A 57,408-nucleotide genomic window follows, 5' to 3' on the forward strand; every position below is an offset into this window, starting at 1 on the left:
GGAGTTGGAGAAGTCGCCCATGCTCTTCACGATCGTCGGCAGCCACATGCCCAGCCCGTACGCGCCGAACACGACGCCGAAGAAGAGCACGATCAGGGTCCACAGACGCCCGTTGCTGAACACCTCGCGCAGGCGCAGCCGCCCGTGCTTCTGCTCGGTGGCCGCGGTCTCGGCGGCCAGGGTGTCGTTGATCCACCGCTGCTCGGTCGGGTCCAGCCAGCGGGCGTCCTGCGGGCGGTCGGGCAGCCAGAAGAAGACGACGAAGGCGAGGATCACCGCGGGGATGCCCTGCAGCAGGAAGACCAGCTGCCAGCCGTCGAGGCCCCACATCCCGTGCAGTTCGAGCATCCAGCCCGACAGCGGCGCCGCGACCGCGTTCGCGATCGGGTTCGACAAGACGAACACCGCGAGCACCTGCGTGCGGTACTGCCGCGGGAACCAGAGCGTGAGGTACAGGAGCACTCCGGGGAAGAAGCCGGCTTCGGCGATGCCCAGCACGAAGCGTGCGATGGCGAACTGGGTCGCATCCTGCACGAAGGCCGTCAGCGCGGCGACCAGGCCCCAGGAGACCATGATGCGCGCGATCCACTTGCGCGCACCGAAGCGCTCGAGAAGCAGGTTGCTGGGCACTTCGAACAGCAGGTACCCGATGAAGAAGATGCCGGCGGCGAATCCGAAGGCCGCTTCGGTGATCTGCAGCGCCGCCGTCATCTCCAGCTTGGCGAAGCCCGCGTTGTTGCGGTCCATGTAGGCGACGAGATACAGCAGCCCGAGGAACGGGCCGAGGCGCCAGATCGCCTTCTTCATGGCGGAGGCCCCGACCTCCTCTGACGTGCGCGTATCGGGGGCGATTCCGTTCCCGGACATGACAACTCCTTCGTCATCGATGGACTGGCTTGCTATAGCATCTAGCAAAACCCTCGCCGTGTCCACTCATCCGGAAAATGCCATAGCATCGAGCGAACGAATGCGCGCCCGCTCGACGAGACGGAACCGCGGATCGAGAAGGGCACCGAATGCGCAGCGTCTCGGATCAGAACATCGCCGAACAGGTCGCAGACGAGCTGCGCGCGGCCATCCATTCCGGAGAACTCGCCCCCGGTGAGCGCCTCGTCGAACGCAAGCTCGCCGACCGGCTGGGCGTCAGCCACATCCCGGTACGCGAGGCACTGACCCGTCTCGCCGAGGAGCGCCTCATCACCCGGGAGCCCCGCCGCGGCGCCCGCGTCGCCCAGCTGAGCGCACAAGACCTCCAGGAGATCTCGAGCCTGCGGATCGTGCTCGAGCAGTTCATGGCGATCCGCGTGCAGGAGCGGTGGAACGAGGAATCCGCCGCCCGACTCGGTGCCATCATCCAGGCGATGGCGGATGCGGCGCCCGGCGACATCGACGAGGTGCTGCGCCAGGACCGCTTGTTCCACGAGACGCTCGCCGACCTCGCCGAGCACCGCTTCCTCGACGAGTTGAGCGGCCAGCTGCGCGGACGCATCACCGGTTTCCTGCATGCCGCCAACGCCGCTCTCGACCCTGCCGAGCAGGAAGAGCATGTGCGCAGCCACCAGCAGATCGTCGATGCCATCGCGAGCGGTGACCCGGAGCAGGCGCAGGCCGTGATCGCCGCGCACGTGACCAGGGCGGTCGAGCGCATCACCCCGTCGACCGACGCGGACACCCCGTGACCGCGCGCACGATCGTCCTCACCGGAGCCTCCGACGGGATCGGCGCGGCAGCCGCCCGCCAGCTCGCGTCGTCCCCGCATCGGCTCATCCTGGTGGGACGCTCGGAGGAGAAGACCCGTGCGGTCGCCGCGGAGACGGGCGCTGCGTGGTTCACCGCCGACTTCGCACGCCTCGACGACGTGCGGGCGCTCGCCACGAAGATCGTGGAGGGCGTCGGCGACGGCGGCATCCACGTGCTGGCGAACAACGCCGGTGGCATCTTCGGCGATCAGACCCCCACGGTCGACGGCTTCGAGAAGACCATGCAGGTCAACCACCTGGCGCCGTTCCTGCTCACGAACCTGCTGCGGCCTCAGCTGTTGAAGGCCGAGGGCGCAGTCATCAACACCTCCAGCATCGCGCACCGCCTGTTCGGCCACCTCGATGTGGACGACCTCGACAATCACCGCCGCTTCAGCGCGAACAAGGCCTACGGCGATGCGAAGCTCGCGAACGTGCTGTTCGCCAAGAGCCTGCACACGAAGTTCCACGCCGACGGGCTGAGTGCGGTCGCGTTCCACCCCGGCACCGTGCAGACGAACTTCGCTTCGGACTCGTCGAGCATCATGCGCCTGCTCTACCGCACACCGCTCAAGCACCTCATGCTCATCGGTGCCGACAAGGGGGGCGCGACCCTGCGCTGGTTCATCGAGGGCACCCCCGATGAGACATGGTTCTCCGGCGCCTACTACGACGAGCGTCAGCTGACCGCGAAGGTCAATCCGCAGGTGGACGACGCGGCCCTGGCCGAGGCGCTCTGGCAGCGCAGCGCCGAGCTCGTCGGCATCTCCTCCACCTAGTCCCGCCTGCTCCCGCCGCCTCGCTCCGGCACCTCTCCCGCCGCCTCCCCCGCAGGTGAGATTCGCCCTTCTCGCGCCCGGTCCACCGAATCGCCCATATACTTGCCACGGAAAGTAAGTCAGTGCTCGTGGAAAGGAAGCGCCGTGGACCTGCATCGACTCTTCGATGATGTGATCCGCTTCGAGATGGAGATCTGGGAGGCGGTCGACCGACGTCTCCGCGCCGAGCATTCCCTGCCGCTGAGCTGGTTCGAGCCCATGCGGGCCATCGACCGGATCGAGAACTGCCGGGCTTCCGACATCGCGACCGAGCTCTCGATCACCGAGGGCGGCACCAGCAAGCTGGTCGCTCGCATCGAAGCAGCGGGCTATTGCGAGCGCACACCGAACCCCGACGACCGGCGGGCCTCGTTCATCACGCTCACGCCGGCGGGCGAGGACATGTTGACGATCGCGACCCAGACCTTCGGCAGAGAACTGGAGCCGTGGTTCCAGAGCGTCTCCGCCGACGACCTTCAGCACTTCGCCACCACTCTCGCCACCCTTCGGGTGCGCAAGCCCATACCGACGACAGGAGTCACCCCATGACCGAGATGATGCGCGCGATCGTGCTCGACGCACCCGGCCCCGTTGAGGCCCTCACCATCCGCGAGCTGCCGATCCCGACACCGAGTGAGGGCTGGGTGCTGATCCAGGTGAAGGCGTTCGGCTTGAACCGCTCCGAACTCCACACCCGACTCGGCCTGGCGGAGGGCGTCACCTTTCCCCGCGTGCTCGGCATCGAGGCGACCGGAGTCGTCGTCGAGGCGCCCGGGGGCGAATTCACCCCCGGCCAGCAGGTCGTGGCGGTGATGGGCGGGATGGGACGCGCGTACGACGGCGGATACGCGGAGTACACCTGCGTTCCCGCGACCCAGGTGATCGCTTTCGAGAGCGACCTCGACTGGGGCACCCTCGGCGCCCTGCCCGAGATGCTGCAGACCTCGTACGGGTCGCTCACCGTGGGGCTCGACGCCCAGCCGGGCCAGTCGATCCTGATCCGCGGCGGCACCTCGTCGATCGGGATGGCGACCGCGGTGCTCGCGAAGCAGCGCGGGATGACGGTCTTCTCGACCACACGCAACCCCCGCAAGGCCGAGGCGCTCACCCGCATCGGCGTCGACCACGTGCTCATCGACGACGGCGACGTGCAGGCGCAGGTCAGAGCGATCCTGCCCGAGGGCGTGGACACGGCTCTCGAGCTGGTCGGCACGCCGACCCTGCCGGACACCCTCCGCTCGACCCGCGTGCACGGCGTGGTCTGCTTCACCGGGATGCTCTCGAACGAGTGGACCGTGAAGGACTTCTACCCCATCGAGTACATCCCCCGCGGCGTGCGCCTCAGCGCTTACGGCGGAGGCGCGGCCGACCTGCCGCCGGCTGTGCTCCAGGGCTTCCTCGATGCGGTCGCGGCCGGCGAGGCCACCGTGCCGATCGACCGGGTCTATGCCTTCGACCAGATCGCCGAGGCGCACACCGCGATGGAACAGGGCACCGCCGTCGGCAAGCTGGTCGTCGTCACCGGCCTCTGACCCGACACCCCCACACCCCACACCCCACACCCCGCCGAGTGCACGGGTTCTCGCCGAGTGCACGGCTTCTTCACGTCGAGAAGCCGTGCACTCGGCAGCATCCCGTGCGCTCGGCGGCATCCGCGGCACTCGCGCCAGCAAGCGCGCCCGGCTCAGACCCTCAGGTTCGCCGAGTCGACGACGCGCGGGCCCTCGGCGGGGAAGGCCGTGCGCGTGACGCCCGACTCGACGTTGCCGGTGTGCACCAACGTGGACGAGGCGCCGAACGCGGCATCCGCCAGCTCCAGCGCCCCGCCCTCGAAGCGGTTGCCGACCGCGCGGTAGTGAGTCGCGCCCTTCGTGACCGCGACGTGCGTCGTCGCCCCCTCCGCGCGGAAGGTGCTGTCGGAGAGCGTCAGATGCAGCTCGCCGTCGCCGGTCCGGGAGACGCCGGTGCCGCCCTTGACCGCCACGTCCGATCCCGCGATCTCCACGGCCTGCCGCTCTCCTCTGGCCGCGGCGATACGGGCGTTGCGGAGTGTCGATCCCTCGAACCGCAGACGCTCCGACGACGAGGCGATCGGCGCGGCATCGTCAGCCGCCGTGAGCGTCGATCCCCGGAACGTGACCGCTCCGGCTCCCGCGATCTTCATGCCGCCGACCCGGTCGAGCACCGTGTCGACGAAAGTGACGGGTGTCTTCACCGTGGCGTTGGTGAGTTCTCCCGGCGCGACGAACGTGAAGTGCGAGTCGGCGATCACCGTCGGCCGTGCGGAATTGTCGGACGCCTGCGTGATCACGAGGGTGTCGGATGCCGTGCACCCGCGCAGCTGCGCGCCGTCGGCGTTGATCCACAGCATGCCGGAGCCGGCGAGCGAGGGCTTGCCGATCACCTGCACGTCTTCGAGCGTGAGGTCGGTGATGCGCACACGGGCGACGAACCACGAGCACACGTGCTTGCGCACCGTGATGCGCTTGGCCGCCGAGCCCCAGGCCGCACCGGAGTTCGCGAACGTCATGAGACCGGAATTGCCGGTGTACGTGAGGTCGTGCTCGTACTGCCCGTGGGTGACGAACGGACCCTGGTCGTCACCGTCGCCGTGGCAGTTCTCGACCAGGCAGTAGGCGCTCGCGGTGAAGTCGTTCAGGTGCCGGGCGTTCGCGGTGTGGCAGTTGGCGACGTATCCGTAGAGGCAGTAGATCTGCTGCGTCAGGTAGCCGGCCCCACCCCAGGTGACCGAGGTCGGGTTCTTGAGCGTGCAGCTCACGGTCGAATAGTAGGTGTTCCACCGGCGCTGGATGAGCGGCCAGAAGGTCCCCGTGCCGTCGATGTGGTCGACGTCGCAGCGCACCGCGTACTCGAACGCCAGCGGGTGCGATCCCGTGTACTCGTCGGTACCGGTGCCGAGGAACTTCAGGTTCGACACCGTCACGTCCTGCACCGGCACGACCCGGCGCCAGGTCATCGTGCGATCCTTGCCCAGCGGCCAGCCGTTCTTGTAGTTGATGCGGATGTGCGTGCCGTCCACGATCTGCGTGACCTGCACCATGCGCTGCAGCTCGCGCTCCCAACGACCCGACAGCGCGTTCACCTCGGCCGCGTACCAATCGCCGACAGCGAAGAACGACGAATCGGCGACCGGGAAGATGTCGCCGAGATCCGGCACCACCTCGCCGAGCTTCGCCTCCTGCACCGCATCGGTCACCTCGCCGCGGAAGAACATGACCGCCGCGAACGGATCGTCTTTGCCGGCGTTCTCGATGCCGACCGTGGTCATGAGGTGTCCCCCGAAGTCGAAGGCGATGTTCGACCGTGAGAACGTGTGGCGGCGCACGAAGTTGAGGGGGCTGTGCCCCTCGATGCGGTGGATGCTCGCGTCGTTCACCATGGCGTCGAGGGCGTCGTCGGCGTTCACGCTCGCATCCATGATCCCGAACATCCGGAAGTCCACGACCCCGCCGTGCACGAGCAGCCACGCTCCGCCCTTCGGGGCCGCCAGCACGGTGCCGCCGTTGGCCGCCGGAGCGTCCTTCTTCACGAAGCGGTACAGCCCGGCACCCCCGTCGCCGGCTGCGGCGTAACCGGTCGTGCGGACCAGATCACCGTCCTTGCCCTTGCGCTTCACGAGCGCGGTCGCCGTGCCGCCGTTCGCCACCGACGACGATCCCGAATCGCCCTGCGTCACGATCGGGCCGGCAGCCTGCGCCGGAGTCTGCGCGCTGACCGCCGCCACGCCTCCGATCGCCGCCGCGCCGAAGCCGGCGAGCAGCATGCGCCTGCTGCGCAGGGTCGCGGTCGGGCTCTCGAGAGCGGCCGTCTCCTTCTGGGTCGTGCTCACCTTCTGGGTCATGCTCATCCTCCTTGCGGCGTCATCGCCGCGGTCAGGCGTCCGGTCCTTCGGCCGGGCCGCATCATCCGATCGATCCCCCGTCCCCAGCGCTTCTCCGAGCGAGGCGCTCAGAAGTAGTCGCCCGCCGTGAAATGGCGGATGCCGTCGAGCCGCGGCGCACGCCGCAGCGCACGGATCATCCCGGTGCGGTCGTCCTGCCGCACAGCCTCGGGGGCAAAGGCGCGGAGCGCGCGATCCTCCTCCGGCAGGGCGGGAACGGCGAGCTCGCACGATGTCACCCCGGCGGAGTGCCAGTCGACGGCGATGGCGGAGAGCAGCTCATCGCGCGCCTCGTCGCCGTCCATTCCCGGGAGCACAGCGCTCTCCAGGAGCGTGCCGATCCCGCCGCGACGCTCGGCGACCGCGTAGCCGAGCACCGTCGACCCCTCGGTCCGGCAGTACAGCGTCGCACCCCGCATCCGCACCTCCGCCATCGCCCTGTCGCGGTCACCACGCACCGGGGCGAGCACGACCCTGCCCGCACGTGAGCACTCGTAGACCTCGCACAGCGGGCGGAAGCTCCCGAGTCCGACGGTCGCGCGCTCGACTCGCGCATCGGTCCCGGCCGACACGGGTGCCGTCCAGGAGCCGGCCAGAGTGCGCGCCATGGAGAAGGTGTCGAAGCCGCTGGACCGATACACCTCCGGGGTGCCGGTGAACAGCAATGCCCAGTCGGCGTCGCCGCCCGTCTGCAGGGTCGCCGCCACGAGTCGACGGGCGAGGCCCTGTCCTCGCGCCCGCTCGGCCACCGCGACGCTGCCGATCGCGTGCACCTCGGCGACGCCATCGGACTCGCGCAGCTGCTTGGGCAGACCGTAGATCGAACCGCACAGGCCGCCATCGTCCTCGGCGACGAGTGTGTGCGCGAGCCGCTCCTGATCGATGAGCCACTGGTCGGGGGCGAGCGGCGGCGTGAACGCCTGCGCCCACAGCGCGGTGAGCGCGGTCTGATCCTCGGCCCGAGCCGCACGGATGAGCGGTGCACTCATGCGTCGCTCCGGGCGATCTCGGCCGCGCGGACCGTGTTCGCCACGACCACCCGCGACTCGCTCCAGGGAGCCACGGTCGCCCCGCGCGGTGCCGCATCGAGCAACGCGTGGATCAGGTCACGGAACCCCAGCGTCTCGTTCGGCCCCTCACCCTGATCGCCCACCGCGTCCTGATCGCCGTCCACGTCGAGCGAGACCGAACGGATACCGGCGGCCGTCACCGCCTCCGCTCCGTACGCATCCGCGCCCGGCGTCCCCGTGACGAGCACCTGCACCGGCACTTCGCGCTCCGCGCCGGGAACCCGCAGCAGACCCTCGATGCCCGCAGCATCCTCCGACGCGGTCGTCGATCCGGGGCGCGTGCGCGTCCAGCCGGATCCCGAGACGAGAGCCGCCCCGGGCAGCAGCACATCGACCATCTCCCAGGCGTGCACCCCGACCGTCACGGCCGTACCGCCACCGCGCCGCGGGTCGTCCTGCCACGCCCGGTCCGGCAGTTGGAAGGCGGCATTGTCGTGCTGTGCGTGCACGCGGAGCGCGAGCACATCCTCGCCCCCGATCTGCCCGGCCAGCGCGACGAGCGCCGGAGCGAAGCGCAGGACGGAGCTCGTGCCGACGGGGGTCGACGATGCCGTCAGCACGCGGTCGATCTCGGCGAATCGAGCCCCGGTGGGGGCGATCACCTTGTTCACGAACACCGGAGCGTCTCGGCTGCCGAGCAGGTGCAGAAAGCCCCGGACCTCGTGCGGGCGCGGTGTCGCGATGACCAGGTCGGGACGCAGCGCCGTCAGCAGATCGAGCGAGGCCACCGCCGCGCCACCGAAACGCAGGGCGAACTCCTCGGCCGCCCCCGCATCCGCATCGTGCACCCCGACGACTTCGGCACCGAGCGCGCGAACGTTCGCGGCGTCGCTGTAGGGGTGCGAGTGCGCGAGTCCGGCGAAGGCCACACGCAGCGGGGTGCCGGTCATGCCATCGACGACAGCTGGTCGCGGGAGACGGCGTGCGCGAGGGGACGCCCCGCGGCGAAGGCCTCGACCTCGTCGGCGACGATCCGCCCCTGACGCCGTCGTCCCTGGGTCGTCCCGGCGGCGCGGTGCGGGGTGACCAGCACTCCGGGAAGCGCGCGGAACGGGCTGTCCGCGGCGAGCGGCTCCTCGTCGAACACGTCGATCGCGGCGCCCAGCCGTCCCCGCTGCAGCTCGTCGATCAGCGCCGCCTCATCGACGATCCAGGAGCGCGCGGTGTTCACGAGCCCGGCTCCGTCACGCATGAGGGCGAGCTCGCGGCGACCGATCAGGTGGTGGGTCTCCGGCAGCGTGGGAGCGTGCACGGCGACGATCTGCGCGCGCTGCAGCGCTTCGTCGAGCGACAGAAGCTCCGCCCCCAGTGCTGCAGCGGCGGCGGCATCGATCGTCGGGTCGACCAGCAGCGGCTCGGCGCCGAGCACCCGGATCAGTTCGAGGTAGGCCCGCCCGGTGCGGGACGCCCCGATCACCGCGATGGGGGTGCCGAGGATCTCGCGCTGCACGCCCACGGCATCCGCGTCGTACCAGCCGTCGCCGGCGCGCAGGGCGTTGTGCATCTCGGGCACCCGGTGCAGCAGGGCGAGCGTGAACGTGAGCGACACCTCGGCGACCGGCCGCGCCATGCCCGCACCCGCCTGGGTCACGACGACACCGCGGTCGAACAGCTCATCGGTCGCGAAGGGCTTGATCGTCGCACCGGTGTGTGCGATCAGCTCGAGCTTCGGCAGCGCCGCGAGCACTGCCGCGTCGAAGGGGCCGACGCCCCAGCTCGTGATCACGACGCGTGCGGCGCCGAGCTCTGCCTCTGCGAGTCGATCGACCCGTGCGAACCCGCCGCCCAGACCCGCGGCGACCGCACGGAGGCGTTCGGCATCCGCGTCGGAGAAGAACTCCGTGAAGAGCTCCTCCGAGACGACCGCGACCACGGTCGGCGCACTCATGCCCACGCTCATCTCGACACTCACCGCAACACTCACCTCAACCAGGTCTCGAGGTTCTCGGCGATGAAGGCGTCGTCGTTCAGATCGGGATACGCGAGACGCACCCGCGCGATCTCCTCCGCCTGCCCCGGCGAGAGACCCTCGGCGGGGTCGAGGCACCAGGTGCCATCGAGCAGCCCCTGCTGGCGGAGCATCTCATGCACGCCGGCGATGACGCCGTGGAAATCGTTGCCCGGATCGAACACCGCCTGGTTCACGTCGACCATGTCGGAGGCGATGAGGCCCAGCTCGCGGTAGGCGTCCTCGTCTCCCCCCATCGCCCGCTGCGCGCGTTCGAGCAGCGAGACGGCGGCACGTGTGCCCACGGCCCACTGGCCGAGCAGCCCACCGACGAACCGCAGGGTGCGCGGACCGGTCGGCGAATCCACGTGGAACTCGGAGAGCAGGTCGGCCACGATCGCGTCGTCGTTGCCGGTGTAGAGAGCGATCTCGTCGGCACGGCCGGAGGCGGCGACCCCGCGCACCAGCTCCAGCGTGCGGTAGCGGTCGAAGGGAGCGGCCTTGACGGCGACGACGGCCGGGATCGAGGCGAACTCGCGCCAGAAGTCGCGATCGAGCACAGGTCCACCGATCGCCGTCTGCAGGTAGAAGCCGACCACCGGCAGCACCTCGCCCACCGCGCGGGCGCGTTCGAGCAGAGCCCGCTCGTCGGCACCGGCGACGCGAGGGCTCACGAGCACGGCGTCGTAGCCCAGGTCGCGGGCGAGCTCCGCTTCGGCGACCGCCTGGGTCGTGCCACCGGCGACACCGGCGATGCGCACCACGTCGGCATCCGCGCGGGCATCCAGCTCCTCCGCGGCGAGCGCGAGGACCGGTTCGAACAGGGCGTGCTCCGGATCGCGGATCTCGAACTGGGTCGTGTGCACCCCGACCGCGATGCCTCCGGCCCCGGCGTCGAGGTAGTAGCGGGTGAGGGCCCGCTGGCGGCGCTCGTCGATGCGTCGTTCGGCGGTGAGCGCGAGCGGGTGCGCGGGGATCACGGCGCCGCGGGCGAGGGTGGCGGCGGCCTCCGGGCGCAGAGGGGGAACGGTCATCAGAACTTCCCGTCCCGCACGGCCCACTTGGTCGGCTTGGCGATCATCGGCAGCTCCTTCTCGATCCAGTCGGCCTGGAGGCCGATCAGGGTCTCGGCCGAGACGGCCGGGTAGCCGAACAGTGCCATGCAGCGGCGGGCGTCGCTGAGCAGCGCGGTGGGCTGCGGCTCGTCGACGATCTCGACCTCGCGGTCGAACAGGGTGCCGAAGCGGCGGGCGATCGATTCGACGCTCAGCAGTTCGGGCCCGGTGAGGTTGATCGTGAAGGGGGCGGTCGAGGCGTGCACGAGGCTGCGCAGCACGACCTCGTTCGCGTAACCCTGCCAGATCACGTTGACGTTGGCGGTGGCGACCGACACGGGCTGTCCCGCATGCACGGCGCTGCCGATGTCGGCGAGCACGCCGTAGCGCAGGTCGACGGCGTAGTTCAGGCGGATGATCGCGACCCTGGTGCCGCGCTCCTGCGCCCCGAACTCGAAGACGCGCTCACGTCCCAGGCACGACTGCGCATACTCGCCGATGGGTGCGGGCTGCACCTCTTCAGACGCTCCACCCGAAGCCGCAGGAAGGAACGGGTAGACGTTGCCGGTCGAGAGCACCGAGATCGCGCTGTCGCGGTAGCGGCGGGCGACGCGGTCGGGCAGCGCGGCGTTGACTTCCCACGCCCACGACGCGTTGGTCGCGGCGCCGAACTTCGCACCGACCATGAACACCACGTTCGGGGCATCCGGGAGGGATGCGAAGTCGTCGTTCTCGATCAGGTCGAACGGGACGACCTTCACCCCGGCGCTCTCCAGGCGCTCGCGGATCGCGGCGTCTCCGAAGCGGGAGACGGCGTAGACCGTGTCGCCCTGGCGTCCGGCGGCATCCATCCCGCGGCGCGCGAGCATCGCCAGGGTCGGACCCATCTTGCCGCCGGCGCCGAGGATCACGAGGTCGCCCGCACCGCGTGCGAGATCGGCGATCAGCGCGGCGCTCGGTGTCGCGAGCGCCTCCTCGAGTTCCGCCTCGGAAGTGAACTGGTGCTGAGTCATGTGGTGCTTTCCCTTCTTCTCAGCCCTTGATGCCCGTACCGGCCACGCCCTCCTGCACGTACCGCTGAGCGATGAGGTACGCGAGGAAGATGGGCAGCAGTGCCACGACGGATCCGGCGAGCATGGTGCTCAGCGGCACGTTCTGCTGCTGCAGCGACGAGATGCCGACGGTGAGTGTGAACATCGCGTTGGACTTCGCGATGATGAGCGGCCACAGGAAGTCGTTCCAGTGCCACAGGAAGACGAAGATGCCGAGCGTCGCCAGGATCGGCTTGCACAGCGGCAGCACGATCCGCAGGAAGATGCGGAACTCCCCGGCGCCGTCGATGCGTGCGGCCTCGAACAGCTCGTCCGGCAGCCCCTGGATGAACTGCCGCATCAGGAACACGGCCTGTGCGTTCGCGAGCGACGGCAGGATCAGGCCCCAGTACGTGTCGACGCCACCGAGGTTCGCCATCAGGATGAACGTCGGGATGAGGGTGACATGGAACGGCACCATCACCATCGCGAGGAACGACCAGAACATCACCTCCTTGCCGCGGAAGCGCTTCTTGGCGAACGCGTAGCCGGCGAGCGCCGAGAGGAAAAGCACCGCGACGACCGAGACGAGCGAGTAGATGAGGGTGTTGCCGAGCCAGCCGAGGATGTTCTGCCCGGCGAGCACCTGCTCGTAGGCGTCGAACGAGATGTCCTGGAAAGGCAGCAGGGAACCCGGGAGCTCGACGACCATGCCGGGCTTCAGGCTCAGCACGACCATCGCGTAGAAGGGGAAGAAGCTGAGGATGCCGGCCAGGCTCAGCCAGATCCATCGCCCCACGATCCCCCAGCCGGTGGGCTGCAGCGCGCGGTAGGCGCGGCGCTGCTTCGTCGACGTCTTCGGCGGCGTCGCCGGGGTCTGGGTCGGCGGCTGCAACAGAGCGGTCATTTCTGCTTTCCGATCACCAGGCGCTGGATGAGCGCGACGACGAGGGTCATGACGAACAGGGCCACACCGATCGCGGCCGCGTAGCCGTAGTCGAAGTAGCGGAAGCCCTGGTCGTAGAGCATGTAGACGAGCGAGTAGCTGGCGTTCGCCGGCCCGCCCTGGGTCATCACGTAGATGACGTCGAACACCTGGAACGCGGCGGTCGTCTCGATCACCGCCAGGAAGAAGAACGTCGGCCGCAGCACCGGGAGGATCACGTAGCGGAAGCGCTGCCAGGCGTTGGCGCCGTCCATCAGCGCCGCCTCTTCGAGCTCGCGCGGCACGTCCTGCAGCGCGGCGATGAGGATCATCATCCCGTAGCCGAATCGCGACCAGACGCCGACGACGACGATCGCGGGGATCACCAGGACGGTGCTGCCGAGCCAGGATCCGCCGAGACCGAGGGGCGCCATCAGCGCCGACCAGGGTCCGTTCGCGGAGAAGATCCAGACGAAGATCGACCCGGCCAGCACGAGCGAGGTGATGACGGGGAGGAAGAAGATCGAGCGGAAGAAGCGTGCGCCGCGGAAGGCCCGACGCACGCCGAGGGCCATCACGGTCGAGAGCACCAGCGCGATCGGCACGGCGCACACCGTGTAGATGAGCGTGGTGCCCATCGCCCGCCAGAACAGCGGGTCGGCGATCATGCGCTGGAAGTGGTCGAGACCCCGCCACGAGATCTCACCGGTGATGTCGTAGTCGAAGAAGCTCAGCGCGACTCCGGCGATGCTCGGGCCGAAGCGGAAGGCGATGAACAGGAGGAAGGCGGGGAGCACGAACAGGAACGCGATCCGCGCCTCTCGTCGTGCGAGCACCCGCGTGACCCGCCCTGCGGGCTTCTTCGCCGTGGTTGCCGTCGTCATCAGTGGTACCTCACGTGGGGGGAGTGAAGGGGTGCGGGGGCGTGCGGAGTTCGGGCTCCGCACGCCCCCGAGGTGTTACTTCTTGACCAGCGGCGCCGCGGCGGTCGCGGCATCCTTCAATGCGTCCTCCGGCGACTTGTCGCCGAGGAGCGCTGCCTGGATCTCCGGGGCGAGCACGCCCATCAGCGCACGGGACGAGGCGTTGAGCTCGCCGACCGTGGTGTCGGGAACATACTTCTCGACCTCGCCGAGCAGCGGGTCGTCCGCGTACAGCGGCTCGGTGGTGCTGAGTGCGGAGAAGTAGCCGGCGGCCTTGAGGTACGGCTCGACGACGTCGGCGCCGGTGGCGTACTCGACGAACTTCGCCGCCGCGTCCTGCGCCTTGGAGCCCTTGAGCACCGAGAGCGATCCGACCGTGCCGTAGGCCACGGACTCCTTCTCGGTCAGCGGCGCCATGACCTTGACGTTCTCCTCGCCCCAGAAGGGCACGACCTCGTTGACCGCGTTGTTCCACGTGCACGCGACCTTGCCCTGGGCGACGGCGGTCTGCTCGAGCGGGACGTTGGTGGTGAGCGCCTCGGGGTCGAGAGCACCCGCCTCGGCCAGGTCGGTGAGGAAGGTGAGCGCCTGCACGCCTTCCTTGCTGTCGAAGCCGACGTCGCCGTCCTTCGTGTAGACCTCGCCACCGGCCTGCCACAGCAGCGGGTAGTAGGTGAGGTTGAGGGTGTTCTCCGCGGATGCCGGGTAGTTCAGGGCGTACATGCCCTTCTCGGTGAACCGGGGGGCCATCGCGGTGACGTCGTCCCAGGTCTCGGGGTACTCGGTGACGCCCGCGGCCTCGAACGCGGCGGCGTTGCAGATGAGCGGCTGCGCGCTGGTGAGGATCGGGGCTCCGAGGATGTCGCCGTCGAGCGTGACCGACTTCTTCACGTTGGGCAGCAGGTCGTCCTGACGCTCCGCGCTCAGCAGGTCGTTGAGCGGGGCGATCGACTTCTGGTACGCCGCGAGCTGATCGGGGATCAGGTAGACCACGTCGGGCCCCTTGCCTGCCGCGATCGCGGTCTGGAGAGCCTCGTCGCGGTTCGCCCACGGGAAGATCTCGTACTTCACGTTGATGTTCTCGTTCTGCTTCTCGAAGTCGGCGATCGTCGAGTCCCAGAAGTCCTTGTGCACCGCCTCGTCGGCGATGACCGGGTAGAGCCAGACGGTGATGTCCTGCTCTCCCTCTGCGGTGTTGCCTCCGCCGGCCGAACATCCGGCCAACAGGGTGGCGGCCGCGATTCCCGCGACGACGCCGGTGATCTTGCTGACGCGCATGGTGCTCCTTTGCTTATACCGTGCTGAGTACGGTTCATTATGACACTGCAATGGGATAATTCGTCAAGTACAAGTTCTCAGAGCCATGTTTCCGCCGTTTTTCCCGTTCGAGAACATCAAAGCTTGATCTGAGAATCGGGTGTGCTAATTTGATCGCACCCGACGACGGAGATGAGGAAGGGACCGCACATGGCCGTGAACAGCCCGCTCTCGATCGTCGCGCGATCCGCTCTGCAGCTGCGCGACTCGGGGCCCGCGACCGTGAACGATCTGTCCCGCTCGCTCGAGATCTCGCGCACGTCGGTCGAGAACGCGGTGACCGTGCTGGCCGACTCGGGCCTGATCGTCGACGCCCCCGCCCAGAACGGCGGCGGTGCCGGTCGCCCCGCCCGTCGCTATTCGTTCCACGGTGCCGCCGGGACCGTCGTGGGCGTCGACATCGGTGTCGCGAGCGTTCGCGTCGTGCTCGCCGATCTGTCAGGGGTCGTGATCGCGCAGCGCAGCTACTCCGGTGTGGCCGAGCAGCTCGACGGCGCAGCCAAGCTCGCGGCCGTGATCGACGACGTGCGCCGCACCCTCTCGGTCGTGTCGATCCCCGCATCGAAGGTACGAGCGGTCGGGGTCTCGCTCCCCGGCATCGTCGACGATGCGGGACGCGTGACCACCTCGGTCGTGATCCCGGAATGGTCGGGCATCGACATCGGCTCGCAGCTCCGGCACGCGTTCGGCTGCCCCGTCGCGGTCGACAACGGGGTGCGGCTCGCGGCCGTCGCCGAGCACCATCTCGGGGTCGCGCAGCTCGTCGACGACGTGATCTACCTGTCCGTCGGCAACCGGATCGCGATGGGACTGATCCTCGGTGGACGACCGCGCCGCGGCATCCACAACGCCGCGGGCGACATCGGCCGCCTCGCCTTCCGCGGGCTGAACACCGAGACGGGCCAGATCACGTGGCGCACCGCCCCGACCGCCGCCGAGGTGTTCGCTCTGGTCCGAGGGGGCGATCACGCCGCGCAGCAGGAGCTCGACGCCTTCATCGACGAGCTCGCGCACGGCATCGCCACCCTGACCATGACGGTCGACCCCGCCATGATCGTGATCGGCGGCGGGCTCTCCGCCGCGCACGAGCAGCTGCTCGATCCGCTCCGGGCGGCCCTGCCCGGCCACCTGGGCCTGCCCTTCCAGGTGCCGATCGCCGAAGCACGGCTGGGCGCCGAAGCCGCCGCGCACGGAGCCGTCGTGCATGCGTTCCAACGGCACGCCGCCGAGATCTACGGCATCGAGGACATGCCGGCGCCGCCCATCACCCCGCGGCCGCTCGAACCGGTGGGGGCGGAAGACCCCGTCATCGACACAACCGAGGAGAAGCAGTGAGCACGTTGAAGGTCGGACTCATCGGCGCGGGCGGCATCTCCCGCGTGCATGCCGACGCCTGGCGGGCGCTCGGGGCGGAGGGGTACGTCACCTCTCTCGTCGGAGCGGAGGAGATCGCCGAGGAGTACGGATTCGAGCTCGTGCCCGACGTCGACACCCTCATCGGGCTGGTCGACATCGTCGACATCGTGACCCCCAGCAGCACCCACGCCGACTTCGCGCAGCGCGCCATCGCCCGGGGACTCGACGTGATCTGCGAGAAGCCGCTCGCGGCGACGGCCGAAGCCGCGGCGACCGTGGCCCGATCCGCCGAAGAGGCCGGGGTACGGCTCTTCCCGGCCCACGTCGTGCGGTACATGGGCGAATACGCCCAGATCAAGGCCGGCATCGACGCCGGTCGCATCGGCACGCTCGCCGTGCAGCGGTTCAGCCGTGCCGGCTCCGCCCCGCAGACGCCGTGGTTCTTCTCCGAACGCGCGGGCGGGGGCGTCATCCGCGACCTGATGATCCACGACATCGACCAGGCCGTCTGGTTCGCCGGTCCCGTCGCGAGCGTCTACGCAGTGCAGAACCCGCCGACGATCGACGACCGCGTTCCCGCCCCCGTCACGTCGCACGTGGTGCTCACGCACCGCAGCGGCGTCATCAGCCACATCCACGGCAGCTGGGTCGCTCCGGGCATGCCGTTCCGCACGAGCGTCGAGGTGTCGGGCTCCGAGGGGCGCCTCCGCTACGACAGCGCCGAGGACCATGCGCTGCGCACCGACGCCGTGCTCCCTGCGGGCGACGCCGACTACCTGCCGCCGATGTCTCCGCAGGAGAGTCCGTACTACGCCGAGATCGCCGACTTCGTCGCCGCGCTGCGCGAGGGGCGGGAGGCGAGGGTCAGCCCTGCGGACGGCATCGAGGCGGTCGCCGTCGCCGAGGCCGCATACGCGTCGATCGCTTCCGGCGCCCCCGTGGCGCTGTCCGAACACCGCGCTCCTGAACATTTCGCGCCCGATGCCGAGGAGGCCGCCCGATGACCGCTTCCGCCCCGCTGCGCATCGCCGTGCTCTCGTTCGCGCACACGCATGCCCTCAGTTATGTGCACGCGCTGCAGACGATGCCGGGAGTGGAGCTGATCGCGGCCGACCCCGACGGCGCTTCGGCTCCCGACGACGCCCCTCGCGGCGCAGACCTCGCGTCCGAGCTGGGCGTCGCCTACGTCGAGACCTACGACGAAGCCTTCGCCTGGAAACCGGATGCGGTCGTGATCGCCGCCGAGAACTCCCGGCATCGTGCCCTCGTCGAGCGCGCGGCCGCGGCCGGGGTGCACGTACTCTGCGAGAAGCCGCTGGCCACGACGGTCGCCGACGCGATCGCGATGCGCGAGGCGTGCGACCGCGCCGGCGTGATCCTGATGGTCGCCTACCCGGTGCGGTTCGCGCCGAGCGTGCGCGAGGCGATCGCCGAGCTGCGCAGCGGCCGTCTCGGCACGGTCCTCGGCGTCACCGGCATCAACAACGGCAAGCTGCCGCAGGATCGTGCCTGGTTCACCGATCCGGAGCTGGCCGGAGGCGGCGCACTGGTCGACCACGTCGTGCACTGCGCCGACCTGCTCGACGAGCTGCTGGGTGAGCGCGCCCAGTCGGTCCGCGCCGTGTCCAACAGCATCCTGCACGCGCAGAGCGAACTCGACGTCGAGACCGGCGGACTCGTGACCATCCGGTACCCGAGCGGGGTCATCGCCACGATCGACTGCTCCTGGAGCTGGCCGATGAGCTCGGCCACCTGGGGTGGACTCACCCTGCAGGTCGTCGCCGAGCGTGGCACGGTCACGGTCAGTCCCTTCGCCAAGGGGGTCGCCGGGCACGATGCGCACGGCGAGACCTGGAGCCCGGTCGGCGCCGACCTCGACGCGCTGCTGCTCGACGAGTTCGTGCGCGCCGTGAGCGAGGGGCGCCAACCGCAGCCCGACGCCGGCGTGGGCATCCGCACGGTCGAGATCGCCACGGCCGCGCAAGCCTCCGCCGCCCGCGGCGGCGCGGTCATCGCCCTCTGACGCGCCTCGCGACGGACGATAACCACAGCCGCGGACACAGCCGTCACGAGCTCACCCGAACCGAGCGGTGAGCTCGTGAACCTGGTCACGGTTGATCGTGCAGGTCCCGGCGTGCGACAGCACTCCGTCTGGCGTCGTCTACTCCTTGCAGAAGTAGGCGACGTCGGAGGCGAACGCGGTCCCGCGCTCCGCAAGCTCCTGGGATATCTTCGTCGCATCCGTCCCGGCCGGCAGCGCCCTGATATCCACTGCGTACCCGTCCATGGCTGTCGCGTAGTCGGGAGTCAGACCGGAGTCGACATCCTCTTGTCCGCTGATGAACGCCTCACGGATCTTGTCGACCAGCGAAGCCGCAGCTGCGGGGTCGGACTTGACGAGTTCGGAAGCCCTCTCGAGATCAGGCACCACGTCGGCGGCGACCTTCTTGAGAGCCGTGCACATGGCGAGCTCCGCAGTGCTGAGGGTGCTCGCCGACGTGCTCGTCGGTGCCCCCGTGGGCGACCCTGCGGGTGCACCCGAGGAACTGGTGCACGCGGCAAGCAGACCCGCAGCCAGAACCAGTCCACCGAGAGCTGCTGCTGTCTTCGTCTTCATGAGATGACCTCCGGTCCTCGACGTTCGCATCATCCGGATGGACACTCGTTGAGCGTGATGCGTAACGTGTTACGCGATCATCCCTGAACCGGACTATGCATCTGCCGAGGCCGCGAGGGAACGGCCGGTCGGAGCGCTCCCGACCGGCCTTCCTCGACGCTCCCGCCTCGGCCCGCGTCAGCTCACGTGTCCGTTCAGATCAGCTCACGTCGTGGCGAGCCCTACGGCGCCCGCGGAGGACGAGCCCTGCACCGACGGCGATGACCAGCACGGCGCCCACGATGCCGCCGATCGCGACTCCGCCTCCCGTGGTCGCAAGGCCGGCAGCGGGGGGCGGGACCCGGTCGTGCGTGGTCGTGCAGGCGGTGCTGCACCCCGGGCTGGTGACCGTGTTGACCAGGTCACCGTCGCCGCGCGTTCCCACGGTCACCGAATACGTGATCGTGACCACGTCGCCCGCTGCCAGGTCGCCTCTCCACGAGAGCGTCCCCGCGGCCGCGTCGAAGGATGCGGCACCGGCAGAAGCGGAGGCATCACCGTTGTAGGCGGCGTCGTCCAGCACCTCGGCGAGATCATCCTCGAGCACCGCTCCGGGAACGGACGCCAGACCGCGTTGGGTCACCGTGAGCGTGTAGGCGATGACGGAACCCGCCGCCACCGAGCTGCCAGACCTGGGGTCCGACTCCTTGGTCACGATGTAGCCGCCGACCGGTGTCTCCGTGGTGTCCGGAGGGGTGATGACAGGGGGCTTACCCGGGGGCGTGCCTGTCCCCGTCGCCGTGTTGACCACCGCGCCCGCGGCGAGATCGGCCGGCGTGATCGTATAGGGCCGGTCCGCCGTGCACACCACCGACTCCGCCGGGGCGAGCGCGTCCGGATCGCAGGTGATGCCGATACCTGCAGCAGCGAGCCTGTCGTCGTCGATCGTGAGTCCCGTGAGCGGAGTCTCGCCGGTGTTGGTGAGTTCGAACTCCCACGTGATCCGGTCGCCCACATCGTCGTAGCCGTTTCCATTGGCGTCGACGACTCCGGTGACCCTCTTGTCGAGGATCATCCCGGGCACGAGCGGGTCGTTGAACACGGTGCAGACCACGGCGACGCCGGCGATCTGCGGAATCGTGACGCTCCCCGACGGACCGGTGCCGGAGCCGATCGTGGCCCCCGCGGGCCCCTGCGCATCGACGCACTCCCAGCGGGATCCGTAGTCCGCGAGATTCGTCGTTCCCGCGGCGGTCTCGCCGAAGTCGTAGGTGGCGTTCGGCTGCACGATGACCGATCCGGCGGTCTCGGCCGGCGACTGCGTCTGCAGCCCGGGCTCAGCCCCCTCGGTGACCCCGATGCTGCCTGGTCCCGGCACGATGCCGCCGCCGGTGATCGAGAGGGCGAACTGATCGGTGGGCTGCACCCGCCCTGCCACGTTCTTCTGCACCGTCAGGGTCGGCGGCGCACCACAGGTCGCGAAGTCCGTCATGTTCGAGGCGACGGCCCCCGAGACCGGCACGTTCCCGACCAATGCCCCGGTGGTGGCGTTCACCCGGAGGATCGGTCCCGCGCCTCCACCGATGTACACCTCGCCGGTCCCACCGAAGGCGATGGCGGCATAGGTCACACCGGCGACGGGCTCGATCGTCGTGAGCAGCGACGAGGTGAGTGCGGAGTTCGACCCCGTCGAGGGGATCGAACCGTCGACGCGGATCAGCGCACCACCGGTCGGTGTGCTGCCCACGATGTACATCTGACCGAGGGTGTCGAACGCGAAGTCGCTGTTGGTGAGCGCGATGCCGTCGGGCAGACGGATCGTCGAGGCGACGCCTCGATTCGTGTTCGTCACGGGGTCGTAGACGGCGATCTGGTACTCGGTGCCGCCGGCGCCGATGCCCCCGTAGTAGTAGAGCCCGCTCGTCGGGCTCACCGCCCCGCCGACGGCCGAGTAGCCCGTGAGCACCTGGGCCGGTGTGGAGTCGAAGGAGTCGGTCGCGAGCGTGTAGTCGTACACGGTCCCCGCCTTGGTGAACAGGAAGTTCCCCCCTCCCGGCGCGATGCCCAGCTGATTGACGACGTTGTCACCGGGAAGGTCGACCAGCGCGGTCGCCGCCCCCGTCGTCGCATCGATCTGCCAGAGATCGCCGTCACCCGCACCCTGGTTGGTGACGTAGACCGTCGACCCCGTGCACTGCAGGACCGGCGCCGCCTGAGCGGCGGGTGCGGTGGCGATGGAGGCCCCGACGAGCCCGGCCGACACCATCAGCACGGCGGCGATCCCACCCCACAGACCGCAGGCTCGAGGACGACTGAGGGCAGCGGACATGGAGTCTCCTTCGTGCGGCGCATCGTCCGCACACACCGGGCGCACGAAGAGGCTGCGCCGGGAGCGGACGGATCGATGCGGAAAGGGGCGACGCCGGACTCTCCGCATCGCTTCGAGGTCCGATGCTACTAGCAGGTAACGTGCTACTCCACCTCTCGGCGAGCAGAATACTGCTCTGATCGGGGCAGGAGCGCGACCGGGAAGCCTCACAGCAGACAGGAGTATGCTGACGTGTTGGGTCGTTCGGCCCGAAGAGTCCCGAAAGGCGGTGATGGCGATGTCCGGTGATAGTTACGACGCCGCCTTCGCTGCGTCGCGACTCCCTGCGCTCGCGCGTTGACCTTCCGGTCCGCTTTCGCACGTCCTTCTCCGCAGCCGTCGGCGGCGTCATCCGCCCCCCTGACGAACCCGCGCACGGAGCTCTCTGCTGCCGTGCACCTGCGAGAACGGAGCCGCATCATGGCGCTCATCGACAACGGCGTGTACGTCCACGGACGTCGCGTGGAGACCCCCAAGAACCTGGACGAGACCTACCGGATGCTGGACGCCGCCGGTGGCATCGCGTGGATCGGCCTGTACCGGCCCAGCCCCGAAGAGGTGGCGTCCGTCGCGCGCGAGTTCGACCTGCATCCCCTCGCGGTCGAGGATGCGCTCTCAGGCCACCAGCGCTCGAAGGTGGAGCGCTACGGCGACACCCTGTTCGCGGTGCTGCGTCCGGCTCGCTACCGCGACGAGCAGGAGTCGATCGAGTTCGGCGAGCTGCACCTGTTCGTCGGCCCCGACTTCGTGGTGACGATCCGGCACGCCGAGTCGCCCAACCTCGCCGCCGTGCGCGCACGCATGGAGGCGAACCCCGAACTGCTCGCGATGGGGCCGGAGGCCGTGCTCTACGCGATCCTCGATGAGGTCGTCGACGGCTACGAGCCGATCGTGGCGGGTCTGCTGAACGACATCGACGAGATCGAGGACCAGCTCTTCGGCGACGGCGACGACGACAGCGCGCTCTCCCGCCGCATCTACGAGCTGTCCCGCGAGGTCATCAACTTCCAGCGCGCCGTGCACCCGCTGAACGGGATGCTGGAGTGGCTGCGTCGGGGATCGGCGAAGTACCGCATCGACGAGGAGCTGCAGCGTTCGCTGCGCGACGTGCTCGACCACACGATCCGCGTCAACGAGAAGATCGACTCGTTCCGGGCGATCCTCGAGAACGCGCTCACCGTGCACTCCGCGCTGGTCGCACGCCGCCAGACCGAAGCCGGGCTCGCGCAGAACGACGAGATCAAGAAGATCTCCTCCTGGGCGGCGATCATCTTCGCCCCGACGCTGGTCGGCACGGTGTACGGGATGAACTTCGACGTGATGCCCGAGCTGCACTGGGCCTTCGGCTACCCGATGGCCATCGGCGCGATGGTCGCGTTCGCCGTCGGCCTGTTCGGGGTGTTCAAGTACAAGAAGTGGCTCTGACCCGACGGCCTCACCCGAGTGGCTCACCGGTGCTGATGAAGCGGGGGTCGTTGCGCCGGGCGAAGCTCCGGGCGCTCTGCGCCGACAGGGCGAGCAGCACGAGGATGTCGAGCGCGACGCTCGCGAGCGAGGTGCGGAACGTGACGGGGATGCCGGCGTTCCACCAGTCGAGGAAGACGACGATGATGCTGAGCGAGGCGAAGCTCATCGCCACGATGCGGGCCCAGTTCGACCCGGCGAACACCAGGCCGGCGAGCACACCGTAGAACAGGTACCAGACGCCGAGCGCGCTGAACCCGACGATGAGGAGGACGTCGGCGACATCCGGCGGAACCAGCACGGTTCCGTCGCCGGTGGAGAAGATCTCCTCCCTGATCGCTGTCCAGTTCAGCACGTAGACGAGGATCGAGACGAACCCCCAGATCACCCGGAGCGACATCAGCACCGTGCCGAGGCCGGTGGCCAGAGGACGCTTCACGACAGACCCCGCAGCTCGGTGACCGGCGCCTCCTCGACGGCCTCCTCCGCGGCATCCGCCGACCGCGCCTGCACCACGCGGCGGAGATCGACCACGGGCAGATCGCCATCGGTGTGGATGCTGTCGCCCCCGCCGTTTCGGGAGTGGTATCCCGTGGAGAAGTCACGGATGATGACGATGCGCACCCCGGTGTGCGCCTCGCGAAGAGTGCGGACGATGTGATCGCGTTCGATGTCGATGTCCGCATCGATCTTGTGGGTGATCTGGAGGGTGAACAGCGAGAACCCGACCGCACGGTCGAACGTGCCGGCGGCCACCCAGTCGACACGGTGCCCACCTGGCAGCATCCAGCCGTCAGGGCAGCGCCAGAATCTGACATGGTGCCGCTTGGCCGGGTTGCCCTCGACCTCCTGCTGATAGGCGAGATCCTGCCGTCTCCCGAACAGGAAGAGCGGGCTGACCGGGGCCTCGTCGTAGCTGCGCCTGAGCATGGTCGACGACACGATGCGCCAGGTCGACACGGCCGTGATGTCATCGGCGCGTGTCCACCCGGCCTCGGCCATGCACCGGGTGAGCTGCTCCTCGGTGCCGAGGACGGCGAGGTTCACCGGGTCTCCGAGCAGGCCGTCGCTCGTTCGCGCCCGCCCGATGAAGTAGCTGGGCACGTAGATGCGCGTGAGGATGGAGTGCAGTCTCGGCAGCACGAGGTAGGCGAGGATCAGCCAGAACGCCACCGCGAACCCGATGGCCCACCAGCCCCACGAGAACGCCTCCGTGATGATGAGATACGCGAGCCAGATCGCGGCGAGACCGGCGAACACGAAGAAGACGTCGTCGAGAGCCGCGTTGACGGAGAACCGTCGGCGCGGGACCAGAGGGTCCCGCCGCTTGATCGGTTCCGTCATGTCCACATCCTAGGAACTGCGCGCTCGGGTGAGAAGACGCCGAGGGACCGCCCCCTCAGCGCGACCTCTCCTCTGCGGAGCCGAGATCCGCCAGGGCCAGCGCATCCGCTGCACGCACGAGCGCGAGGTGCGAGAAGGCCTGCGGAGTGTTGCCGAGTTGCCGCCCCGCCACCGGGTCATACTCCTCCGACAGCATCCCCACGTCGTTCGCGAGCCCGCACAACCGCTCCATGAGGGCATGCCCATCCGCACGCCGCCCCGTCAACGCGTACTGCTCGACCAGCCAGAACGAGCACGCCAGGAAAGCACCCTCCGAGCCCGAGAGTCCGTCGACCCCCGTGCCGGTGCGATACCGACGCACGAGCCCGTCGGACATCAGCGTCTGCTCGATGCGTGCGACCGTCGCCAGCATCCGGGGATCATCCGGCCGGCAGTACCCCACCTGCGGAAGGAGGAGCAGCGAGGCGTCGACCTCGGTGGTCGCGTAGTGCTGCACGAAGTGACCGTCGACGACACCGTCGCGATCGATCTCCTCGCGCATCCGATCCCGCAGCCCGCGCCAGCGCTCCACGGGGCCTTCGAGCCCGTGCTCCTCGACCGCGCGCACCGCGCGATCGAACGCCGCCCACATCATCACCCGTGAGTGCGTGAAGAGACGGGGCTCACCCCGGATCTCCCACAGTCCCTGATCCGGGCGCTCGATCTGCTCGGAGGCGAATCGGACCAACTCGCGCTCCAGAGGCCAGGAGAAGCCCGACTCGTTGAGTCCCGCCGCCCGCGCGGCCGACAGCGTCACCAGCACCTCGCCCACGACGTCGGCCTGATACTGGTCCGCCGCACCGTTGCCGATCCGCACCGGGGCGGAACCCTCGTATCCCGGGAGATTCGTCAGCACGCGCTCCAGGAGATCTCTCTCCCCCGCCGGGCCGTACATGATCTGGAGGTCGGCAGGGTCCCCGGCGACGGCCCGCAGCAGCCATTCCCGCCACTGCCCCGCCACCCCGAGGAACCCGTGGGCGAGCAGCGCTTCGAGGGTGAGGGCGGCATCGCGCAGCCAGACGTAGCGGTAGTCCCAGTTGCGCACGCCCCCGATCTCCTCCGGCAGGGCCATGGTCGCCGCGGCGGCGATCCCGCCCGTCTCGTGGTTGGTGAGTGCCCGCAGGATCAGCAGCGACCGGACCACCTCGTCCCGGTGCGGGCCGTCGTGCGAGATCCGATCGGCCCAGTCCTGCCACCAGGCCTTCGTGGCGTCCAGCTCGTTCTGCACGTCGAGCGCATGGGGGAGGTCGAGGTGCGAGGGGAACCACGTCAGCTGCAGGTCACGCACCTCTCCGGCGTCGACCGCCAGCTCGCCCCGGTGCTGATGGTCGATCGGCTTCAGCGGTGCACCGCGCAGGGCGAGGGCATCCGGGCCCCCCATCGCGACCAGACAGGGGTCTCCCTCCGGCCCGACCTGGCGCACCCAGGGCATCACCCTGGCGTAGTCGAAGCGGATGCTCAGCCGCTGCTCGAAGACCATGGAGCCGCGCACTCCCACGATCCGGCGGACCAGATCGGTCCGCCGGATCGCCGCATCGGGATCGAGTCCCATCGGCATGAAGTCGTGCACCTCGGCGACCGCATCGCCGCTCTCCCATCGGGTGACCAGCACGAAGGTCTCCCGGTCGTAGCGTCGCGTGCTCGTCGCAGCGGGGTCGGTCGGATGCAGCAGCCACCGCCCGTGGGACTCGTCGCCGAGGATCGCCGCGAACGTCGATGCCGAGTCCAGCCGCGGCAGGCACAGCCAGTCGATGCTGCCCGCGCACGACACCAGCGCCGCCGTGCGGCAGTTGCTCAGCAGCGCGTAGTCCTCGATGCGGACGCCCGCCTCATCCCCCACGGCGCCTCAACCCCTCGGGCCGGATGATCGGAGGTCGATGTCCGCGATGTCGATGTCCGCGATGTCGATGTCCGCACTGTCGAGCAGCGACACGGCCCTCGAGCCCGCTCCCGTGGCGCGGACGCCACCGGCTATCGACACCTCGCCCACACGTCCCCCCACTTCCAGTGTGACCACGTTAGCCCCCGCGGTGACGAGCCGTCCGCCGATGCGGAGCGCGTCGACGGATCCGGTCCCCGTCACGCTCAGCGCGATCGCCGGGAGCGTCATCTGCACGCCTTTGACGAGGCTCAGCCCCTCACCGCCGCTCGTCGTGACATCGCCATCCACTGCAAGCCTCCCCATCGGCCTGCTGATCTGGATGCCGATCGACCCGTCGCCCGTCGTGCGGATGCTCTGGAACCTCGCCTCCCGCAACGTGCCGTCGTAGAGGTTGAAGCCCCGGGCACCCTTCCCCGTCGTGACGATCGGCGCGCGCACGTCGAGGGTGTCGATATCGCCGAAGTTCACGACCCCGATACCGCTCGGCCCGTGCGACGCGACCTCTCCCGTGGCGATCCAGGTGCCCACCGATCCCCAGTTGTCGAGCACCATGTCGTTCGGGCCGTACGTCGTGACGGCCCCCGCGGTGCGCACCGCGTCGACCGTCGCCCCGCTGAGCACGAACACCCCGGCCGAGATCAGGTCCGGCGTCCCCGCCGGGATCGCCCCGTCCGTGTGCACCTCTCCGGTGCGCAGTCGGGTGACGTGCACGGTTCCGCCCGCACCGCGCCCGTCCCGACCTCCGTGTCCCCCGACGAAGATCCCGCTTCCGTACACCGGCTCGGCCTCCGTCCCCGCAGAGATCTCGAGCAGTTCGGCTGTCAGCTCCACCTCGGGATCCGCCTGCCGGTTCCACAGCGTGAAGCCTCCTTGCAAGACGTCCACGCCGAACCCGTGCGGACGGTGGAACCGTCCACGCAGGTCGGCGGTGATCACCCGCACGTTCTCGGCCTGCACGTGCCCGGCACGCACACGGTCCTCCGCCAGGATGACGATCTGCCCCCGCGTGGTGACGTTGCGCAGCGTGAGGGTGCCGAGATCGGTCACCCCCGTGTCGTTGAGGATCGCCGCCTCCTCATCGGCCGTCAGGATCGAGATGTCCTCGAGCGTGTTGTCCGAGGTCAGCCGCACACCCCTGGCCCCGAACTGCAGGGTCCCTCCGCGAAGACTCACACCGGGCGCGAGGGTGAACCCCGGCGCCCCGACGATCACCCCGCGCACCTCGATGTCCTCGACACCTGCGCTGACGGCGGCCAGCAGCTCCCGAGCCGTCGAGACGGTCACCGCGTGTTCGCTCATCGTTCTACTCGGCCGTCAGCAGCGCGACGTTCTCCTGAGCCCACGTGCGGAAGTCCTTGAGCCCGGGAACGAGTTTCCGCAGTGACGTCAGGTCACGCGCCCCGGTGAACTCGGCGTCGAAATCGCCGTAGTACTGGAACATGTTGCCGAACTCGTCACTGCCGGGAGCGCCCGAGCTGCGCGCATCGTCGTACGCGATCGACCGGAATCGCACGGGTTCCCCGAGCACGTCGCTCAAGACGGACGCGTACTCGGCTCCCGTCAGGTGGTCCCCCGCCAACCCGACCGTCCGGCCGATGTACTCGTCGCCCGCGGCCAGGATCGCGAACGCGGTCCGTCCGATGTCCGAGACGTCGACCGCCGACATGCGCTTCCCGTCCTCGAGCGGAAGCGTCAGCGTCAGCACACCGTCGTCCTCTCGACGCGCGCCCATCGCGGAGGCCGCGAGGTTCTGGAAGAAGAATGCCGTGTTCAGGTAGGTGGTCGGCACTCCTGCCGCGGCGAAGAAGGCGTTGCCCTCGCCCTTCGCGTCGAAGTGCGGCACGTTGTAGTGATCCTGCAGCACAGGCATTCGCGGGTCTTCCAGGGGGAGCAGATCGCGCGTGTCCTCCAGCGTCGACCACACCACGTGGCCGACGCCGCTCGCGGCGGCGGCGCGGGCGAGCGTCGCGATCTCCGCGAGCTCCCTGGCAGCGGATCCGTGCGCCCAGAAGTTCGTCACCAGGAACGCGCCATCGACGCCGGTGAGTGCGGCGACCACGCTCGGCTCGTCGGCGAAGTCGGCCTGCACCACCTCCACTCCGCGTGCGGCGAGCGCGCGTGCGGCCGGGGACGCCGGGTCGCGCGTGAGCGCGCGGACGGCGAATCGCTGCTCGGGGTCGGCGAGGATGGCGTCCACGACGCCACCGCCCTGGGAACCGGTCGCACCGGCGACCGCGATCTTCTTCTGTTCGTTCATCGGCTTTCCTTCTGTTGCTCTTCGTGCGGTTGCAGTTCGTGCGGTTGCGGGTTCGGGAAGATCCATCACAGGGCGGCGCGGGCCTCCTCCGCGGTGACGGTCCGGCCGAGCCCACCGATCTCGTGCAGTTCGCCGTACACCTCGATGCGCACGGACTGGTCGAGTCCGCCGACGTTCACGGGTGCGAAACCGGCGGAGCGGATCAGCGAGGCGACGGCCTCCCCTGCCGCACCGTCGTCGGTCGCATAGAGGAGTGCGATCGCAGGATCCTGCCGAGCGCTCACCTTCATCGACTCCGCGCCCAGCGTTCCGAAGGCCTTCACGAGGGATGCTCCGGCGGGGAGCTTCTGGGCCAGGATCTGGCCCGAGGACTCCTCGGGCGCGAGGATCTTCACGTATCCGCCGTTCCCGTCCGGGCCGAGCGGATTGGAGGGATCGACGACGATCTTGCCGTCGAGAGCGTCGCGGTTCTCGTCGATCAGCTTCTTCGACACGTCGAACCAGACGGCGAGGATGACGATGTCGGCAGCGGCGATCGCGGCGGGCACCTCGGCCGCACGCGCACTTCCGCCGACCGCGGCGGCGAGCGACGCCGCCTTCTCCAGGTCGCTGCCGGCGATGATCAGGTCCTCTCCCCCGTCCGCGAGGTCCTGGGCGATGATGCTGCCGATCTTTCCGGTTCCGATGATGGCGGTGGTCATGGTGATCTCCTGTAGGTCTTGTGCGGTCGGTGCTATGCGGACTTGTTGAACATGTAGCGGCTGATCTTGCATCGGCCGTCTTCGACGGCGAAGGTGAACAGCTCGCGATTCGACTCCGGCGTGGTGGTCGACGTGGCGCGGACGGTCTGGGTTCCGTTGCTGCGGGTCAGCGCGGCGGCTGCGGTGTCGCTGAACACGGTCACCTCGTCGATCGTGAACACCACCGCGAGGTGGATCGCCGCGAACACGGCGTCGTAGGCCTGTGTGAGCTCCGGGCCCACGGCCGTGGGCAGCGTCGTCGGCATGAATACGCCGTCTTGCGTGTAACATGACACGGCAAGCGCGGTGTCATCGGTATTGAGTGCCCGCTCGTAGGTGGCGAGCAGCTCGCGGATATCTTCTTCGGCTGACATGGTGTCCCTCTCGGTTCCTGCGATGCCTAGATTAGTTTCCGTGGAAAGTATATGGTCGGAGTACGGTAACCGATCCCACGCAGGAGGTATTCCCATGACCACGAAACCGACGATCATCCTCGTTCACGGATTCTGGGGCGGCGCCGCCCACTGGGCGAAAGTCATCGTCGAACTGCGGCGGCGCGGGTACGAATCGATCCAGGCGGTCGAGAACCCGCTCACCTCGCTCGCCGACGACGCGGAGCGCACGCGCACGATGATCCGGCAGGTCGACGGCCCTGTCCTCCTGGTCGGGCACTCCTACGGCGGGGCGGTCATCACCGAGGCAGGAGACCTGCCCAACGTCGTCGGACTCGTCTATGTCGCGGCCTTCGCTCCGGATGCGGGCGAGAACCCCGGGCAGATCAGCGCGGAGCACCCGCCCGCAGCGTTCGAGAACATCGCGCCGGACAGCGACGGCTACCTCTGGGTCGCCCAGGACAAGTTCCAGGAGAGCTTCTGCCAGGATCTGACGGACGATGAGGCGCTCGTGATGGCCGTCACCCAGAAGGCGCCGCTCGCCTCCACGTTCGGCGACGACGTCACCGCACCAGCCTGGAAGGTCAAGCCCACCTGGTACCAGGTGTCGACCCAGGACCGCATGATCCACCCCGACAACGAGCGGCGCATGGCGGCGCGGATGTCACCGCGCAAGATCGTGGAACTGGATGCCAGCCATGCCTCGCTGGCCTCGCACCCCGCCGCGATCTGCGATCTGATCGACGACGCGACAACCGCCATCGCCGGCGCCTGACCCCCGATCGACCGTCGGATGCCGCGGGCCCACGCCGCGGCGTCCGACGGTCACTTCTCGTCGGGGCCGCTGATGTGGTCGAGCAGCTCGTCGAGCGTCTCGAAATCGATGCTCTCGGAACCGTCGAGCTCTCGCACCTCGACCCCGTCGACGTCGAGCTGGTCGTCGAGCTGCACGAGGATGCGCGACTCGGGGAACTGCTTCGGCGCGACGAAGGCGAGCAGCACGGCGTCGGCGAACACCACGACCGAGGTCGCCTCGAGGTCGTCTCGCAGATCGATCTGCTCGACCACGGACTCGTCATCCACCGCATCATCGATGTCGGTCGCCACCTCGTCGATCACCGCGCGCCAACGGGATTCCCCGACGGAGAGGATGCGCGAAACGGCCGCGATCAGCACATCGAGATCGACGTCGTCGCCGTGTTCGTCATCGTCGTCGAGCTCCGGGTCGATGTTGACGTTGACCACGGTTCCCGCCGCGTCGATGCTCGCCCTTCCGTAGACGAGGCCGTTCTCGGCGATGGGATCTTCGAGCAGCCCGCTCTCGACGATGCGGGCCAGGAGGGAATCGAGCGCAGGCGAGGTCATGCCTCCAGTCTTTCGCATCGCCCGGGTTCCCGGGCGGTCATCGCGCGCGAAGGAGGGGAGCGAGGAGCACACCGACGGCCGCCAGAGCGGCAGCCGCGACGAGCACCCCGGGCGCTCCGGCCTGCGCGTAGGCGAAGCCGGCAGCCACGGGACCGACGAACGCCCCCAGGTTCAGCGCTGCCGTGGCATAGGCGCCGCCGAGGACCGGGGCACCCGACGCCTGCCCGACGATGCGGGCGATCAGGGCCGAGCCCACGGCGAACGACAGCATGCCCCCGACCGCGGCGCCGAAGAACACCCCCGGCACGGAATCGACGGACAGGGCGAAGACGCTCCAGGCCGTGGCCGTCACCGCGGCACCCCCCACGATCCAGCCCCGCTCGAAGCGGGCCGCCCATCGGCCGGTCGCGGAGACACCCACGAAGGCTCCCACCCCGAAGGCGGCGAGCAGCAGGGGGATCCCGGTCTCCTCCACCCCGGCATCGGCACCGATCACAGCGAGGAATGTGAAGACGCCGAAGGTCGCGGCGTTCACGATCACCGCGAGCACCACGGCGACGACCACCGGGCGACGCCTCAGTTCCCCGAGCTCTGCACGCACGGCGATCCTCGGCGAACGCGGCACCGCGACGAGAGTGCGGTCCCGCAGCAGGGCGACCACAGCGGGCAGGCACAGCAGCGCGACGGCCCAGAAGGTCGAGCGCCAGCCGTACGCATTCGCGAGCGCCGCACCGGCGGGGACGCCGACGATCGTGGCCAGGGTCGTGCCCGAGAGGAGGACGGCGACGGCGCGCGTCACCGTCGCCGGATCGACGACGGCCCGGACCGTCGCCAGAGCGATCGCGAGGAATCCCGCGTTCGCCAGGGCAGCGAGCACGCGCGTCGCGAGCAGCAGCCAGAAGGAGGACGCGAGCGCGCCGACGAGGTGCGCGGCGATGAAGACCACCAGCAGCAGCACGAGAGCGCGCCGCGGAGCCCAACGGCTGGCGAAGACCGCCATGGTCGGGGCGCCGATCACCATGCCGACCGCGAAGGCCGAGGTCAGCAGGGCCGCCGTCGACGGATCGACATCGAGATCGACGGAGAGGGGGAGGAGGAGGCCGGCGAGCATGAACTCGCTGGTGCCCTGGGCGAAGATCGCCAGAGCCAGGACGGGGACGAGCAGGGGCATGGAGCATCCAGACACGAAGACGCCGCTCGAATCGCACAGCGCGATGAACAGCGGGTGAGAAGGGTCGACAGCGGATGCGGGGAGCGCGCGGAAGGCGCTCGACCCGCGATCTACGGTCTGTCGGACTCAGGGCTCACGGTCCCAACCTAGCCGATGCCGAAGCGGCCGATAGGCTCGGTGCCGTGTCGAACGCCGAATCCTCCGTCTCCGCATCCGCCGCCTCCGACCTCCGCCGCATCGCTGCGGCCCTCGCGGATCCGGAGCCGCTGAACTGGGTCATCACGGGCGACTCGATCACCCACGGGCTGGTGCACACACAGGGCGGGCGCAGCTACCCGGAGCACCTGCACGAGCTGATCCGCGGCGAACTGGAGCGCGTGCGCGACGTCGTGCTGAACACCGCGATCAGCGGCAACCGCATCGTCGACCTCCTCGGCGACTGGGACCGTCGCGTCGCGTCGTGGCACCCCGACGTCGTCACGCTCATGATCGGAACGAACGACGCCTCCGACGGTGGACCGCGCGAGGTCATCACGGCGGACGACTACGCCGCGTCGCTGCGGGAGTTCGTCGAGCGGGTGCGCGGGTTCGGGGCGATCCCGGTCCTGCAGACCCCGCCCGCGATCGACACCCGCAACGCCCCGGAGCGGGCGCGCATCGGCGAGTTCGCCGATGCCGTGCGGCACGTCGCCGCGAGCGAGGACGTGATCGTGGTCGACCAGTACGCCCGCTTCGCCGATATCGGCGCCGGTGGCATCCCGTGGGGGCTCATGAACGATCCGTTCCACCCGAACACCGAAGGGCATGCGGCCCTCGCGCTCGAACTCGCGCACGTGATCGGCATCCGCCCCGACGGGCCCCGCGCGCGCACCTTCGCCCTGCTCGAAGGAATGGTCGCGACCGCCCGGCTGAACGGCTAGACCGCTCGGACGCCCTCACCCTCGGTGGACGAAAGGCCTCTGGACGCCGCCGCAGGCCCCCGCTAGGTTGAGCGCATTCGCAGTCGTCGGAGAGGTGGGGGCATGTCTCACGTGGTGGCAACAGGGGCCGGGAAGGCCATGATGGAGCGTCGGAACGACCCGACGCACGATTACATCCTCGAGCTCACCGGCAAGGAGCGACCCCGCGTCCTCTTCGTCGGCACGGCCACGGGTGACGACAGCGCGTACATCGTGAGCTTCTACTCCACCTACGACTCCGACAGGTGCGCGCCACACCACCTGCCGCTCTTCCACCGCGCGGTCGACGACCTCGCCGGCTTCGTCAAGGGCTTCGACGTGATCCACGTCGGCGGCGGCAACACCGCGAACATGCTCGACGTGTGGAAGCGGCAGGGCCTCGACGAGATCATGCGCGAGATGTGGGAGGACCCCGACTCGAACGTGGTGTTCACCGGAGGCAGCGCCGGGGGCATCTGCTGGTTCGAAGGCGGCACCACCGACAGCTACGGCCCCACCCTGCAGGTCCTTCCCGAGGGACTCGGGTTCCTGCACGGCAGCTTCTGCCCGCACTACGACGCCGAGGACCAGCGCCGTCCGCTGTTCCACGCCTCTCTGCTGAGCGGCGAGCTCTCCACCGGGTACGCGGTCGGCAACCTCCAGTCCCTGCACTTCGAGAACTCCACCTTCGTGACCGCGGTCAGCCCCGTGGAGGACGCCCTCGCGCTGCGCGTCGAGGCCATCGACGGCAAGATCGTCGAGACCGAACTCCCCACGACGGTGCTCGCCGGGAACGCCCCGATCGTGAAGGGACCGTCGTCATGAACGACAACGTGTGGATCCTCGTCGCCGAGCTGATCGTCGTCATCGGCGCCATCTACATGGGCACCCGCACGAGCGGGATCGGGCTCGGCGTGTGGGGGCTGGTCGGCGTGGCCGTCCTCATCTTCTTCTTCGGCGAGGCGCCGGGCAATGCGCCGGTCGATGCGGTCTTCATCGTCATCACCGTCATCACCGCCGCATCGACCATGCAAGCCGCCGGCGGCATCGACTGGATGGTGTCGGTCGCGGCGAAGGTGATCAGACGCAGGCCGAGATCCGTGGTCTTCCTCGCCCCGGCGATGTCGTTCCTCTTCACGGTGGGCGCCGGAACGGGGAACATCTTCTACCCGTTGCTGCCCGTCATCTACGACGTCTCGTATCAGCAGAAGATCCGTCCGGAGCGGGCGCTCTCGGTCTCCGCCGTCGCCTCGCAGGTCGGCATCCTGTGCTCCCCCGTCTCCGCAGCCACCGCCTCGATGGTGGTGCTGCTCGCCCCTCAGGGAGTCGACCTCGGCGGGCTGCTGCTCATCATGTGGCCGGCCTCGATCGTCGGGCTCTTCGTCGCCGCACTCGTCATGATGCGTCACGGCAAGGACCTGGAGGACGACCCCGAGTTCCAGAGGCGCCTGGCCGACCACCAGATCAAGCCGCCGGAGACCGACGCCCACGAGAAGAAGCTGCCGTCGACCGCCGTCCTCTCCGCCTCGTTGTTCCTGGCCGGCGTCGGCGTGATCGTGCTCTTCGGCCTGTTCGAGAATCTGCGTCCGGTCATCGGCACCGACGACGCCGGCGACCCGGTTCGACTCAGCGTCACCGTGATCATCGAGGTCGTGATGGGCATCATCGCCGCCCTGATCTTCGTCTTCTGCAAGGTGAAGGCGGCCGACGTGCCCAAGCAGCCCACGTTCCCCGCCGGCATCGTCGGCGCCATCGCGCTCTTCGGCATCGCCTGGCTGGCGAACACGTTCGTCGCCGCGAACCAGACCCTCATCGTCGACGGACTCGGCTCGGTGGTCTCCGGGTCTTCGGCTTTCCTCGGTGCGCTGCTGTTCGCGCTGGCGCTGTTCGCAGTCGCGATGCTCACGACCAGCCAGTCGAGCGCCACGAACGCGATCGTGCCGATCGGCATCACGATCGGCCTGCCCGCCTCGCTCCTGGTGGGGCTCTGGCCGGCGGCGATGGGCATCTACACGCTGCCGGCCAACGGCAGCCAGGTCGCGACCGTGGCGTTCGACCAGACGGGAACCACCAAGATGGGCAAGTTCGTCTTCGACCACTCGTTCCAACTGCCGAACCTCATCTACGTGGCCGTGGCGATCATCGTGGGCGTGCCGCTCTCGTTCCTGTTCACGTGAGCTGAGCGGTCGTCCACGACATGACCGACGGCGTCGACCGGACCGCACTGCGACAGTTCCTGCTCGGGTTGGCGCAGGGCATGAACGCCTCGGCCGAATCGGTCGACCGCATCCGCGACACGATGACCGACGTCGCGAAGGCCTACGGCGGCGGTGACGCCGACTTCGTCGTCCTGCCGACGATCATCCTCGTCGAGACCGGGGAGTCGGAGGAAGCCCGCGTCGCGATCCGCTCCGCCACGAACGCCTCTTTCCGCTTCGATCAGATCGCCGCGCTGTACGAACTGATCGGCCAGGCGCGGACGGGGGCGATCCCGCCACTCGACGGCATCAGACGGCTGAACGAGATCGGAGCCATGCGCCCGCGGCTCGACTGGTTCACGCGCACCCTGGGTCACGCCATCCTCACCACCGGGCTCGCCCTGCTGCTCGCGCCGACCTGGCAGGGCGTGATCGTCGCGTTCGTGCTCGGCTTCGGTATCGGGCTGCTCAAGCTGGTGCGGTCGCCGACGCTCCAGCTGATCCTGCCCATCGCCGCCGCGTTCGTGTGTGCGGCGGCGGTCTTCCTCCTGGCCGAGGTGATCGAGATCGGCGATCCGATCCGTCTTCTCATCGCGCCGCTGGTGACGTTCCTCCCCGGCGGCGTGCTGACCACGGCGACGGTCGAGCTGGCGGCCGGACAGATGATCTCCGGCGCCTCCCGCCTGGTCTACGGCTTCGTGCAGCTGGCCCTCCTGGCTTTCGGCATCCTCGCCGCCGGCACCGTGGTGGGAGTGGAGTCGCGATCGTACGAACCGTTGGAGGCCACCTCCCCCCTGCCGTGGTGGGTGGCGATCATCGGAATCCTCGTCTTCGCGCTCGGCAACTATCTGCATTTCTCGGCGCCGCCCTCGACCTTCGGCTGGGTACTGATCGCCCTGGTCGTCGCGTATTCGGGGCAGTGGGCAGGCAACGAGTTCGTCGGCCCCACGGTCGGAGGTTTCGTCGGCGCGCTCGTGATGACCCCCGTCGTCTTCTGGATCGCGGGGCTCCGGCACGGGGCGCCGTCGCAGCTCACGTTCCTGCCGGCGTTCTGGCTGCTCGTCCCCGGAGCGGCCGGTCTGGTCGGACTCACCGAGGCGGTCGCCACCGACGGCGGACTCACCGACTTCGTCGCGGCCCTCGTCTCGGTCATGTCGATCGCCCTCGGTGTGCTCATCGGCACCGCGCTGTACCGCGTCGTGCATCATGGTGCGGAAGAGATCGTGCAGTTCGCCGTGGCCCTGCCCGCGCCCGACGAGACCACGTCGACTCCGAGATTCTGGTCACGGCTCACGGCTCCGTGGCGTCGGTCGGCCGACCGCTGACGCGACCGGACGGCGCAGAGTCCGGCATCCCTCCCCCGGGTATCACCGGCACTCCCTCCCCTTGGCTTGCCCCTCTGGCTTGCCCCTCTGAGATTTCGGAATATCGTAGGGGTGGGGACCTGGGGAGGTACGGTGTCGGCATTTGTCGCGCAGGGGGACGGACACATACCGCGAGTGTCGGCGCACGCCATCAGTCGTCCACGACTGATCGCCGCGCTCGAGACCGAGACGCCGTTGACGCTGGTCCGGTCGGCATCGGGGTCGGGCAAGACCACCGCGCTCGTCGATTGGGCGGCCGCGACCACCTCACGTGTCGTGTGGATCACCGTGACGCCTTCCATCGCGACCGGCGACGCCCTCGCCCGCGCGCTGCTGCGGGTACTGCCGGGCACGGCTCCCGCGCACTCCGCCGCCGCGGAAGACGGCTGGGCCGCCGTGACCTCGCGTCTGTGCGACGTGGACGGTCCACTGGTCGTGGTGCTCGATGATGCGGCCGCCATCGACCGCGAGGGCGTGTTCGCACTGTGTCGAGCCGTCGCCACCACCCCGCTGACCCGCCTGATCGTCGCCACGAACCGCCCCAGCCCCTTCGACAGCGAGGGCCTCGACCTCGTGATCGACACGACGCTCCTGGCCCCCGAAGAGCTCATGTTCGACGCCGAGGAGATCCGCCGGGCGCTCGACGTCGACGAAGACACGGCCATCGCCACGCGCGAAGCGACGGGAGGGTTCCCCGCTCTCATCCGTGCGCTGGCCCTCCGGGGCGCCGGAACGGACGCGGTGTCGTTGCGCGCCGCCGCCACCGTGATCGAGGACTACCTGCAGGATCGGCTCGCCGAATGCGCCTTCGATCGGCAGACCCTGCAGGGCCTGTTGCGGATCAGCGTCACGGAGTCGGTCGACGTTCCGCTCGCGGTGGCGCTGACGGGTGACGCCGAGATCCCCAGAGCCCTGGACCAGGCCGAGACGTTCGGCTTCGGTCGCTGGGCCGCCGACGGGCGCAGCGCCTTCGCCCTGACGCCGCTCACGCGAGGCATGCTGCGCCGCGAGCTCCGCCGGGTCGCTCCGCACGAGATCCCCCAGCTGCGGCGCGTCGCGGCAGAAGGTGCGGTGCGCCGCGACCTCCCGCTCGAGGGACTCCGCCTCGCCCTGGAGGACGACGACCTGCGCCTCGCGACGCACGTCACGATGTCGGGATGGAACCGGCTGCTCCACCGTGACCGGAATGCGGTGGTCGAGCTGCTCGGGGACGTGCCCGTGGCGCGGCTCAAGCGGGAGCCCCTCGTGGCCATGCTGCTCGGGATGTGCCTCAAACCCAACCGGCTCCGACGCCAGCGCGGGCTCCAGCTGCTGCGCATGGCGGTGGCGGCGGCGAACGCCCGCCGCACGACGCTCTCGGCCACGGAGCGGATCTTCATCTGGGCGGCCGAGAGCGCGTCGCTGCGAGCCATCGGTCGACCGGAGCGGGCGGCCCAGGTGGCGGCGCGCGCACTGGCGCTGTTCCACGAGACCCCCGAATCGCAGTGGCAGCAGTACGCCCGCGACATGCCGCTGCTGTGCACCCATCTGGGCATCTCGCTCTATTACGGCGGAGAGCAGGAGGAGGCCATCCGGCTGTGGGAGGAGGCCACCGCCCTGGCCGCGGCGCACGGGAGCACCAACGCCTTCCACGGGATATGCCTCCTCGCCGGGGTCCACGCCCTGAACGGGGATCTGCCGGAGGCGCGTCATTATGTCGGTCTCATCCGCGACGGCGAATGGGACCCGGTGCTCCTCGACAGCTATCGGGGCACCTACTACCGGGTGGCCGAGGCGATGCTCGCGGTCGAGGACGGCGACATCGCCGCGGCGAAGCGGCACATCCGCTTCTTCGAACCGTACCGGGCGACGAGCGAGCACTGGACGACGATGGCCTCCGTGGAGGCATGGATCGCTCTGCACGAGGGTGAGGCCGCTGCCGGACTGGAGCGCCTGGAGTCGTTCGTCCGTCTCCGGGGAAAGGAGGCGAATGCACCTCACGTGCGCCACGCCCTGTCGCGCCCGAGGACGCTCCTGCACCTCGCCCTCGGTGATGTGAGCACCGCCAGGAACATCGTGCAGCGGGATACGCTTCCCGACCGTTTCGGCACGGTCCTCAAACGGGCGCGTCTGGCACTCGTCGACGGCAGGACCGCCGACGTGGTCCGGCTTCTGGGGCAGACCCGCCTGCGCCCCTCCACCGCCCGAGAGCGCGCCGAAGCAGCGGCCGTGCACAGCGCCGCGCTGCACCGGGTGTCCGCTGCGGCCGCGCAGCCGTCGAGCGAGGCCCTGAACGCCCAGCTCACCGACCGGGGACTCACCACCCCGCTCGTGCTCCTGGGCGCCGAGGACTTCGGCGCCGTGCGATCCGATCTCGACCCCACCGGTCGGGCGACCTTCCCGCTGCGATCGGCGCTGCCGTCGTTCGCGACCCGGCCACGACTGTCATCCCGCGAGCAGATCGTGCTGCGCGCCCTGACGTCGGGAGCGCCGCTGCCGGCGATCGCCGACGAGCTCCGCGTCTCGCAGAACACGCTCAAGACCCAGCTCCGCAGCATCTATCGCAAGCTCGGCGCGCACAACCGCGCCGAGGCGATGGAGCAGGCGGCGCGCCACGGCCTGCTCGCGGAGTGACCCGCGGTCTCGCGGGAACGCGGAAGGCCTCGTCCGTCGCATGCGACGGACGAGGCCTTTCCCGTGTCCGCTAGACCTGCGCCCGGCGACGACGCACGATCAGCAGCACGGCACCGCCGAGAAGCAGCGCGATCGCGAGAGCCAGCACCCACGGGGCCAGCAGGCCGCCGGTGAGAGCGAGCGGCGTGAGCACCGGGTTCTCGGTCACGCTCGTCGGCGGAGTGATCGTCTCGCCACCGGGAGGCGTGGCCGTCCCCACGGCCACGTTGCGCAGATTCGCTCCGGCGGCGTCGGCGTGCACGGTCACGGAGTACGTGATCGTGACGCTCTCGCCCTCGGCGAGGCTGCCGGACCAGCGCAACTGCGTGCCTTCCACCGTGGGAGCGGCCACCGTGCGTGCGGATGCCGTGCCGTCGCCCACGACGGCGGTCGCGCCGGCGCGGAGGTCGGCGTGCCGCAGCACTCCGGAGAGATCATCCGTGATGACGACCTCGTCGAGGCCCGTCTCGCCGGTGTTCGTGCCGACGAGCGTGTACGTGACGACGCTTCCCGTGGCGACGGCCGTACCGGTTCCGGGATCGGCGGTCTTGACGAACGCGAAGCCGGGGGTGCCGACAGGGTTCTCCGTCGTGACGGGCGGAGGCGTGATCACCGCACCACCCGGCGGGGTGGCGGTACCGGAGACCGTGTTCGCGATCGTCGCACCGCCCGCGTCGCCGTTCACGGTGACCGAGTACGTGATCGTGACGCGCTGGCCCACGGCGAGAGCGCCCGTCCAGGTGAGCGCGTCGCCGTCCACGACAGGAGCCGGGGCTGACCCGTCGACCACCGTCGCGGTGGCGTCGCCGTTGTAGGCGGCGTGGGCGAGCACGCCCGACAGGTCGTCGCTGATGCTCACAGGCGCCAGTGCGGTCTCACCGGTGTTCACGCCGGTCACCGTGTAGGTGATGACGCTGCCGGGGTCGACTCGGGTTCCCGAGGAGGGGTCGGCCGACTTGCGCACCTCGAAGCCGGGCTCGTTCACCGGATGCTCCGTCGTCGCGGGAGGCGTCTCGATCGGCGGCACACCTCCCGGCGGGGTCGCCGAGCCCGAGACCGAATTCGCGAGAACCGTTCCCCCGGCGTCGGCCTGCACGGTCACGGAGTACGTGATCGTGACGGTCGCACCGACGGGGAGGACACCATCCCACGACAGCCGGTCACCGGTCACCACAGGGGCGGTCGCCGCGGTGGTGCCGATCCTGGCGGTCGCGTCGCCGTTGTAGTCGGCGTGCGAGACCACTCCCGAGAGGTCGTCGACGATCGTGACCGGGTCGAGGATCGTCTCGCCGGTGTTCACGCCGGTCACCGTGTAGGTGATGACACTGCCGGGGTCGACCGCGGTGCCCGCCGCCGGATCGGCGCTCTTCGACACCGAGAATCCGGGCACGTTGACGACGTTCGTCGTGATGCCGGGCGGCGGGGTGATGACCGATCCCCCCGGAGGGGTCGCGGTCGCGGTCGCACTGTTCTCGAGCACGGACCCCACGCCGTCCGCCCCGACCGTGACGGAGTACGTGACGGTGACGGTCTGGCCGACCGCGAGAGCGCCCGACCAGCGGAGCTTCGCTCCGGCGACGGACACCGCACCGGCGGGCTGCCCGCCGATCACGGCCACGGCATCGGAGTTGTACGACGCGTACGGCAGCACCTTCGACAGGTCATCCGTGATCTCGACCGGGTCGAGGGCGGTCTGGCCGGTGTTGACGGCCGTCAGCGTATAGGTGAGCACGTCACCGGGGTCCACGGCGGTGCCCGGTGCCGGATCGGCCGTCTTGGCGAACGTGAAGCCGGGTGCGTTGACCGGGTGCTCCGTCGTCGAGGGCGGCGGGGTGATCGGCGTGCCCGGGGTCGTCGGGCTGTCGGGGTCGCTCGGGTCCGTCGGGATCAGCGGAGTCGCCGTGCCCGTCGCCGTGTTGGCGACCGTCTCGCCACCGGCGGTCGGATCGACCGTCACCGAGTAGACGATGACGACGTCCTGACCCGGGCGCAGCATTCCGCTCCAGGACAGAGCCCCGCGAGCCACGCTCACGTCCCCGCGGGTGGCGGTCACGTCGTCGTTGTAAGACGCGTGAGCCAGCGCACCGCGCAGGTCGTCGGCGATCGAGGCCGGGTCGAGCACGGTGTCACCCGTGTTGGTGCCGGTGACCGTGTAGGTGATGACGCTGCCGGGATCGACGCGCGTCCCGGTGACGGGATCGGCCGACTTGGTCACCGTGAATCCGGGGGTGGCGACCGGGTGCTCCGTCGTCGACGGGGGCGTCGTCACCGGGGTTCCCGGTGTGGTCGGGCTGCCCGGGTCCGTCGGGTCGACCGGAATGAGGGGTGTGCCCTCACCGGTGACGGTGTTGCGCAGCAGCACACCGGTGGCATCCTCGTCGACCGTGACCGTGTAGGTGATCTCGACCCGAGCGCCGGGAGCGAGTGTCCCGTTCCAGGTCAGGGTGGTGCCGTCGAGGGCGATCGCGCCGGTCGAAGCGGTCGCGTCGTCACCGTACCGGGCGTGCGCGAGCACGGCCGACAGGTCGTCGACGATCGTCGCCGGATCGAGCGTCGTGTCGCCCGTGTTGACACCCGAGATCGTGTAGGTGATCGTGTCACCCGCACGCACGGCGGTACCGGAGGCCGGGTCAGCGGACTTCACGACCTCGAAGCCGGTGTCCACGACCGGGTGGTTCGTCTCCACCGCCGGCGGGACGATCGGCGTTCCCGGGGTCGAGGGACCGGCAGGGTCGGTCGGGTCGACGGGGATCTGCGGCGTGGCGGTGCCGGTGGCGACGTTGTGCAGCAGCGCCTTCCGGACACCCGCGTCGACGGTCACCGAGTAGCGGATCGTGACGGAGGCTCCGCGGGGCACCTCACCCGACCAGGTCAGCGTGCTGCCGGTGACGGTGACGGTGCCGCGGTCGGCGGTGACGTCGTCGTTGTAGCCGGCGTCGTCGAGCACACCCGAGAGGTCGTCGACGATGCGGGCCGGGTCGAGGTCGGTGTCACCGGTGTTGGTGCCGGTGATCGTGTACGTGACCGTGTCGCCGGCCGAGACCGCCGTGCCCGACGCGGGATCGGCGGACTTGCTGATCGTGAAGCCCGACCCGATGACCGGGTGCTCGGTGGTGACGGTCGGCGGGACGATCGGCTCGCCCGGCACCTCCGGCCCCTCGGGATCACCGGGCTTCGGCGTGGTCGGCGTCGCGGTGCCGGTGACGGAGTTCTTCAGGATCTCTCCCGAGGCGTCCGCATCCACGGTCACGGAGTACGTGATGGTCACAGCCTGCCCGGGGGCGAGCGCGCCGGTCCAGGCGAGGTCGTCACCGGTGATGGTGGCGGCGCCCGTGGTGAGGGGCGTGCCGGCGACCGAGGTCGCGATGTCGGAGTTGTAGGCGGCGTGCGCGAGCACACCGGACAGGTCGTCGGCGATCGACGCGGGGTTCAGCGTGGTCGCCCCCGTGTTGGTCCCGGTCACCGTGTACTCGATGACCTGGCCCGGCTCCACGACCGTTCCCGCTGCGGGGGTGGAGGTCTTGGCGACGGTGAAGCCCGCGACGGGGTGCTCGGTGGTCACGGGCGGGGTGACGGGCGGAGGGAGCGTGCCGGGCGGGGTGCCCGAGGCGGTGACGCTGTTGGCGATCCGCTCACCCTCGACGCCGGCGTCGACGATGACCGAGTAGGTCACGGTGAGCACCTGACCGGGCTCGAGCGCACCTGTCCAGGCGAGGTCGTCACCTGTGACGGTGGCGGCCCCAGACGCCACGGGCGTGCCGTCGATCTCGGTGACGACATCACCCTGGTACTCGGCGAACGCGAGCACGCCGGAGAGGTCGTCGTTCACCTGCACGGGGTCGAGGACCGTGTTCCCGGTGTTCTCGGCCTCCACCGTGTACGTGAGGCGCTGGCCGGCCTGCACGGCGAGGCCGTCGGCGGGGTCGGACGTCTTGCGCAGAGCGAGGCCGGGCACGAGTCGCACGTTCGTGAACGTGCACGTGACGTCGGTGCCGCGCGAGCCCGACGGCTGCGTCACCTCGCCCGAGGCGGTCACCGCCACCGGGGTCGTGGTCCCGTTGGGGTTCACCTGCACGCAGTCCAGCGACTCGGCGTACCGGGTGCGATCCGTCGTGCCGGATGCCGCCTCGGACAGGCGGAAGGTGTCGCCCTGGTTGGTGAAGATCGGGCCCGCGTAATCGGGCTGCAGGCCCGTGCGCTCTCCGCGCGTGGTGGCGTCGGTCTGCGCGACCTGGTAGCCGGCGGGCGACTGCACGCGCAGCGCGAACTGGTCGGTGGCCGAGTGGCGCCCCGCGGGGAGGTCCTTCTTCAGCGTGAGGGTGTTCGGGAAGGTGCAGCTGGACATGTCGGTGGGAGCGAAGGACCCGAGCGACGTGGTGTTGACGGTCTGCCCGCGGGGCAGGTCGACCTCGATGATGCGGTTTCCGCCACCGGACGCGGAGACGAAGATGTGCCCGAGGTTTCCGAACGCGATGCCGTTGCCCTGCACACCGGCACCCATGTCGTGCACCTGCTTGGCCTCGATGGTGGCCGTGCTCGGCGTGACCGTGGCGGGCAGGTCGGCGGAGTAGATGAAGTTGTCCGCGACCAGGACGAGCTGACCCGAGGCACTGAAGGCCATGTCGCCGTTGGCGCCGAACGCGCTGCTGCCGGCGGTCGGGCGGAGGGTTCCGACCTGCACGTAGGTCTGCGGCGTGAGGTTCTCCTCCCACGCGTAGATGTTGATCGCGCCGTTGATCGTGCCGCTGGCGAAGTAGTAGACGCCCGTGTCGGGGTGCACGGCGCCACGCAGCACCGACGAGTTGAGGGTGAACGACGTGCGCGTGGTGACATCGGTCACACGGTCGTGCTTGGCCAGCACCTTGCTTCCGGCGGCGTTGGTGACCGTGTAGGCGTACTGGCCGCTGGACGAGATGCCCAGGGCGTTGTTGGAGTGGTCGACGCCGAGGGTCGTGGCACCGAGCGTTCCCCCTTCGCCGGGGGCACCGCCCTGCTCGTTCACGACGAACTCGCGCACCTCGGTCGCGCTCTGCACGTACACCGCTCCGGGGGTGCAGAGGAACGGATCAGCCGCAGCTGCCGGCGCTGCCGTCAGCGTCCCGCCGATGAAGACCATCGACGAGGCGACGAGCGCCGTGCTCACGGCGCCGCCGATCAGCTTTCTCGCGCGGCCCCGCCAGCGGCTGCGCCGCTCGGACGGAAGGCCATCGGATGTGCGGTCCTTGCGGGCAACACGAAACGCCATGACTGTCTCCCCATTCATCGCTTCCCCGGCGCGCACTCGCGCACGGAAGCCCCCGCCCCCTCAGGCGACCGCCGAGCACCATTCGGGCATGGTGAACTCGGTCCGGGCCACCGCCAGCCTGCCCGTCGGCCGAGACGCGATCCTGCCGATCCCGGAGAATTCACCCCGTCTTTTCACCCCGTACGACGGCTTCCCCCGTTCCCGCGAAGAGGGGCGCACCGACGACTCCGGCGCGCCCCTCCGCAGCGTGGCTACTGCCGGGACCCGATCTCGTCGATGGGACGGGTGCGCATGGTCGCCGTGGTCCCGACCCACATCGCCACGAGCGCCAGCGCGCCCATCGCCCCGACGATCAGGAGCGATCCCAGCACGGGCAGCGCGGGGATCGGCTGCCCCGAGATGCCCATGCTCACGCCGATGAGCGGAGGGATCGCGACGACCACGCCGAACACCATCGCGATCACCGCCACGAGCACGGCCTCGATCCGCATCATCGAGCGCACCTGCCCGCGGGACGATCCGATCAGCTGCAGCAGAGCCAGCTCCCGTGAGCGCTCACCCGTCGCCATGACGAGCGTGTTCACCACGGCGATCGCGATGTAGCCGAGGATCACCAGCAGTGCGACGAGGTTCACCCACCCGTTCTGGGCGTGCGCTCCGGCCCCCGCGGCCTCCTGCCCCGATCCGTCGGTCACGAGCAGACCGCGCGCCTCCAGCGCGGCCCGGACCTCGCCGGTCGCCGCCTCGTCGACCGCCACGAGCGCGAAGGAATCGAGACCCGTCGTGGTGTGGGCTCTGACCTCTTCGGCGGCCATGGTGAGGTCGCCGAAGCCCAGACCCCGCTCGTACACCGCGACGACCGTGGCCTTCAGCGGCGAACCGTCTCCGAGGTGTCCGACGACCGTGCCGCCGATACCCAGCCCGAGCGTCTGCGCGGCATCCGTGCTCACCGCGACCGTCGCGATGCCGTCGAGGTCGGCGAGCGATCCTTCGCGCACGCGGAGATCGAGACTGTGCGCGATGTTCTCCGGGTCGACGCCCTGCAGCACATGCTCGGCACGCTCCAGCTTGCCCTCGAAATCGAACGAGTCCACCACCGCCGCGCTGAGTGCGACCCCCGACGCCTCGGTCACCCCCGGCATCTCGCGGATCACGTCGACCGCCTCCGGCGAGAGTCCCGACGGCGCGGCCACCCGCAGGTCGGCGATCACCCCGGCGCTGGCCTGGGTCGCCGCCTCCGCGGCGATGATCGACGGCGCCCCGATCTGCACGAGGCCCAGCCCGATGCCGAGAGCGACCGGCAGGATGGCCGACGCCAGCCGCCTGCTGTGCGCCGCGGCGTTCGCCGACGCGAGGAAGCCCGCACACGACGAGCGACGCAGCACGGTGCCGACCAGCCGGACGCTCAACGACACCAGCCACGGGCCGAGCACCGCGAGCGCGACGATCAGCAGCATTGCCGCACCGGCAGCCGCGCCGGCGGCGACCTGCCCGCGCACGACGAGCGGCACCGTCGAGACCGAGATCCCCGCGGCGGCGAGCACGATTCCGGTGATGATGCGCGGCAGACCGATGGCCGGAGCGCCCGTCGCCGATTCCCGCAGCGCTTCGACCGGATCGAGCTTCGCGACCCGGGCCGCCGCGATGCGCGCCGCACCCCAGGCCGAGGCCAGCACGAGCAGCACCGCGCCGACGGCGGGGAGAGGACCTGTGGCCAGGGCGAAGTCGCCGGGGATCACGCCACCGGATACGAAAGCCGCCTGCAGCACGGTCGACAGCAGGTATCCCGGCGCGATGCCGAGCAGCACCGCGACGGCCGAGACCCACAGCACCTCGCGGGCGACGAGCGCGTGCACCTGGGACGGACTCGCCCCGACGGCCCGCAGCAGCGCGTAATCACGGCGGCGCGACTGCACCGACAGCGACAGGGTGCCCGCCACGATGAACATCGCCACGAGGATGCAGGTGCCGACGAACGCGCTGCCGATGGCCACGAGCGTCGAACGCGCGGCGCCCGAGTCGAGGAACTCGACGTCGCCGCGGGCGTCTCCCGTGCGGGCGATCAGGTCGGGGAAGGCCTCGCGGATCGCACCGGCCGTCTGCTCGGGGTCGACGCCCGAGACGAACACGCCGAGTGCCTGCGCGGCCCCCTCGTGCGGGTCGAGCTGGTCGATGCGACGCTCGCTGAGGAACACGTGCGCTCCTCGCTCCGGCATCACCGGTGCCGCGACCTCGCCGACCACGCGGTACTCCGACGGGACGCCGCCGTGCGCGAGGACGACCCCGTCGCCCACGGCAAAACCGCTGCCCGCGGTGACGACGACCTCGTCGGCTGCCGCGGGCTCCTGACCCTCGCGCAGCTCGAAGCCGGTCAGCGCAGTGGAGGGCCACGGGTGCGCCTCGACCAGGACGGAACCGCCGGCACCGGCATCCGCACCGGCATCCTGCAGTGAGAGCGGAGTCGTGACGTCGGCCACGACGCGGTCGACTCCGGGAAGAGCGGCGATGTCGCGCGCTGCGTCGGCGGGCAGCGGCACGCGTTCCCGCAGGGGAACCGGCAGGTCTTCCGGCACATCGACCTGCTGCGGCGCACCGACCACCACGTCGACCGCGGCATAGCGTTCCGGCGCCAAGCCTCCGCGCATGCCGGATTCGACGAGGACTCCGAGGCCCGTCACCAGTGCACTCGCTACGAACACAGCGACCGCCACTCCCACGAAGCTCCCGCGGTGATGGCGAAGATCGGCACCGACGAGTCGGCTCAAGCCCAGCGTGCCCGACATCACCACTCCCCCAATGCGCTCATGCGGGCGTTGATCTGCGCGGGGTCGGCACCGTCGAGGTATCCCGCGAAGGCTCCATCGGCGAGGAAGATGGTGCGATCCGCGTGCGCGGCCACCACCGGGTCGTGCGTGACGACCACGACCGTCTGATCGAGCTCGCGCGCCGTGTGCGCGAGCAGGTCGAGAACCTGCTTGCCGGAGCGGGAATCGAGCGCGCCGGTCGGCTCGTCGCCGAACACCACATGCGGCCGGGTGATGAGCGCGCGGGCGATCGCCACCCGCTGCTGCTGGCCCCCGGAGAGCTCGGAGGGGCGACGACGACGGTACTCGGTGAGCCCCACGGCGTCGAGCAGGAAGTCGAGCCACGGCGCCTCGAGTCGACGGCCGCCGAGTCGCAGCGGCAGAGTGATGTTGTCTTCGACGTTCAGTGCGGGGAGCAGGTTGTACGCCTGGAACACGAAGCCCACGTGATCGCGGCGGAAGGCGGTGAGCTGGCGTGCCTTCAGCCCCGAGATCTCGGTTCCGCCGAGGTGCACGGTGCCACTGCTCGGCCGGTCGAGTCCTGCGGCGCTGTGCAGCAGGGTGCTCTTGCCCGAGCCCGAAGGGCCCATGATCGCGGTGAACGTGCCCTTCGCGATGGCGAGGTTCACGCCACGGAGGGCCGTGACGCGGCTGGCACCTGTGCCGTAGGTCTTGACGACGGACTGCAGCCGCAGTGCTTCGGAGGGCCGCGCGTCGACGGCCGGGGAGAGTGGGGTGAAGGTCATGATCCGACGCTAGGGACGGGGCGGACGGCATCCCATCCCGCCCGCTGCCGCTTCGATGGTGGTGCTGGCTATACCGTGCCGCTCCGACCGCTCGGGCAGACTGTGAGAGTGAAGGACGGACGGATGCGGCGATGGCTGCGCGCGTGGGGATACCTGGCCGTCGAGGCCGGAGTCTCGATCGCCTCCGTGGTGTTCCTCTGCCTGGGCATCGTCCTGCTTCCCTTCATGATCCTCACCGGCGGCGTGCTGCTGATGCCCGAGACCGTGCAGAGCCTGCACCGCTGGACGGACCTGAACCGCCGTCGTGTCGGCGCCTACCGGGGCGAGGATCTGACGCCGATCGGCCACGTGCTCCCGCCGGCCTCGACCATCGACGATCGTCTGCGCTTCGCTTTCTCGCGCGCCACCGGCCGCGACGTGCTGTGGCTCGCCGTGCAGGGGCTCCCCGTGCTGTTCGTCTCACTGCTGACGATCTCGCTGCCGGTCGCGGCGGTCAACACCCTCGCGATCACCTACTACTGGCAGTTCGCTCCCGCCGACGACCCCGTGGGTTCGGTGTACCCCGTCACCTCCTGGGAGCTCGCGGCCACGATGCCGCTGCTCGCGGCGGCGTACGCGATCCTGTCCATCCTCCTGATCCCCGCGGTCGCACGGCTGGTGTCGTACGTGTCGGCGACGCTGCTCGCGACGCCGGAGAAGTCGCGCCTCGCCGCACGGGTCGACGCCCTGACCCTCAGCCGCGCCGCCGCGCTCGATGCCCACGCGGCCGAACTGCGGCGCATCGAGCGCGACCTGCACGACGGTGCGCAGAACCGCCTGGTCAACGTGGTGATGATGCTCGGGATCGCCGAGCGCGCGCAGGAGACCGGCGGCGACGTGCTCGAACCGCTGCGGCGAGCGCAGGATGCCGCCAGCGATGCGCTCGCCGGACTCCGCCGCACGGTGCACGACATCTACCCCCCGATCCTCGACGAGCTCGGGCTGGAGGGGGCGCTGGCGTCACTGGCCGGGCGCAGCGCCGTGCCCTGCACGATCGAGACGTCGCAGGTCGGACGCGTCCCGGCCGCCGTCGAGTCGGCCAGCTACTTCGTGGTGGCCGAGGCTCTGACCAACGTCAGCAAGTACAGCGATGCCACGCGGGCCGCGGTGCGGGTCGAACGGGAGGGGGAGGTGCTGCTGATCACGGTCGAGGACGACGGCGTGGGCGGAGCAGCCGAACGCCCGGGCGGCGGCGTGGCCGGCATCCGTCGTCGCCTCGAGGCCTTCGAGGGTGGGCTGGAGCTGTCCAGCCCGGTCGGCGGCCCCACCATCCTGAGAGCGGAGCTGCCATGCGGATCGTGATCGCCGAAGACGACACCCTGCTCCGCGAGGGGCTGGCGCTGCTGCTGCGCAGCGAGGGGTTCGAGGTCGTGGCGGCCGTCGACAACGCCGAGGCATTCCTCGCCCGGCTCGACGAGGCCGATGCCGCCGTGGTCGATGTGCGGATGCCGCCCACCTTCACCAGCGAGGGGCTGAAGGCCGCGGCCGAAGCCAGAGCCCGCCGCCCCGGTTTCCCCGTGCTGGTGCTGTCGGCCTACGTCGAGGATCGGTACGCCGGTGAGCTGCTGGCTGCCGGAGCCGACGGCCTCGGCTATCTGCTCAAGGAGCGTGTCGGCAAGGTCGCGGCCTTCATCGATGCCCTGCACCGCGTGGCCGCCGGCGGCACGGTGATGGATCCCGAGGTGATCTCGCAGCTGATGAGCCGCCGTCGCGCCGACGATCCGGTGCAGACCCTCACACCCCGCGAGCGCGAGGTACTGGGTCTCATGGCCGAGGGGCTCGACAACGGCACCATCGCCGAACGGCTCTTCGTGACCGAGACCGCGGTGAGCAAGCACATCGGCAACATCTTCGCCAAGCTCGGCCTCGCCTCCAGTGACAGCGGCCACCGGCGTGTGCTCGCCGTGCTCGCGTACCTGCGCAGCTGACCCGGCACCCGCTCTACCGCCGCGGTGCCGAGCGATGCCATGCTGTCGGGGATGAAGCGCAACACCAGGATCACCACTGCCGTCGTCGTCGTGGCCGTCGCCGGGCTGGTCGCCGTTGCCGCTCCCGCCGTGATCAGCGCCGCACCCGCCGTCGTCGATGCGGCTTCGTGGGCGTCGGAACGCTTCGCCGCCGAACCCTCCACGGCCCCGACGAGTGTCGCCGACGCCTCTGATCCGGTCGGATACGTCGATCTGGGCGATGGCATCAGCGTTCCCGCCGGCGGACCGGGTGATTGCACCGCCAACGCGTTCATCAACATCGGGAGCGACGACGGCTCCCCGGCCCACGGGAAGCTCCTGGGCGAGCTCGTCGACATGGGCGCGTCGGAGCTGGCACGCGGTCCCGTCACCCTCGATGCCGACGGCGAGATCTTCTCCTACGAGGTGCAGGCCGGCGACAGCCTCATCGCGATCGGCGAGCGCTTCTGCGTCGACTACGTCACCGTCGGCAGCTTCAACCACGTGCGCGGCAATGAGCCGATCGCTCCCGGGGACGTGCTCTACCTGCGACCAGACCCGACGCTCCCGTTCGTCGACATCTACTCGCCGTACAACGCCGAACCCGGGTCTTCGACCATCCCCTACTACGACGGAGTGGCAGCCTTCTCCACCGCTGTCGCCACCGCAGACCTGGGTGCCGCGCGGCTCCTATGGCAGCGGCTGGAGAAGGACATGCCCCCGGAGACGGCGGCCGTGATCTCACAGGCCCTGAGCACCGACGACCTGGCGCTGCTGCGCCGCATGTTCCCGTAGCAGCGCTTCCCCTCTCCACGCTTCCCCTCCCCACTCCTCGCCTCTCCACCCTCGCCGTCGACGGTCGTTCTCGCGCGCCCGGAACCGCTTCGGGATCTCGTTCGAAAAAGTTTGGTATTCGGTGTTGCTAAGTACCGGTACTCGGTGTTACTTTGTACCGGTACCCAGCAACACTGAGTACTAACCGAAACGAAAGGAGGACCTGATGGGCAAGCAGATGACCGAGATGCTCAAGGGCACTCTGGAGGGCATCGTTCTGGCCCTCCTCGCCGAGCAGCCGGCATACGGGTACGAGATCACCACACGCATCCGCGACCACGGGTTCACCGACATCGCCGAGGGCACGATCTACGCACTCCTCGTGCGCATCGAGCAGAAGAACCTCGTCGACGTCGAGAAGGTCCCGAGCGAGAAGGGTCCGCCGCGCAAGGTGTACACCCTGAACGCACAGGGCCGGCAGGAGCTCGAGGAGTTCTGGAAGACCTGGGACTTCCTCGCGCAGCACATCGCACAGCTGAACAAGACCGACACCGACAACACGAGCACCACCCCGAACAAGGAGAACTGATCATGGCCGCAAAGTGGATCGAAGCGCTCACCGGATCGCTCGAGCAGAAGAAGCAGTACAAGCAGGCCAAGGCCCGCATCGACGCCCTCCCCTCGCCGTACCGCGAGGTGGCGAACGCCCAGTACCGGTACTACCTGTACTACGGCGGCATCACCGACGGCGACACGATCGTCACGATGTTCCTCGACCTCGCCGACCTGTGGGAGCGCGCCGCAGTCGACGGCACGCCGGTCAGCGCCATCGTGGGCGATGACCCCGTGGAGTACGCCGAGGACTACGCCCGTGCCTACGGCGGCACGCAGTGGATCGACAAGGAGCGCGCACGCCTCATCAAGGCGTTCGACGACGCGAAGAAGAAGGAGAACGAGTCATGACGAACCCCGCCATCTCGGTGCGCGGCATCGAGAAGTCGTACAAGGATCTGCACGTGCTGCGCGGCGTCGACTTCGAGGTCGAGAAGGGCAGCATCTTCGCCCTCCTCGGCTCGAACGGCGCCGGCAAGACCACCATGGTGCGCATCCTCTCCACCCTGCTGAAGGCAGACGCCGGCACGGCGACCGTGCAGGGCGTGGATGTCGCCTCCGACCCGGTCGGCGTCCGTGAGCGCATCAGCCTCACCGGGCAGTTCGCCGCCGTCGACGAGATCCTCACCGGACGCGAGAACCTCGTGCTGGTCGCGAAGCTGCGGCACCTGCCCGACGCCGGGAAGGTCGCCGACGACCTGCTGGCGACGTTCCGTCTGACAGATGCCGGCGGCCGCAAGGTCGGCACCTACTCCGGCGGCATGCGTCGCCGGCTCGACATCGCGATGAGCCTGGTCGGCGACCCCGAGGTCATCTACCTCGACGAACCGACCACGGGCCTCGACCCCGAAGCCCGCATCGAGGTGTGGGACGTGGTCAAGCAGCTCGCGAACAGCGGCACCACCGTGCTGCTCACCACGCAGTACCTCGACGAGGCGGAGCAGCTGGCCGACCGCATCGCGATCCTGCACGAGGGTCGCATCATCGCCGACGACACCCTCGCCGGCCTCAAGCGGCTGCTCCCCGCCGCCAAGGTCGAGTACGTCGAGAAGCAGCCCACCCTCGAGGAGATCTTCCTCACCCTCATCGGCCCCAAGGCCTCCGGAAAGGAGAACGCAGCATGAGCACGCACTTCGCCGCCGATACGGCGACACTCACCGGCCGCTCCATGCGGCACATCTTCCGCAGTCCCGACACGATCATCACCACGGCGGTCACCCCGATCGCGCTGATGCTCCTGTTCGTCTACGTCTTCGGCGGTGCACTCCAGCAGAGCACCGGCACCGACAACTACGTGAACTACCTGCTGCCCGGCATCCTGCTCATCGCGATCGCATCCGGCATCGCCTACACGGCGTTCCGACTGTTCACCGACATGCAGAGCGGTATCTTCGAGCGGTTCCACTCCATGCCGATCGCGCGATCGAGCGTGCTGTGGGCGCACGTGCTCACGTCTCTGACGGCGAACGCCATCACCCTGGCGATCATCTTCGGCGTCGGATTCCTGATGGGCTTCCGCACCGGGGCGAGCTTCTGGGCCTGGCTCGGAGTCATCGGCATCCTGATGCTGTTCACGCTGGCGCTCACCTGGCTGGCGATCATCGCGGGTCTGAACGCGAAGACGGTCGACGGCGCGAGCGCGTTCTCGTACCCGCTGATCTTCCTGCCGTTCATCAGCTCGGCATTCGTGCCGACCGACACCATGCCGGCTCCGGTGCAGTGGTTCGCCGACAACCAGCCGGTCACCTCGATCGTCAACACCATCCAGGCACTCTTCGCCGAGAAGCCCGTCGGCAACGACATCTGGGTCGCCCTCGCCTGGTGCGTCGGCATCCTCGTGGTCGCCTACGTGTTCGCGATCATCTCGTACCGGAAGAAGGTCAGCTGATCTTCGCCCAGCGAGACGGGACGCTCCGACCGGGTCACTCGACCCGGCCGGGGCGTTTCGCCGCGCTCGGCGAGGTGTCGGACCTCGGCGTAGCTTCGGACCTCGGCGTAGGGAGGAGTTCCCCCTCTCGGGAGGATCCTTCCGCCCGGATGCTCCTCCCGACGCGGAGAACTCCGCCCGGGAGGAGGCGCGGGATCACGCCTGGCGCAGAGCCGCGACCACGTCGATCTCGACGAGGATGTTCGCCAGTTGCGAGCCCACGGTTGTGCGCACGGGGTACGGCGCGGTGAAGAACTCCTCGTAGGCCTCGTTGAACTCGGCGAAATCGGCGAGGTCCTGCAGATGCACAGTCGACTTCACGACGTCGTCCGTGGTCAGCCCGTGCACCGCGAGCACCTTCTGGATGTTCCGGAGCACCTGGCGGGTCTGGTCGCCCACGCTCGCGGGAACCGCGTGGTCGTTCGCCGCATCCTGCGGTCCGAACCCCGCAGTGTAGAGGAATCCGTTCGCGACCACTCCGTGGCTGTAGGGGCCGGCGGGCGTGGGTGCCCCGCCTGCGTAGAATCCGGTCTTCGGCATCTTTCTTTTCCTTTCGTTGACGATTCAGGTCTGAGGTGAACGGCGGAGCCCGCGGCCCGGCAGGGCACCGGTCAGGCACCCGTCAGCGAGAACACGGATACCGGCGACGAACACGTCGTCGATACCCGCACCGCGACCCCGAGGGTTCTCGTAGGTGGCGGTATCGGTGACCGTCTCCGGGTCGACAACCACGAGGTCGGCGATCGCCCCGGCCACGACGGCGCCCCGACGCCCGAGACCGAAGCGTCGCGCAGGCAGCGCCGACAGGTGGTGCACCGCATCCGACCACGTCCAGCTCGCCCGCTCCCGCACGTATTCGCGCAGGAAAAGCGAGAACGAGCCGGCCGCTCGCGGATGGGGATGGGCGCCGATGAAGATCCCGTCGGAGCCGCCCATCTGCCCGGGATGCCGGAAGATGCGAGCGAGTTCCGCTCCCGAGCGAGGGCTGCGTACTGCCATCACCGCGCTGCACTCCAGACGGCAGGCGGCGAGCGCATCGAGGGCGAAGTCGACCGGTGCGACGCCGGCACGGGCGGCCGCCTCGCGCAGCGTGAGCCCGTGCGCCCACGCCCACTCGGGCGCGGCGAGGTGAGCGAGTGTGATCATGTCCGCCCATTCCGGGCCGAGGCTGGCGCTGCGTTCCGCCCGCAGCGTGCACAGCTCGCGCAGCTCGGCACGGCGAGAAGGATCCGCGATCACCGCAACCGCCGCCGCCACCGGCAGTGCCGACACCGCAGGTGGGAGCAGCGGCATGCCCAGCAGCGTGCAGCCGCGGGTGTAGGGGTAGGCGTCGAAAGTCGCGTCCACACCGGCGGCACCCAGCGCATCGAGCTGATCCAGCACGATGTCGGCGTCGGCGTGGAAGTGCGAGATGTGCACGGATAAAGGAGATCCCGCATGCGCAGCGGCCATCCGGGCGATCTCCGCGATCTCATCCATACCGGCAGCCGTGTTCGCCTCATATCCTCCGCGCATGTGCGTCACGTACACTCCGCCGGCACGCGCGACCGGTTCACAGAGGGCGGCTATCTCCGCCGCGTCCTGGAAGAGACCGGGCGTGTAGTCCAGACCGGTCGAGAGCCCGAGGGCGCCGTCGGACATGCCTTGCACGACCAGAGCACGCATGCGTCGGCGCTCGTCCTCGCTCGCTGAACCAGCCTTGCGCCCACACACCTCGAAGCGCACGGTGCCCGCCGGTACGAGATAGCCGGCATTCACTGCTGAGATCCCGTCGACGGAGGCGAGGTAGGCATCTACGCCCCCGCCCCGAAAGGTGGGGTGCGTCCCGTTGATGGCGGCGAAGTACTCCGACGCGTACTCACCACTGCCCGGTGCGTACGACACTCCGTCCTGGCCGGCGATCACGGTCGTGATCCCCTGTCGCAGCAGAGCGAGAGTGACGTCCGGATCGTTCAACAGGCCATCGGCATGCGAGTGCACGTCGATGAATCCGGGAATCACCAGGCGATCAGAGACGTCGATCATTTCGTCGCCGTCATGCGCATCGACCCGACCGACCTTCGTGACGAGCCCGTTCTCGATCGCGACATCAGCGCGCATCGGGCCTGTCGCGTCGACGACTGAACCGCCGCGGAGAACTGATCGAATCATCATCGCTCCCCTCAGAAGTAGGTGCGGACGAGGCCGGTCACGACGTCGGATCCGGCGGACTCGACGACCGGCAGCACGCGCCACTTGTCGAAGGCGGTGCAGGGGTGCGACAGCCCGAGACGAACGACCGAGCCGATCGCGAGAGACTGCTCCGAGCGGACGTACGAGTGCTGATCGTTCATCGCCGAGACCTCGCCGTGCAGCGGCTGCCAGGGCCCGGCGACACCTCTGGACCAGGAGCGCGGGATCGGCAGACCTTCGTCGTAGGGCAGGTCTCGCTTCCCGGCGTCGACGAGAGCCAGTCCCGGTTCCGGCGCCGACACGACGCGCGCGATCGCGTGCATCGCGTTCAGGAATCGAGGAGAGTCTTCCGCCTGCGCTGCCCCCTCATCGAACGGCGAGATGCCTCGATAGAAACCATCGTCATGCACGATGTAGGCGCCGGAGCGAAGGGTGAAATGCGTACGGTCATCGCGCGCGGTCGTCCCCCAGACGTCAGCGACGACATCGAAGTAGGCACTGCCGCCGGCGGTCACGAAGAGCTCGCCGGCGTCGTAGAGAGGCGTGATCGCGGAGTGCAGTTCGAGCTGGGACTGCAGGTACGCGCGGACGGCCGCGAGAGCCGCGGGGGAGCGATCGTGCGCGAGGCTCCCCTCGTATCCGGCCACTCCGGCGAGGCGCAGCACGGAGGATGCGGCGATGCGCTCAGCCACGCGCACGGCCTCCGCGATCGACCGCGCACCCGTGCGACCCCCTTCGCCGCCGAGCTCGACGCAGACGTCGACCGGGCGCGGTATCGCGGTGGAGAGCAGAGCCGCCTCCATCGTCTCGACCGTCGCAACCGAATCGGCCCAGCTCACGAACCGGAAACCCGGATCCGCCAGCTCCTGCGCCAGCCACGCCAGCGCCGGCCGATCGACGGCGGCGTTCGCGAGCATCACCGAATCGACGCCCAGATCGCGGGCGGTACGAACCTGCCCCATGGTCGCGAAGGTGATGCCGAGCGCGCCCGCATCCCTCTGCCGCTTCCACAGCGCAGGCGCCATGGTGGTCTTGCCGTGGGGCATGAGGGCGAGGCCCCGCTCCGCGCACCACTGCGCCATCGTGGCGACGTTCGCCGTCATCGCTGCGTCGTCGAGCACGATCAGCGGAGTCCAGAACTCCTCGAGTCGTGGGGCTGTCGCGAGGAACTCCGTCACCGTCAATCCGGCCGCACGCCCAGGTAGGCCCTTGTCGCGCGCGGTGAGCACTCCTGCGTCATCCATCGTCATCGCGTCTTCACCGGCGTGCTCGTCTTCAGCTCGTGCAGGCGCCCCGCACCCTCGACATCGGGCTGGACCGAGGCGACCAGTGTGGCGATCACACCGACCACCGCGATCACCGCCGCGTACACGACGACCGGCCAGAAGGCGCCTCCGGCAGCCGCCACCAGTGCCGTGCAGATCAGCGGGGCGAGGCCGCCGCCGAGGGTGTTGGAGATCTGGTAGCCGATGTTCACGCCTGTCGTCCGAGCCTCCGGATCGAACATCTCCACGAGCATCGTCGAGAGGGTCGCCTGCATCGCAACGCCGAAGACGACGAACCCGAGGATCTGTCCGAGCCAGATCAGCCACATGTTCCCCGTGCTGAACATCATGAAGGCCGGATAGACCATGGCCGCGAAGCCGAGACAGCCGATGATGTAGACCGTCCGCCTGCCGATGCGATCGGAGATCGCACCCCACAGCGGAGCGACGACGATCTGCAGCAGACCCACGAGCATGGTGCCGGCGAACCCCATCCAGGCCGGCAGATGCTGGTTCGACACGATGAACGCCAGACCGTACGTGAGGATGACGTAGCCGGCGATCGACTGCGGCAACCCGATGAGGATGCCCATGATCGCGTTCTTCGGGTGACGGAAGACCTCGATGAGCGGGTTGGGCTTCTTGCCCGTGGTGGCGAGGAGAAGCGTCTGCGTGTCGGTGAACGCCTCAGACTCCTCGAGCTGGCGACGAAGCAGCACTGCCGCGATCGCGAGCACGATCGAGAAGACGAACGGGATGCGCCACCCCCACTGCAGGAACCACGATTCCGGCGTGAGCCCGAGACCTGCCATCAGACCGCCCGAGACCACGTTGGCGACACCCGCACCGCTGATGAGGAAGGCTCCGTAGAGCCCCCGCTTGCCGGTCGGCGCGGCTTCGACGACCATCGTGGCCGCACCGCCCATCTCGCCGCCGACGAAGAAGCCCTGGCAGAGCCGGAAGAACAACAGCAGCAGCGGTGCAGCGATGCCGATCATCTGGTCGGAAGGGATCAGGCCGATGCC

The 57,408-nt window shown here is 69.3% G+C and carries 49 protein-coding genes (2 of these 49 running past the window's edge); 21 read left to right on the forward strand and 28 right to left on the reverse strand.

Annotated elements, in window-relative coordinates:
* A protein-coding gene (locus tag GZ64_RS0106815; RefSeq protein WP_021200230.1) for an MFS transporter crosses the window boundary here: on the reverse strand, window positions 1–867 show its 5' portion. The gene continues 498 nt to the left of window position 1, outside the view; only the first 867 of its 1,365 coding nucleotides appear in the window; the start codon lies at window positions 865–867; its stop codon lies off the left edge, out of view.
* Window positions 868–1,016: 149 nt separating this feature from the next.
* Here GZ64_RS0106815 and GZ64_RS0106820 point away from each other — a divergent pair, with 149 nt between their 5' ends.
* From GZ64_RS0106820 to GZ64_RS0106835, 4 genes are all read left to right on the forward strand, one after another.
* Window positions 1,017–1,679 carry a GntR family transcriptional regulator gene (locus tag GZ64_RS0106820; protein ID WP_021200229.1) on the forward strand — a complete coding sequence of 221 codons (663 nt, stop codon included), beginning with the start codon at window positions 1,017–1,019 and terminating at the stop codon, window positions 1,677–1,679.
* The gene (locus tag GZ64_RS0106825; protein WP_029265596.1) at window positions 1,676–2,518 is read left to right on the forward strand and encodes an SDR family NAD(P)-dependent oxidoreductase; all 843 of its coding nucleotides are present in this window, start codon (window positions 1,676–1,678) and stop codon (window positions 2,516–2,518) included. Before GZ64_RS0106820 ends, GZ64_RS0106825 begins: the two co-directional genes overlap by 4 nt.
* A gap of 144 nt (window positions 2,519–2,662) precedes the next feature.
* Complete coding sequence (locus GZ64_RS0106830; protein WP_029258875.1) at window positions 2,663–3,106, forward strand: MarR family winged helix-turn-helix transcriptional regulator; 444 nt, start codon at window positions 2,663–2,665, stop codon at window positions 3,104–3,106.
* Window positions 3,103–4,089: a zinc-binding alcohol dehydrogenase family protein gene (locus tag GZ64_RS0106835; protein WP_021200226.1), complete on the forward strand. Its 987-nt coding sequence runs from the start codon at window positions 3,103–3,105 to the stop codon at window positions 4,087–4,089. The genes GZ64_RS0106830 and GZ64_RS0106835 overlap by 4 nt, the downstream gene beginning before the upstream one ends.
* Window positions 4,090–4,241: 152 nt before the next feature.
* On the opposite strand, the gene GZ64_RS0106840 is transcribed toward GZ64_RS0106835, so the two are convergent.
* The 9 genes from GZ64_RS0106840 to GZ64_RS0106880 form a co-directional block, all read right to left on the reverse strand.
* On the reverse strand, window positions 4,242–6,419 hold the full coding sequence (locus GZ64_RS0106840; RefSeq protein WP_029265597.1) for a hypothetical protein: 2,178 nt from the start codon (window positions 6,417–6,419) through the stop codon (window positions 4,242–4,244).
* A gap of 107 nt (window positions 6,420–6,526) precedes the next feature.
* Complete coding sequence (locus GZ64_RS19415) at window positions 6,527–7,447, reverse strand: GNAT family N-acetyltransferase (RefSeq protein ID WP_029265598.1); 921 nt, start codon at window positions 7,445–7,447, stop codon at window positions 6,527–6,529.
* On the reverse strand, window positions 7,444–8,418 hold the full coding sequence (locus GZ64_RS0106850) for a hypothetical protein (RefSeq protein ID WP_029265599.1): 975 nt from the start codon (window positions 8,416–8,418) through the stop codon (window positions 7,444–7,446). Before GZ64_RS0106850 ends, GZ64_RS19415 begins: the two co-directional genes overlap by 4 nt.
* The gene (locus tag GZ64_RS0106855; protein WP_231479839.1) at window positions 8,415–9,416 is read right to left on the reverse strand and encodes a hydroxyacid dehydrogenase; all 1,002 of its coding nucleotides are present in this window, start codon (window positions 9,414–9,416) and stop codon (window positions 8,415–8,417) included. Before GZ64_RS0106855 ends, GZ64_RS0106850 begins: the two co-directional genes overlap by 4 nt.
* Window positions 9,417–9,448: 32 nt before the next feature.
* Complete coding sequence (locus tag GZ64_RS0106860) at window positions 9,449–10,510, reverse strand: dihydrodipicolinate synthase family protein (protein WP_051667878.1); 1,062 nt, start codon at window positions 10,508–10,510, stop codon at window positions 9,449–9,451.
* On the reverse strand, window positions 10,510–11,544 hold the full coding sequence (locus GZ64_RS0106865; RefSeq protein WP_029265602.1) for an NAD-dependent epimerase/dehydratase family protein: 1,035 nt from the start codon (window positions 11,542–11,544) through the stop codon (window positions 10,510–10,512). The genes GZ64_RS0106860 and GZ64_RS0106865 overlap by 1 nt, the downstream gene beginning before the upstream one ends.
* A gap of 19 nt (window positions 11,545–11,563) precedes the next feature.
* The gene (locus GZ64_RS0106870) at window positions 11,564–12,469 is read right to left on the reverse strand and encodes a carbohydrate ABC transporter permease (RefSeq protein ID WP_021200219.1); all 906 of its coding nucleotides are present in this window, start codon (window positions 12,467–12,469) and stop codon (window positions 11,564–11,566) included.
* Window positions 12,466–13,371, reverse strand: coding sequence for a carbohydrate ABC transporter permease (locus GZ64_RS0106875; protein WP_021200218.1), 906 nt, complete (start codon window positions 13,369–13,371; stop codon window positions 12,466–12,468). Before GZ64_RS0106875 ends, GZ64_RS0106870 begins: the two co-directional genes overlap by 4 nt.
* Window positions 13,372–13,446: 75 nt before the next feature.
* Window positions 13,447–14,688, reverse strand: coding sequence for an ABC transporter substrate-binding protein (locus GZ64_RS0106880; protein WP_029265603.1), 1,242 nt, complete (start codon window positions 14,686–14,688; stop codon window positions 13,447–13,449).
* 189 nt (window positions 14,689–14,877) lie between these two features.
* Between GZ64_RS0106880 and GZ64_RS0106885 the strand changes: the two genes are divergently transcribed.
* From GZ64_RS0106885 to GZ64_RS0106895, 3 genes are read left to right on the forward strand one after another with little or no spacing between them, the layout of a single operon-like run.
* On the forward strand, window positions 14,878–16,062 hold the full coding sequence (locus GZ64_RS0106885; RefSeq protein ID WP_029265604.1) for an ROK family transcriptional regulator: 1,185 nt from the start codon (window positions 14,878–14,880) through the stop codon (window positions 16,060–16,062).
* Entirely contained in the window at window positions 16,059–17,087 is a 1,029-nt protein-coding gene (locus GZ64_RS0106890) for a Gfo/Idh/MocA family protein (RefSeq protein WP_029258868.1), read from the forward strand. The genes GZ64_RS0106885 and GZ64_RS0106890 overlap by 4 nt, the downstream gene beginning before the upstream one ends.
* Window positions 17,084–18,106 (forward strand): Gfo/Idh/MocA family protein, encoded by a 1,023-nt coding sequence (locus GZ64_RS0106895; protein ID WP_029265606.1) that lies wholly within the window; start codon window positions 17,084–17,086, stop codon window positions 18,104–18,106. The genes GZ64_RS0106890 and GZ64_RS0106895 overlap by 4 nt, the downstream gene beginning before the upstream one ends.
* A gap of 138 nt (window positions 18,107–18,244) precedes the next feature.
* Here the strand turns inward: GZ64_RS0106895 and GZ64_RS0106900 are convergent, their stop codons facing one another.
* Together GZ64_RS0106900 and GZ64_RS0106905 are read right to left on the reverse strand one after the other, a co-directional pair.
* Window positions 18,245–18,700, reverse strand: a complete 456-nt coding sequence (locus GZ64_RS0106900) for a hypothetical protein (protein ID WP_136025429.1) — start codon at window positions 18,698–18,700, stop codon at window positions 18,245–18,247.
* A 199-nt stretch (window positions 18,701–18,899) separates the two neighbouring features.
* On the reverse strand, window positions 18,900–21,008 hold the full coding sequence (locus GZ64_RS0106905; RefSeq protein ID WP_029265608.1) for a DUF7927 domain-containing protein: 2,109 nt from the start codon (window positions 21,006–21,008) through the stop codon (window positions 18,900–18,902).
* A 459-nt stretch (window positions 21,009–21,467) separates the two neighbouring features.
* Between GZ64_RS0106905 and GZ64_RS0106910 the strand changes: the two genes are divergently transcribed.
* Entirely contained in the window at window positions 21,468–22,472 is a 1,005-nt protein-coding gene (locus GZ64_RS0106910) for a magnesium and cobalt transport protein CorA (protein ID WP_029258864.1), read from the forward strand.
* Window positions 22,473–22,482: 10 nt separating this feature from the next.
* Here GZ64_RS0106910 and GZ64_RS0106915 read toward each other — a convergent pair whose 3' ends face one another.
* The 7 genes from GZ64_RS0106915 to GZ64_RS0106945 all read right to left on the reverse strand — a co-directional run bounded on the left by GZ64_RS0106915 (window position 22,483) and on the right by GZ64_RS0106945 (window position 29,147).
* Entirely contained in the window at window positions 22,483–22,950 is a 468-nt protein-coding gene (locus tag GZ64_RS0106915) for a hypothetical protein (protein ID WP_051667879.1), read from the reverse strand.
* Window positions 22,947–23,855, reverse strand: a complete 909-nt coding sequence (locus GZ64_RS0106920) for an LssY C-terminal domain-containing protein (RefSeq protein WP_051667880.1) — start codon at window positions 23,853–23,855, stop codon at window positions 22,947–22,949. Before GZ64_RS0106920 ends, GZ64_RS0106915 begins: the two co-directional genes overlap by 4 nt.
* Before the next feature lie 55 nt (window positions 23,856–23,910).
* Window positions 23,911–25,734 (reverse strand): glycoside hydrolase family 15 protein, encoded by a 1,824-nt coding sequence (locus tag GZ64_RS0106925; protein WP_029265610.1) that lies wholly within the window; start codon window positions 25,732–25,734, stop codon window positions 23,911–23,913.
* Between the two features lie 6 nt (window positions 25,735–25,740).
* Window positions 25,741–27,075 (reverse strand): hypothetical protein, encoded by a 1,335-nt coding sequence (locus GZ64_RS0106930; RefSeq protein ID WP_051667881.1) that lies wholly within the window; start codon window positions 27,073–27,075, stop codon window positions 25,741–25,743.
* Between the two features lie 4 nt (window positions 27,076–27,079).
* On the reverse strand, window positions 27,080–28,033 hold the full coding sequence (locus GZ64_RS0106935) for an NmrA/HSCARG family protein (protein WP_029258860.1): 954 nt from the start codon (window positions 28,031–28,033) through the stop codon (window positions 27,080–27,082).
* A gap of 65 nt (window positions 28,034–28,098) precedes the next feature.
* On the reverse strand, window positions 28,099–28,734 hold the full coding sequence (locus GZ64_RS0106940; RefSeq protein WP_021200205.1) for an NADPH-dependent F420 reductase: 636 nt from the start codon (window positions 28,732–28,734) through the stop codon (window positions 28,099–28,101).
* Window positions 28,735–28,766: 32 nt separating this feature from the next.
* Window positions 28,767–29,147, reverse strand: coding sequence for a YybH family protein (locus tag GZ64_RS0106945; protein WP_036331160.1), 381 nt, complete (start codon window positions 29,145–29,147; stop codon window positions 28,767–28,769).
* A 94-nt stretch (window positions 29,148–29,241) separates the two neighbouring features.
* On the opposite strand from GZ64_RS0106945, the gene GZ64_RS0106950 reads away from it, so the two are divergent.
* A complete protein-coding gene (locus tag GZ64_RS0106950) occupies window positions 29,242–29,940 on the forward strand; it encodes an alpha/beta hydrolase (protein WP_029258857.1) in 699 nt (232 codons plus the stop codon).
* A gap of 50 nt (window positions 29,941–29,990) precedes the next feature.
* On the opposite strand, the gene GZ64_RS0106955 is transcribed toward GZ64_RS0106950, so the two are convergent.
* Together GZ64_RS0106955 and GZ64_RS0106960 are read right to left on the reverse strand one after the other, a co-directional pair.
* A complete protein-coding gene (locus GZ64_RS0106955; RefSeq protein ID WP_029265613.1) occupies window positions 29,991–30,530 on the reverse strand; it encodes a hypothetical protein in 540 nt (179 codons plus the stop codon).
* Between the two features lie 37 nt (window positions 30,531–30,567).
* Entirely contained in the window at window positions 30,568–31,701 is a 1,134-nt protein-coding gene (locus GZ64_RS0106960) for an MFS transporter (protein WP_029265614.1), read from the reverse strand.
* A 182-nt stretch (window positions 31,702–31,883) separates the two neighbouring features.
* Here GZ64_RS0106960 and GZ64_RS0106965 point away from each other — a divergent pair, with 182 nt between their 5' ends.
* From GZ64_RS0106965 to GZ64_RS0106985, 5 genes are all read left to right on the forward strand, one after another.
* A complete protein-coding gene (locus tag GZ64_RS0106965; RefSeq protein WP_029265615.1) occupies window positions 31,884–32,621 on the forward strand; it encodes an SGNH/GDSL hydrolase family protein in 738 nt (245 codons plus the stop codon).
* Window positions 32,622–32,723: 102 nt separating this feature from the next.
* Window positions 32,724–33,464 (forward strand): peptidase E, encoded by a 741-nt coding sequence (locus GZ64_RS0106970; RefSeq protein WP_029258853.1) that lies wholly within the window; start codon window positions 32,724–32,726, stop codon window positions 33,462–33,464.
* Window positions 33,461–34,816: an anaerobic C4-dicarboxylate transporter family protein gene (locus GZ64_RS0106975; protein ID WP_021200189.1), complete on the forward strand. Its 1,356-nt coding sequence runs from the start codon at window positions 33,461–33,463 to the stop codon at window positions 34,814–34,816. Before GZ64_RS0106970 ends, GZ64_RS0106975 begins: the two co-directional genes overlap by 4 nt.
* A 20-nt stretch (window positions 34,817–34,836) precedes the next feature.
* Window positions 34,837–36,162: a threonine/serine ThrE exporter family protein gene (locus GZ64_RS0106980; RefSeq protein WP_021200188.1), complete on the forward strand. Its 1,326-nt coding sequence runs from the start codon at window positions 34,837–34,839 to the stop codon at window positions 36,160–36,162.
* A 174-nt stretch (window positions 36,163–36,336) separates the two neighbouring features.
* Entirely contained in the window at window positions 36,337–38,814 is a 2,478-nt protein-coding gene (locus GZ64_RS0106985; protein WP_029265616.1) for a LuxR C-terminal-related transcriptional regulator, read from the forward strand.
* A 70-nt stretch (window positions 38,815–38,884) separates the two neighbouring features.
* On the opposite strand, the gene GZ64_RS0106990 is transcribed toward GZ64_RS0106985, so the two are convergent.
* From GZ64_RS0106990 to GZ64_RS0107000, 3 genes are all read right to left on the reverse strand, one after another.
* Entirely contained in the window at window positions 38,885–44,098 is a 5,214-nt protein-coding gene (locus GZ64_RS0106990; RefSeq protein ID WP_029265617.1) for a beta strand repeat-containing protein, read from the reverse strand.
* 251 nt (window positions 44,099–44,349) lie between these two features.
* Window positions 44,350–46,881: an ABC transporter permease gene (locus tag GZ64_RS0106995; protein WP_036331163.1), complete on the reverse strand. Its 2,532-nt coding sequence runs from the start codon at window positions 46,879–46,881 to the stop codon at window positions 44,350–44,352.
* Complete coding sequence (locus tag GZ64_RS0107000) at window positions 46,881–47,648, reverse strand: ABC transporter ATP-binding protein (protein ID WP_029258848.1); 768 nt, start codon at window positions 47,646–47,648, stop codon at window positions 46,881–46,883. Before GZ64_RS0107000 ends, GZ64_RS0106995 begins: the two co-directional genes overlap by 1 nt.
* A 108-nt stretch (window positions 47,649–47,756) precedes the next feature.
* Between GZ64_RS0107000 and GZ64_RS0107005 the strand changes: the two genes are divergently transcribed.
* From GZ64_RS0107005 to GZ64_RS0107035, 7 genes are all read left to right on the forward strand, one after another.
* Entirely contained in the window at window positions 47,757–48,989 is a 1,233-nt protein-coding gene (locus GZ64_RS0107005) for a sensor histidine kinase (protein ID WP_231479840.1), read from the forward strand.
* Window positions 48,977–49,615, forward strand: a complete 639-nt coding sequence (locus tag GZ64_RS0107010; protein ID WP_021200182.1) for a response regulator — start codon at window positions 48,977–48,979, stop codon at window positions 49,613–49,615. Before GZ64_RS0107005 ends, GZ64_RS0107010 begins: the two co-directional genes overlap by 13 nt.
* Window positions 49,616–49,666: 51 nt before the next feature.
* The gene (locus GZ64_RS0107015) at window positions 49,667–50,428 is read left to right on the forward strand and encodes a LysM peptidoglycan-binding domain-containing protein (RefSeq protein WP_136025430.1); all 762 of its coding nucleotides are present in this window, start codon (window positions 49,667–49,669) and stop codon (window positions 50,426–50,428) included.
* 205 nt (window positions 50,429–50,633) lie between these two features.
* Window positions 50,634–50,996, forward strand: coding sequence for a PadR family transcriptional regulator (locus GZ64_RS0107020; RefSeq protein WP_021200180.1), 363 nt, complete (start codon window positions 50,634–50,636; stop codon window positions 50,994–50,996).
* Window positions 50,997–50,998: 2 nt separating this feature from the next.
* Entirely contained in the window at window positions 50,999–51,370 is a 372-nt protein-coding gene (locus tag GZ64_RS0107025) for a DUF1048 domain-containing protein (protein ID WP_021200179.1), read from the forward strand.
* Complete coding sequence (locus GZ64_RS0107030) at window positions 51,367–52,143, forward strand: ABC transporter ATP-binding protein (RefSeq protein ID WP_029265621.1); 777 nt, start codon at window positions 51,367–51,369, stop codon at window positions 52,141–52,143. Before GZ64_RS0107025 ends, GZ64_RS0107030 begins: the two co-directional genes overlap by 4 nt.
* Window positions 52,140–52,907, forward strand: a complete 768-nt coding sequence (locus GZ64_RS0107035; RefSeq protein ID WP_021200177.1) for an ABC transporter permease — start codon at window positions 52,140–52,142, stop codon at window positions 52,905–52,907. The genes GZ64_RS0107030 and GZ64_RS0107035 overlap by 4 nt, the downstream gene beginning before the upstream one ends.
* 195 nt (window positions 52,908–53,102) lie before the next feature.
* Here GZ64_RS0107035 and GZ64_RS0107040 read toward each other — a convergent pair whose 3' ends face one another.
* From GZ64_RS0107040 to GZ64_RS0107055, 4 genes are all read right to left on the reverse strand, one after another.
* Window positions 53,103–53,486: a RidA family protein gene (locus GZ64_RS0107040; RefSeq protein ID WP_029265622.1), complete on the reverse strand. Its 384-nt coding sequence runs from the start codon at window positions 53,484–53,486 to the stop codon at window positions 53,103–53,105.
* A 24-nt stretch (window positions 53,487–53,510) separates the two neighbouring features.
* Window positions 53,511–55,046: an N-acyl-D-amino-acid deacylase family protein gene (locus GZ64_RS0107045; protein ID WP_231479841.1), complete on the reverse strand. Its 1,536-nt coding sequence runs from the start codon at window positions 55,044–55,046 to the stop codon at window positions 53,511–53,513.
* A 62-nt stretch (window positions 55,047–55,108) separates the two neighbouring features.
* Complete coding sequence (locus GZ64_RS0107050) at window positions 55,109–56,362, reverse strand: alanine racemase (protein ID WP_029265624.1); 1,254 nt, start codon at window positions 56,360–56,362, stop codon at window positions 55,109–55,111.
* A 2-nt stretch (window positions 56,363–56,364) separates the two neighbouring features.
* Window positions 56,365–57,408, reverse strand: the 3' portion of a protein-coding gene (locus GZ64_RS0107055; protein WP_029265625.1) for an MFS transporter. 306 nt of this gene lie beyond the right edge of the window; only the last 1,044 of its 1,350 coding nucleotides appear in the window; its start codon lies off the right edge, out of view; it ends in the stop codon at window positions 56,365–56,367.

It is taken from the genome of Microbacterium sp. Cr-K32 (assembly GCF_000708345.1).
Classification (GTDB): domain Bacteria; phylum Actinomycetota; class Actinomycetes; order Actinomycetales; family Microbacteriaceae; genus Microbacterium; species Microbacterium maritypicum_A.

Excerpts from the sequence above, each read along its gene's own strand:
- GZ64_RS0106820 (WP_021200229.1), top strand. The coding sequence starts at position 1,017 with ATGCGCAGCGTCTCGGATCAGAACATCGCCGAACAGGTCGCAGACGAG.
- GZ64_RS0106835 (WP_021200226.1), top strand. The coding sequence starts at position 3,103 with ATGACCGAGATGATGCGCGCGATCGTGCTCGACGCACCCGGCCCCGTT.
- GZ64_RS0106840 (WP_029265597.1), bottom strand. The coding sequence starts at position 6,419 with ATGACCCAGAAGGTGAGCACGACCCAGAAGGAGACGGCCGCTCTCGAG.
- GZ64_RS19415 (WP_029265598.1), bottom strand. The coding sequence starts at position 7,447 with ATGAGTGCACCGCTCATCCGTGCGGCTCGGGCCGAGGATCAGACCGCG.
- GZ64_RS0106850 (WP_029265599.1), bottom strand. The coding sequence starts at position 8,418 with ATGACCGGCACCCCGCTGCGTGTGGCCTTCGCCGGACTCGCGCACTCG.
- GZ64_RS0106855 (WP_231479839.1), bottom strand. The coding sequence starts at position 9,416 with ATGAGTGCGCCGACCGTGGTCGCGGTCGTCTCGGAGGAGCTCTTCACG.
- GZ64_RS0106860 (WP_051667878.1), bottom strand. The coding sequence starts at position 10,510 with ATGACCGTTCCCCCTCTGCGCCCGGAGGCCGCCGCCACCCTCGCCCGC.
- GZ64_RS0106865 (WP_029265602.1), bottom strand. The coding sequence starts at position 11,544 with ATGACTCAGCACCAGTTCACTTCCGAGGCGGAACTCGAGGAGGCGCTC.
- GZ64_RS0106870 (WP_021200219.1), bottom strand. The coding sequence starts at position 12,469 with ATGACCGCTCTGTTGCAGCCGCCGACCCAGACCCCGGCGACGCCGCCG.
- GZ64_RS0106875 (WP_021200218.1), bottom strand. The coding sequence starts at position 13,371 with ATGACGACGGCAACCACGGCGAAGAAGCCCGCAGGGCGGGTCACGCGG.
- GZ64_RS0106880 (WP_029265603.1), bottom strand. The coding sequence starts at position 14,688 with ATGCGCGTCAGCAAGATCACCGGCGTCGTCGCGGGAATCGCGGCCGCC.
- GZ64_RS0106885 (WP_029265604.1), top strand. The coding sequence starts at position 14,878 with ATGGCCGTGAACAGCCCGCTCTCGATCGTCGCGCGATCCGCTCTGCAG.
- GZ64_RS0106895 (WP_029265606.1), top strand. The coding sequence starts at position 17,084 with ATGACCGCTTCCGCCCCGCTGCGCATCGCCGTGCTCTCGTTCGCGCAC.
- GZ64_RS0106900 (WP_136025429.1), bottom strand. The coding sequence starts at position 18,700 with ATGAAGACGAAGACAGCAGCAGCTCTCGGTGGACTGGTTCTGGCTGCG.
- GZ64_RS0106905 (WP_029265608.1), bottom strand. The coding sequence starts at position 21,008 with ATGTCCGCTGCCCTCAGTCGTCCTCGAGCCTGCGGTCTGTGGGGTGGG.
- GZ64_RS0106910 (WP_029258864.1), top strand. The coding sequence starts at position 21,468 with ATGGCGCTCATCGACAACGGCGTGTACGTCCACGGACGTCGCGTGGAG.
- GZ64_RS0106920 (WP_051667880.1), bottom strand. The coding sequence starts at position 23,855 with ATGACGGAACCGATCAAGCGGCGGGACCCTCTGGTCCCGCGCCGACGG.
- GZ64_RS0106930 (WP_051667881.1), bottom strand. The coding sequence starts at position 27,075 with ATGAGCGAACACGCGGTGACCGTCTCGACGGCTCGGGAGCTGCTGGCC.
- GZ64_RS0106935 (WP_029258860.1), bottom strand. The coding sequence starts at position 28,033 with ATGAACGAACAGAAGAAGATCGCGGTCGCCGGTGCGACCGGTTCCCAG.
- GZ64_RS0106940 (WP_021200205.1), bottom strand. The coding sequence starts at position 28,734 with ATGACCACCGCCATCATCGGAACCGGAAAGATCGGCAGCATCATCGCC.
- GZ64_RS0106945 (WP_036331160.1), bottom strand. The coding sequence starts at position 29,147 with ATGTCAGCCGAAGAAGATATCCGCGAGCTGCTCGCCACCTACGAGCGG.
- GZ64_RS0106950 (WP_029258857.1), top strand. The coding sequence starts at position 29,242 with ATGACCACGAAACCGACGATCATCCTCGTTCACGGATTCTGGGGCGGC.
- GZ64_RS0106955 (WP_029265613.1), bottom strand. The coding sequence starts at position 30,530 with ATGACCTCGCCTGCGCTCGATTCCCTCCTGGCCCGCATCGTCGAGAGC.
- GZ64_RS0106960 (WP_029265614.1), bottom strand. The coding sequence starts at position 31,701 with ATGCCCCTGCTCGTCCCCGTCCTGGCTCTGGCGATCTTCGCCCAGGGC.
- GZ64_RS0106970 (WP_029258853.1), top strand. The coding sequence starts at position 32,724 with ATGTCTCACGTGGTGGCAACAGGGGCCGGGAAGGCCATGATGGAGCGT.
- GZ64_RS0106975 (WP_021200189.1), top strand. The coding sequence starts at position 33,461 with ATGAACGACAACGTGTGGATCCTCGTCGCCGAGCTGATCGTCGTCATC.
- GZ64_RS0106980 (WP_021200188.1), top strand. The coding sequence starts at position 34,837 with ATGACCGACGGCGTCGACCGGACCGCACTGCGACAGTTCCTGCTCGGG.
- GZ64_RS0106990 (WP_029265617.1), bottom strand. The coding sequence starts at position 44,098 with ATGGCGTTTCGTGTTGCCCGCAAGGACCGCACATCCGATGGCCTTCCG.
- GZ64_RS0106995 (WP_036331163.1), bottom strand. The coding sequence starts at position 46,881 with ATGTCGGGCACGCTGGGCTTGAGCCGACTCGTCGGTGCCGATCTTCGC.
- GZ64_RS0107000 (WP_029258848.1), bottom strand. The coding sequence starts at position 47,648 with ATGACCTTCACCCCACTCTCCCCGGCCGTCGACGCGCGGCCCTCCGAA.
- GZ64_RS0107010 (WP_021200182.1), top strand. The coding sequence starts at position 48,977 with ATGCGGATCGTGATCGCCGAAGACGACACCCTGCTCCGCGAGGGGCTG.
- GZ64_RS0107015 (WP_136025430.1), top strand. The coding sequence starts at position 49,667 with ATGAAGCGCAACACCAGGATCACCACTGCCGTCGTCGTCGTGGCCGTC.
- GZ64_RS0107020 (WP_021200180.1), top strand. The coding sequence starts at position 50,634 with ATGGGCAAGCAGATGACCGAGATGCTCAAGGGCACTCTGGAGGGCATC.
- GZ64_RS0107025 (WP_021200179.1), top strand. The coding sequence starts at position 50,999 with ATGGCCGCAAAGTGGATCGAAGCGCTCACCGGATCGCTCGAGCAGAAG.
- GZ64_RS0107030 (WP_029265621.1), top strand. The coding sequence starts at position 51,367 with ATGACGAACCCCGCCATCTCGGTGCGCGGCATCGAGAAGTCGTACAAG.
- GZ64_RS0107035 (WP_021200177.1), top strand. The coding sequence starts at position 52,140 with ATGAGCACGCACTTCGCCGCCGATACGGCGACACTCACCGGCCGCTCC.
- GZ64_RS0107040 (WP_029265622.1), bottom strand. The coding sequence starts at position 53,486 with ATGCCGAAGACCGGATTCTACGCAGGCGGGGCACCCACGCCCGCCGGC.
- GZ64_RS0107045 (WP_231479841.1), bottom strand. The coding sequence starts at position 55,046 with ATGCGCGCTGATGTCGCGATCGAGAACGGGCTCGTCACGAAGGTCGGT.
- GZ64_RS0107050 (WP_029265624.1), bottom strand. The coding sequence starts at position 56,362 with ATGGATGACGCAGGAGTGCTCACCGCGCGCGACAAGGGCCTACCTGGG.